This window comes from Deinococcus sp. (genome assembly GCF_018260555.1).
GTDB lineage: Bacteria > Deinococcota > Deinococci > Deinococcales > Deinococcaceae > Deinococcus.
Window position 1 is genome coordinate 12,776 of sequence record NZ_JAGLBB010000012.1, and the last position, 41,743, is coordinate 54,518.

General features: G+C 67.4%; 32 protein-coding genes. 12 read left to right on the forward strand and 20 right to left on the reverse strand.

The annotated features are described in order from the left end of the window. Positions 1 to 75: 75 nt before the first annotated feature. The 11 genes from QZ271_RS03930 to pucL form a co-directional block, all read right to left on the reverse strand. Positions 76 to 1,803, reverse strand: a complete 1,728-nt coding sequence (locus QZ271_RS03930) for an NAD-dependent malic enzyme (protein ID WP_291429183.1) — start codon at positions 1,801 to 1,803, stop codon at positions 76 to 78. Beyond that, positions 1,800 to 2,567 (reverse strand): (S)-ureidoglycine aminohydrolase, encoded by a 768-nt coding sequence (gene allE, locus QZ271_RS03935; RefSeq protein WP_291429184.1) that lies wholly within the window; start codon positions 2,565 to 2,567, stop codon positions 1,800 to 1,802. The genes QZ271_RS03930 and allE overlap by 4 nt, the downstream gene beginning before the upstream one ends. 15 nt (positions 2,568 to 2,582) lie before the next feature. After that, entirely contained in the window at positions 2,583 to 3,104 is a 522-nt protein-coding gene (locus QZ271_RS03940) for a hypothetical protein (RefSeq protein WP_291429185.1), read from the reverse strand. Further along, entirely contained in the window at positions 3,104 to 4,477 is a 1,374-nt protein-coding gene (allB, locus tag QZ271_RS03945; RefSeq protein WP_291429186.1) for an allantoinase AllB, read from the reverse strand. The genes QZ271_RS03940 and allB overlap by 1 nt, the downstream gene beginning before the upstream one ends. Further along, a complete protein-coding gene (locus tag QZ271_RS03950; protein WP_291429188.1) occupies positions 4,477 to 5,718 on the reverse strand; it encodes an allantoate amidohydrolase in 1,242 nt (413 codons plus the stop codon). Before QZ271_RS03950 ends, allB begins: the two co-directional genes overlap by 1 nt. Further along, positions 5,711 to 7,132: a malate synthase A gene (locus tag QZ271_RS03955; protein ID WP_291429190.1), complete on the reverse strand. Its 1,422-nt coding sequence runs from the start codon at positions 7,130 to 7,132 to the stop codon at positions 5,711 to 5,713. The genes QZ271_RS03950 and QZ271_RS03955 overlap by 8 nt, the downstream gene beginning before the upstream one ends. Positions 7,133 to 7,286: 154 nt before the next feature. After that, positions 7,287 to 8,111: an IclR family transcriptional regulator gene (locus tag QZ271_RS03960; protein ID WP_291429192.1), complete on the reverse strand. Its 825-nt coding sequence runs from the start codon at positions 8,109 to 8,111 to the stop codon at positions 7,287 to 7,289. A 133-nt stretch (positions 8,112 to 8,244) separates the two neighbouring features. Then, positions 8,245 to 9,822 carry a malate synthase A gene (aceB, locus tag QZ271_RS03965; RefSeq protein ID WP_291429195.1) on the reverse strand — a complete coding sequence of 526 codons (1,578 nt, stop codon included), beginning with the start codon at positions 9,820 to 9,822 and terminating at the stop codon, positions 8,245 to 8,247. A gap of 209 nt (positions 9,823 to 10,031) precedes the next feature. Continuing rightward, positions 10,032 to 10,601 carry a MarR family transcriptional regulator gene (locus tag QZ271_RS03970; RefSeq protein ID WP_291429197.1) on the reverse strand — a complete coding sequence of 190 codons (570 nt, stop codon included), beginning with the start codon at positions 10,599 to 10,601 and terminating at the stop codon, positions 10,032 to 10,034. A 7-nt stretch (positions 10,602 to 10,608) separates the two neighbouring features. Continuing rightward, complete coding sequence (gene uraH / locus QZ271_RS03975; protein ID WP_291429199.1) at positions 10,609 to 11,022, reverse strand: hydroxyisourate hydrolase; 414 nt, start codon at positions 11,020 to 11,022, stop codon at positions 10,609 to 10,611. Continuing rightward, positions 11,019 to 12,497, reverse strand: a complete 1,479-nt coding sequence (pucL, locus tag QZ271_RS03980; RefSeq protein WP_291429201.1) for a factor-independent urate hydroxylase — start codon at positions 12,495 to 12,497, stop codon at positions 11,019 to 11,021. The genes uraH and pucL overlap by 4 nt, the downstream gene beginning before the upstream one ends. Before the next feature lie 494 nt (positions 12,498 to 12,991). Between pucL and QZ271_RS03985 the strand changes: the two genes are divergently transcribed. From QZ271_RS03985 to QZ271_RS04010, 6 genes are all read left to right on the forward strand, one after another. Beyond that, positions 12,992 to 14,758, forward strand: coding sequence for an alkaline phosphatase (locus QZ271_RS03985; protein WP_291429203.1), 1,767 nt, complete (start codon positions 12,992 to 12,994; stop codon positions 14,756 to 14,758). Between the two features lie 226 nt (positions 14,759 to 14,984). After that, a complete protein-coding gene (locus QZ271_RS03990) occupies positions 14,985 to 15,428 on the forward strand; it encodes a hypothetical protein (protein WP_291429205.1) in 444 nt (147 codons plus the stop codon). Then, entirely contained in the window at positions 15,425 to 16,078 is a 654-nt protein-coding gene (locus QZ271_RS03995; RefSeq protein ID WP_291429208.1) for an ABC transporter ATP-binding protein, read from the forward strand. The genes QZ271_RS03990 and QZ271_RS03995 overlap by 4 nt, the downstream gene beginning before the upstream one ends. After that, a complete protein-coding gene (locus tag QZ271_RS04000) occupies positions 16,075 to 17,274 on the forward strand; it encodes an ABC transporter permease (protein ID WP_291429210.1) in 1,200 nt (399 codons plus the stop codon). Before QZ271_RS03995 ends, QZ271_RS04000 begins: the two co-directional genes overlap by 4 nt. Positions 17,275 to 17,613: 339 nt before the next feature. After that, complete coding sequence (locus tag QZ271_RS04005; protein ID WP_291429212.1) at positions 17,614 to 18,150, forward strand: MarR family winged helix-turn-helix transcriptional regulator; 537 nt, start codon at positions 17,614 to 17,616, stop codon at positions 18,148 to 18,150. Further along, positions 18,147 to 20,069, forward strand: coding sequence for an MDR family MFS transporter (locus QZ271_RS04010; RefSeq protein WP_291429213.1), 1,923 nt, complete (start codon positions 18,147 to 18,149; stop codon positions 20,067 to 20,069). Before QZ271_RS04005 ends, QZ271_RS04010 begins: the two co-directional genes overlap by 4 nt. Before the next feature lie 407 nt (positions 20,070 to 20,476). On the opposite strand, the gene QZ271_RS04015 is transcribed toward QZ271_RS04010, so the two are convergent. The 6 genes from QZ271_RS04015 to nirB form a co-directional block, all read right to left on the reverse strand. Further along, on the reverse strand, positions 20,477 to 21,352 hold the full coding sequence (locus QZ271_RS04015; RefSeq protein ID WP_291429215.1) for a metal ABC transporter permease: 876 nt from the start codon (positions 21,350 to 21,352) through the stop codon (positions 20,477 to 20,479). Further along, positions 21,352 to 22,128 (reverse strand): metal ABC transporter ATP-binding protein, encoded by a 777-nt coding sequence (locus QZ271_RS04020; protein ID WP_291429217.1) that lies wholly within the window; start codon positions 22,126 to 22,128, stop codon positions 21,352 to 21,354. Before QZ271_RS04020 ends, QZ271_RS04015 begins: the two co-directional genes overlap by 1 nt. Beyond that, a complete protein-coding gene (locus tag QZ271_RS04025; RefSeq protein ID WP_291429219.1) occupies positions 22,125 to 23,069 on the reverse strand; it encodes a metal ABC transporter substrate-binding protein in 945 nt (314 codons plus the stop codon). The genes QZ271_RS04020 and QZ271_RS04025 overlap by 4 nt, the downstream gene beginning before the upstream one ends. A gap of 196 nt (positions 23,070 to 23,265) precedes the next feature. After that, positions 23,266 to 24,099: a uroporphyrinogen-III synthase gene (locus tag QZ271_RS04030; RefSeq protein WP_291429221.1), complete on the reverse strand. Its 834-nt coding sequence runs from the start codon at positions 24,097 to 24,099 to the stop codon at positions 23,266 to 23,268. Next, positions 24,078 to 24,452 (reverse strand): nitrite reductase small subunit NirD, encoded by a 375-nt coding sequence (nirD, locus tag QZ271_RS04035; RefSeq protein WP_291429223.1) that lies wholly within the window; start codon positions 24,450 to 24,452, stop codon positions 24,078 to 24,080. The genes QZ271_RS04030 and nirD overlap by 22 nt, the downstream gene beginning before the upstream one ends. Positions 24,453 to 24,560: 108 nt before the next feature. Continuing rightward, on the reverse strand, positions 24,561 to 27,116 hold the full coding sequence (gene nirB, locus QZ271_RS04040; protein WP_291429225.1) for a nitrite reductase large subunit NirB: 2,556 nt from the start codon (positions 27,114 to 27,116) through the stop codon (positions 24,561 to 24,563). Between the two features lie 230 nt (positions 27,117 to 27,346). On the opposite strand from nirB, the gene QZ271_RS04045 reads away from it, so the two are divergent. From QZ271_RS04045 to QZ271_RS04065, 5 genes are all read left to right on the forward strand, one after another. Continuing rightward, entirely contained in the window at positions 27,347 to 29,467 is a 2,121-nt protein-coding gene (locus tag QZ271_RS04045) for a molybdopterin oxidoreductase family protein (protein ID WP_291429226.1), read from the forward strand. 66 nt (positions 29,468 to 29,533) lie between these two features. Further along, complete coding sequence (cynS, locus tag QZ271_RS04050; protein ID WP_291429228.1) at positions 29,534 to 30,019, forward strand: cyanase; 486 nt, start codon at positions 29,534 to 29,536, stop codon at positions 30,017 to 30,019. Positions 30,020 to 30,109: 90 nt separating this feature from the next. Next, positions 30,110 to 31,336 (forward strand): CmpA/NrtA family ABC transporter substrate-binding protein, encoded by a 1,227-nt coding sequence (locus tag QZ271_RS04055; protein WP_291429230.1) that lies wholly within the window; start codon positions 30,110 to 30,112, stop codon positions 31,334 to 31,336. Positions 31,337 to 31,667: 331 nt separating this feature from the next. Further along, entirely contained in the window at positions 31,668 to 32,366 is a 699-nt protein-coding gene (ntrB, locus tag QZ271_RS04060; RefSeq protein ID WP_291429232.1) for a nitrate ABC transporter permease, read from the forward strand. Then, positions 32,359 to 33,195: an ABC transporter ATP-binding protein gene (locus QZ271_RS04065; protein WP_291429234.1), complete on the forward strand. Its 837-nt coding sequence runs from the start codon at positions 32,359 to 32,361 to the stop codon at positions 33,193 to 33,195. The genes ntrB and QZ271_RS04065 overlap by 8 nt, the downstream gene beginning before the upstream one ends. Before the next feature lie 465 nt (positions 33,196 to 33,660). Here the strand turns inward: QZ271_RS04065 and QZ271_RS04070 are convergent, their stop codons facing one another. The 3 genes from QZ271_RS04070 to QZ271_RS04080 all read right to left on the reverse strand — a co-directional run bounded on the left by QZ271_RS04070 (position 33,661) and on the right by QZ271_RS04080 (position 39,316). Continuing rightward, the gene (locus QZ271_RS04070) at positions 33,661 to 36,216 is read right to left on the reverse strand and encodes a bifunctional diguanylate cyclase/phosphodiesterase (RefSeq protein WP_291429235.1); all 2,556 of its coding nucleotides are present in this window, start codon (positions 36,214 to 36,216) and stop codon (positions 33,661 to 33,663) included. A gap of 760 nt (positions 36,217 to 36,976) precedes the next feature. Next, positions 36,977 to 38,089, reverse strand: a complete 1,113-nt coding sequence (locus QZ271_RS04075; RefSeq protein ID WP_291429236.1) for a transposase — start codon at positions 38,087 to 38,089, stop codon at positions 36,977 to 36,979. Between the two features lie 342 nt (positions 38,090 to 38,431). Continuing rightward, the gene (locus QZ271_RS04080; protein ID WP_291429237.1) at positions 38,432 to 39,316 is read right to left on the reverse strand and encodes a hypothetical protein; all 885 of its coding nucleotides are present in this window, start codon (positions 39,314 to 39,316) and stop codon (positions 38,432 to 38,434) included. Positions 39,317 to 39,719: 403 nt separating this feature from the next. On the opposite strand from QZ271_RS04080, the gene QZ271_RS04085 reads away from it, so the two are divergent. Then, the gene (locus tag QZ271_RS04085; protein WP_291429239.1) at positions 39,720 to 41,270 is read left to right on the forward strand and encodes a DEAD/DEAH box helicase; all 1,551 of its coding nucleotides are present in this window, start codon (positions 39,720 to 39,722) and stop codon (positions 41,268 to 41,270) included. The last annotated feature ends 473 nt before the right edge of the window (positions 41,271 to 41,743 follow it).

Genomic DNA, 41,743 nt, shown 5'->3' on the forward strand with positions numbered 1-41,743 from the left:
AGCCATCAGCCATCAGCCATCAGCCATCAGCCATCAGCCATCAGCCATCAGCCATCAGCCATCAGCCATCAGCCATCAGCCATCCGTGCGAAAGGGCAGGTAGCGGGGTTGCCAGAATTTGCGTTGCACGAGCGCGAGCAGGTCGGCGTCCCCCAGGCCGCGGATGCTGAATTCCGTGGCGACGCCGTCCGCAAGGGCCTGTTTAATGACGGCCACGGCGACCTGCACGCTGGCCGCGCCGAGTTCGGACACGGGCGGGTAGGTGCGCTCCGGCCAGTGTTCGGCCGTATACTCGGCCAGCGCGTAGGCGGCGGCGGTGACCATCTCGTCGGTGATCTCGCGCACGCGGGCCAGGATCGCCCCGAAACCCACTCCGGGGAAGATGAAGGCGTTGTTGCCCTGCCCGATCTCGTGCGTGACCCCGCCGTGCGTGACCGGGTCGAAGGGGCTGCCGGTGGCGACGATGGCCTGCCCGTCCGTCCAGGTGAGAATGTCGGCCGGCAGCGCCTCTGCGGAGGCGGTGGGGTTGCTCAGCGGGAACACCAGCGGCCGGGGCGTGTTGGCGTGCGCGGCCCGCACGACGGCCTCGCTGAAGATGCCCGCCTGGCCGCTCAGGCCCAGCAGCACGGTGGCTTTCCCTTCGCGGATCACGCTTTCCAGGTCCAGTCCGGCCCAGCCTTCTGTGAGGGCGCGGGGCGTGGCGAGGCTCTTCTTGTAGTTCTCCATGGAGCGGTCATCGGTGAGCAGGCCGCGTGAATCCAGCACGAACACCCGCCCGGCCAGCTGCTCAGCGCTCAGGCCCTCGCGGCGCATGCCCTCGCGCATGGCGGCGGCCACGCCCGCGCCGCCCGCCCCGGCCCCGTGCACGACCATGACCTGATCCTTCAGGGCTTCGCCCTTGAGTCGGCAGGCGTTCAGGACGCCCGCCAGCACGACCGCGCCCGTGCCCTGAATGTCGTCGTTGAAGCTCGGCACGACCCGCCGGTAGCGGTGCAGGATGGTGAAAGCGGCGTCCTTCGAGAAGTCCTCCCACTGGATGATCGCCTTCGGGTAGCGTTCCAGGGTGGCCTCCACGAAGCGGTCGATGAACCCCAGGTACTCGCTTCCCGTCAGGCGGTCGTGTTTCACGCCCAGGTACGCGGGGTCGGCTCGCAGGTCGGCGCGCCCGGTTCCGACATCCAGTTCGACCGGCAGGGTCTTGTCCGGCCCGACGCCGCCCGCCACGGTGTACAGCGAGAGCTTGCCGATACTGATGGCCATGCCCCCGAAGCCCTGATCCCCGATGCCCAGAATGGCGCTGGAGTCGGTCGCCACGATGATCCGCACGTCGTTCAGCGGCACATTCGCCAGCGCCTGCGCGGCCCGGTCGATGTTGCGGGTGCTGAGCGTCAGGCCGCGCGGGTAGCGGTAGATCTGACTGAACCGCTGCACGGCCAGCCCCACGGTCGGTGTGTACACGACGGGCAGCATCTCCTCGACGTGCGCGGACAGCAGCGCGTAGAACAGCACCTCGTTGCGGTCCTGCAGGTTGCGCAGAAACACGTGCCGGTCCAGCGGGTCCGCGATCAGGCGGTACTCGGCATACTGGCGGTCCACCAGCGCCTCCAGCGAATCCACCTGCGGCGCAAGCAGCCCGTCGAGGCCCAGCGCCACGCGCTCCTCCTCGGTGAACGCCGTGCCCTTGTTCAGCAGCGGGTAACGCAGCAGCGGAAAGCCGCGCACCAGCGGATGCAGGCGGCGGTGGCCGTCCTCGCCGCGAGTCACGTCGTAATGGTCGGTCAGGGGCAGGGTGCGTCGGCTCATCGGGTTCCTCCGGGCAGGACGGTCAGCGGGTGGCGGTTCATGTCCTTGAACAGCAGGTACTTACTCCAGACTTTCCCCAGCGCGCCGTACCACTGCGGGCAGTGCGCGCCCATCCAGATCACGTCGCCGCTCGTCACGGGGTAGTACGCCTCCTGGAGCTTGTACAGGCCCTCGCCTTCCAGCATCAGCAACCCGTGCTCCATGTAATGAATCTCCGGGTACGGCAGGGTCGCGCCCGGCGCGAAACTCATGGTGCTCATCATGAAATCGAAGCGCGGGTCGTCCGGCAGTAACCGGCGGGCGATCAGCCCTTCATCGCCCTCGAACGGCGTACCCGGATTCTGCCGCTCGTTCCCCCAGCAGACCGGGGGGGCGTCCACGCCCGGCGCGGCCTCGTACGGCTTCTCGAACACCGCCAGCCGCGTGGCCTCGCGTGCCGTCAGGGTGTGCGCCACGCCCGCCGGGAAGAACACGTGATCCGACCCGCGCAGCGTGCGCGCCTCGCCCTCCACCTGCACGTCCACCTCGCCGCTCAGCACGAACACGAAGCGCTGGTACCCGTGTGCGGACTCGCGGGCCTGCGCTCCGGCGGGCATCTCGGCCGTGAACTGCACGAAGCGCGCCCCCAGGCCCATCACGGGGGCAATGTGCAGAATGACCGCGCTGCCCGGCCACTCGGCCAGACCCGTGCGGACAAAGGTTTCGGGTGTGATGACCGCGTGCGCCTCACGCAACGCGGAACGGGTGGAACCAAGGTGTTTCATGCGGTCTCCTTCAGGTCAGTTGGGGCGGACATGCGGCGTCCTTGACGGAAAGCGGGTGAGTGCCTCAGACAGCTCGTCGGCCATCTGGTGGAGGTCGGAGGGGGCCGCCATGAAATTTACCCACTTCTCGGTGGGTTCACCCATTTCGAAGTGGGGCGTATTCAGATCGAATGGCGGCATGGATTCCGCCGACAGGTACACCCTGAACTGAAAGGGCAGGGCAGGGTCTGGCACGGAGCGCAGCTCGAATGCAAGATTGGGTTCCGTGAAGGTGATGGTGGTGGTCAGAGGTTCAAACCCTCGCTGCCATTCCGAGAAGACCGCTCCGTACCGCGCGGCCTCACGCAGCCACTTTGCTAACCACCGAACCTCCCGCACCGTCAGAGAGGGGTCGATGTGATTCCACGGGCCTGCGGGGCATTCAATCCTGAGTTGTATCAGCAGCCAATCAGAATCCTCCGAGCAGTTCGTTTCTTCCGGGAACTCGTACCCGACAACCGACAGATCCAGATGGAAGTCGCCGTTCGACCAGCGCATCAGACCGCTCCCGTCTGCTCCGCAGCGGGCGTCAGCAGCCGCCCGCGCACGGTGTCGCTGAACTGCGCGCCGCCAGGCGTCTGCGTGAAGACCGGCTGGCCGCGCAGGTACGTGGCCTGCACGCGGCCCTGGAAGGTCTGGCCACGGTAGGGGTTGCCCTGGTGGCGGTCGAACAGTTCGGTGAGCTGGAAGGTTTCTTGCAGGTCGATCAGGGCGAAATCGGCGTCCAGACCGACCTCCAGCGCGCCCTTGCCGCCCAGCCGGAAGCGCCGCGCGGGGTTCAGGGCGCTCACTGCGGCGATCAGTTCCAGGGGCAGATCCCGCTGCCGATATCCGCCGTCCAGCAGGACGTTCAGGGTGGACTGCGCGCCGCTGATGCCGCCCCAGATGGCGAAGAAGTCGTCCCCGGTCTTCAGGTCGTGCGGCGCGGGCGAGTGGTCACTGCCGACCGTGTCGATCAGACCGGCTTTCAGCGCCGCCCAGAGGGCCTCGCGGGTCGCGGCGTCCCGGATGGGGGGCGCGCACTTGAGCAGCGCGCCCAGGCGCTCGACATCCTCACCGGTCCAGTGCAGGTAGTGGGGGCAGGTCTCGGCGGTAACGTTCACGCCGCGCGCGCGGGCCTCGGCGGCCAGGGTCACGCCGCGCGCCGTGCTGAGGTGCACGAGGTGCAGGGCCGCGCCGGTCTCCTCGGCGAACAGGAGGGCGCGCCCCACCGCCTCGGCCTCCGTGACGGGCGGGCGGGAGTCCAGGTAGTCGCGCACGCCGAGGCGTCCGTGCGCGCGGGCCACCTGCGAGAGCGTGCGCGTGAAGCCGTCACTCTCGGCGTGGGTGCCCACCACCAGTCCCAGGCGGCGCGCGGCGCGCATCCCTTCGAACAGCGTGGCGTCGTCGGCGGCTGGGAATTCATCCAGGCCGCTGTGACTCATGAAGGCCTTGAACCCAATCACGCCGCAGGCGGCCAGGTCGTCCAGTTCGCCCAGGTTCAGTGGGGTCAGGCCCCCCCACAGCCCGAAATCCAGCCGGGAGTGGGCCTCGCCCGCCGCGCGTTTCGCGTCGAAGGCCGCGCGGTTCAGCAGCGGCGGGCTGGAGTTCAGTGGCATGTCCAGCAGGCTGGTCGCGCCGCCCGCCGCGAGCGCCTGCGTGCCGGTGTCGAAGCCCTCCCAGTGGGTTCGGCCCGGTTCATTCAGGTGCACGTGGGCGTCGATGACGCCGGGGAACACGTGCAGGCCCGCCGCGTCGATCTCGGTGCGGGCGCCCACAGTCGCCTCCAGCGCCAGGCTCACGATCTGTCCGCCTTTCACACCCAGGTCGGCGCGCAGCGGGCCGTGCGGCGTGACGAGCGTGCTGCCCCGGATCAGTAGATCCAGCGTCATCAGCGTCCTCCCTGGGCCGCGAGGTTCTGCACGAAGGCCACGCCCACGCGCAGCGCCGCCTCCACGTCTTCAGGCTCGGCCATCTCGTCCGGGTGGTGACTCAGGGCGTTCGGGGAGCGCAGGAACAACATCGCGGCCGGCATCACGTCCGCCAGGATCATGGCGTCGTGCCCGGCCCCGCTCACGACGTCCGGCGCGAGGTAGCCCACCTGCGCGGCGGCGCGGCGCAGGCCGTCACGCAGGGCCGGGTCCATCGGAACCGCCGGTTGCGTCAGCTTGTGCGTGACGGTCAGGGTCACGCCGCGCTCCTGCGCGAACCCCCGCGCCGCTTCCAGCAGCGTCTCCAGCGCCCCGGCCCGCACCGGGTCGTGCTCGTGGCGGATATCCAGCGTGCAGTGCGCCTCGCCCGCGATCACGTTGACCGCGCCGGGCCGGGCCGTCATCACGCCGACCGTGGCGACCAGGCCGGGCGTGGCCCGCGCGAGATCCTCGGCGGCCACCGCGAAGCGCGCCGCAGCGGCCAGTGCGTCCCGGCGGAGGTTCATGGGCGTGGTCCCGGCGTGAGACGCCTGCCCCACGAAGTCCAGCAGCAGCCGGTCCTGCCCGGCGATGGCGCTGACCACGCCCACGCGGGCGCCCGCCGCCTGAAGCACCGGGCCCTGCTCGATGTGGAATTCCAGGAAGCCCACGCCCGGGCCGCTGACCCGCGCGCCGGGCAGCCACGCCGGGTCCAGGCCGTACGCCTCGAGCGCGCCGCGCACACTCACCCCGCGCGCGTCTTCCAGGGTCAACAGCGGCTCCAGCGTGCCGGTCAGGGCGCGGCTCCCGATGAACGGCACGCCGAAGCGCACGCCTTCTTCCTCGCTGAATGCCAGCAGTTCCAGCGCGAACGGCAGCGGCGTGTCCCGCAGCGCCGCCGCCACCGCGAAGGCCAGCGTGACGCCCAGCACGCCGTCGAACGCCCCGGCGTTCGGCACGGTATCCACGTGGGAGCCCAGGTACAGCGTCGGCGCGTCCGGCAGCGGCCCCTCGCGGCGCGCGCGGAGGTTCCCGGCGGCGTCCACGCGCACGCTCAGGCCCAGTTCGGCGGCCCAGGCACTCAGGTGCGCGGTCACGTCCCGGGCGGGCGGGCATAGGAACGTGCGGGTGGTCTCGCCCGGCACCTCGGTCAGGCGCGCGAGATCCAGGCAGGCGGCGCGGGCGCGGGCGGCCAGCCCGGAGATGAGGTCAGGGTCAGTCATGAGGAGTCCTTTGGGGCCAGGGCGTGAGGTTCAGCCGCGCCGCCTCGGCTGGGAAGTACGCGGGCGGCGCGGCGCTCAGAACGAGGTGGTCAAGCAGCCGCGCTTCGGGCGCGTCGTCCGGGGCGAGACGGCGGCGCAGCGCCCGGTACGCCCCGGGCGTGAGCACACCGCCGCCGCCCAGGGGCGCGCGGACCGTGACCCACTGCCACAGCAGCGCGCGCGCGAGTTCCGCCGTGGCGGTGTCCTCGATACGCCCGCCGCGTGTCACAGTGCCCTGCCCGGCCAGCCACGCGCGGAACACGTCCAGCGCGAGGCCGACCGTGTCCAGTACCTCGGCTCCGTCCAGCGGGCCAGGATGGGGCAGGTCCAGCAGCCGCGCGCGCGTGACCGGCACGGTCTCTGGGACGGTCGAGGGTGCGCGCAGCCCCTCACGCACGGCGTCCAGCAGTTCCGGCAGGCCCGCCCAGGCGCCCTGAAAGCCCTGCGCGGCCTCGCGGGCCTTGTCGGCCCGCACGGCGTCGAGCGCGGGCTGAGGGTCGTGCGGGTCCGGCGCGACCGCCGCCGTTCCCCCCACCGCCTGCGCGCCGCGCGCCCGGCACACGTCCACCAGCGCCTGCGCGTAGGCCTGCATGGCGTCCAGGTTCATGCCCAGGCCCGCGCGCGGTGGGACCGGGCGGCCCAGGTCCGCGCCCACCGTCTTCACGAGGCTGAACACGTAATCCCAGCGGCCCGCGTTCAAGCCGAACGCCCAGTCGCGCAGCGTGAACAGCAGCGCGTCAGCGGCCAGCAGCCCTGGGAACGTCTCGATCTGCAGGCAGACACGTAGCGTGCCGCGCTCCAGGCCCAGGTGCGTCTCGGCCAGGGCCAGGGCGTCGGCCCAGACCTGCGCCTGCGCGACCGATTCCAGTTTCGGCAGGTACAGGTGCGGCGTGCGCCCCGGCCGGGCCTTCAGCCCTGCTCCGGCGGTCAGAAGGGCCGCAAGGTCACACAGCGCCGCGCGTCCCGGCTGCCCGGCGAAAGGCTCGTGTGCCTCCAGCGCGTACAGCGCGCGGGGCCGCGCCAGCAGCGGCCTGTCCGCCGACAGCCACTCCGGCAGCGCCGCGTAGGCTGCCGCCACGTTCGCGCGGGTCGGCGAGAAGGTGTCGTCGAAGTCCACCACGACCGCGTCCGCTCCGCTGGCCAGGGCTGCGCGCAGGGCGTTCAGGTCACTGGCTTCCACGATCAGTTCCGCGCGGCCCGGCCGCAGGTCAGCGGGAACGGGCGCGGCGCGGTAATCCGGCAGGGACGCGCTGCCCGTTGGTGCGGCAGGGCGCCGATCAGCAGGGTCCAGGTCAGCGCAGCGCCCTGCCAGGGCTGCGTGCAGCCGCCCGGCCAGTTCGCGGGCGGCGGGGGAGAGGAGGGGCGCGGCACTCACGTGCGCGCGCCGGTGGGGGGAATCGCCATGCGCCGCAGCATAGGCCGCGCGCGGTGGGTCGGCGTTCACTCGTCCAGTCCAGTCCACCCGATTGGCCCGGTCAACCCATTCAGCCCCCTCAAGCCAGCCAGTCCCGTCAACCCAGCCAGCCCCCTCAACCCAGCCAGCCCAGGCGCGCTCCGATCCGCGCTGCGGTGGCCTGCGCCGCCGCCAGGAAGCGCGGCACGTCTGCGGGCGACAGGCGTGAGGTGGGCGCGGAGACGCTCAGGGCCGCCGCGACCTCGCCGCCCGCGCCGCGTACCGGGACGGCCACACAGCGCACGCCCAGTTCGCGTTCCTGATCGTCCAGCGCGAACCCCTGTTCCTGCACGCGTGTCAGGGCGGCCAGCACATCGTCCGGGCTGGTCAGGGTGTGCGCCGTGAAGGGCGTGAGGGTCACGGCGCTCAGGGCGGCGCGTACCTCGGCCGGGTCGCGCGGGGCGAGCAGCACCTTACCCACGCCCGAGGCGTGCAGCGGCGCGCTCGCTCCGACGCGCGTGAACATCCGCACCAGTTGCGGACCTTCCACCTGGTACACGTACGCGGCTTCCAGGCCCACCTCGCCGTGCGGGCGGAGCACCGCGAGGTTCGCACTCTCACCCAGCGCGGCGACCAGGGCGCGCATCTCGGCGGCCGCCGCGCCGGTCAGCGCCTGCGCCGCGTCGAAGGCCATGCCCACCTGATAGGCCCGCAGGCCCACCCGGTACAGGCCGGACGCCTCGTCCCAGTCCGCAAAGCCCTGCTGCCGCAGCGTTTCCAGCAACCGGGAGGCGGTGCTGGGCGACAGTCCGGCGGCGCGCGCCACCTGCGACAGCGACGCCCCTTGCAACCCGGCCAGCGCCCACAGCACGCCCAGCCCGCGCTCCAGGGTGCGCACGCTGCCCGGCGCGTCCGTGCCGCGCGCCCGGCCCGCCCGGCTGCGCGGCTCCTCGCTGCTCATGCGGACTCCGGTTGAATGGGCTGTAAAGACCGTTCAATCCGGGCAGGGCGGGTCGGAGCCCTGGCAGGTTCCGGGCGTGAAATGGGCGGCCTGGGCCCTCCCCGGGATGTCAACGCAGCGGGCGGTGTCTGCTTCAGGCGAGGGCCTCGTAGCCGGGAAGGGTCAGGAAGTCCATCAGCGGCGACTGCGTGGCGGTCTGCCGGAACAGGCGCGCGGCGTCCGCGAAGTCCGCGCCGAGCTTGCCGCTCTCCTCGTCGTACAGTGCGTCGAACAGCTCCGGGGTCAGGGTGCGGCCGTCCTCGAGCGTCACGCGCCCGCTGCGCCACTGCCACAGTTGCGCGCGGCTGATCTCGGCGGTCGCGGCGTCCTCCATCAGGTTATGAATGGGCACGGCGCCGGAGCCGCGCAGCCACGCCGCGAGGTACTGGATGCCCACGTTCATGTTCACGCGCACGCCCGCTTCGGTCACCGTGCCGTCCGGGGGGGTCAGCAGGTCGCGGGCGGTGACGGTCAGGTCCATCTGTTTGCTGCTGCCGATCTGGTTGGCTTCGGGCATCAGGCGGTCGAACACCTCGGTCGCCAGGGCCACCATGCCCGGGTGCGCGACCCAGGTGCCGTCGTGCCCGTTCGTCGCCTCGCGTTCCTTGTCCAGGCGGACCTGTTCGAAGGCGGCGGCGTTTTTCGCCTCGTCGCCCTTGACCGGAATGAAGGCGCTCATGCCGCCGATGGCGGGCGCGCCGCGTTTGTGGCAGGTCTGGATGGCGAGGCGGCTGTAGGCCTGCATCATGGGCACTGCCATCGTGACCTTCGCGCGGTCCGGCAGCGTGTGGCCCGGCTGGGCGCGCAGTTTCTTGATGTAACTGAAGATGTAATCCCAGCGCCCGCAGTTCAGCCCGGCCGAGTGGTCCCGCAGTTCGTACAGGATCTCGTCCATCTCGAAGGCCGCGAGGATCGTCTCGATCAGCACCGTGCCTTTCATGACGCCGTGATCCAGGCCCAGGGTCGCCTCGGCGTGCGTGAACACGTCGTTCCACAGCCGCGCCTCCAGATGCGACTCCATTTTCGGCAGGTAGAAGTACGGCCCCGACCCGCGCGAGAGCAGTTCGGCCGCGTTATGGAACGCGTACAGTCCGAAGTCGAACAGCGCGCCGAACACGGTCTGGCCGTCTACCTGCACGTGCTTTTCCGGCAGGTGCCAGCCGCGCGGACGGACCAGCAGCACCGCCGTCTTCTCGTTCAGCGCGTACGTCTTGCCGTTCGTCTCCAGGCGGATGGTGCGCCGCACGGCGTCCCGCAGGTTGATCTGGCCGTCCACGCAGTTCTCCCAGGTGGGGCTGCTCGCGTCCTCGAAGTCCGCCATGAACATCCGCGCGCCGCTGTTCAGCGCGTTGATGATCATCTTGCGGTCCACCGGGCCCGTGATTTCCACCCGGCGGTCGCGCAGGTCGGCGGGCAGCGGCGCGATCCGCCAGTCGCCCGCGCGGATGTGCGCGGTCTCCGGCAGGAAGTCCGGCTGCTCCCCGGCGTCCAGGCGCTGCTGGCGGGCCTCACGGGCGGCCAGCAGCGCCTGGCGGCGGCCCTCGAACCGGCGGTGCAGGTCCGCCACGAACGCCAGGGCTTCCGGGGTCAGGATGTCGCGCTGCGCGTCGGTGACGGGCGCACTGATGGTCATTCCGGCGGGCAGGTCGGCGGGGGTGCTTGGCTGGGTCATGGTGGTCTCCTGAAGGGGGGTTTTTCAGTCGGTGAACTTGAATTTCACTGTACGGCAAAGAGCTGGGGCCTGTGAAGGTCCGCGGGTGTGTCCGGCGCAGGAACACCGCGCGGCCAGGCGCAGGGCGTGGCCGCAAGCAGCGAGGCAGGCGGACGCCAGGCACAACGGCGGTGCCTCGTGGCAGGACCGGGTGTCAACGCGCCCACGCTCTACCCCCCGGAATCCCCTTCCAGAGCGCCGAGCAGCCGCGCGGCCAGCCGGTCCAGGGTCTCCAGTTCGGTGGTGGTCAGCGCCGCCAGGGCGCGGGTTTCGCGGTGCAGGTGTCCTGGCAGCAGGCGCTCGACGGCCGCACGTCCGGCGGGCGTCAGCGAGACGCGGGCGGATCGGCGGTCACGGTCGTCGGCGCGGCGCGTGATCAGCCCACGGGCCAGGAGCCGGGCGACACGGTTGGTGGTGGTTGGGCCACTGACGGCGCTCAGTTCGCTCAGCTGTCCCGGGCTCAGGCCCCCCGGCGGCGCGGAGCGGTACAGCGTGAGCAGCAGGTCCCAGCCCGCGGCGTTCAGGCCCTCAGCGTGCAGCGGGGCGTCCACCTCGGCCTGCAGAGCCGCGCCCAGGCGGGTCAGTCGCAGCACACTCAGCATGGGCTGGGCGTTCAGGTCCGGCCGGGCGGCCTGCCAGTCGCGGCGCAGGGACTCCAGCAGCGTGGCTGTGCTGGGCCGGGAAGCCTGACTGGGCCGGGAAGTCTGCGCCGCCCGCACCTGAGGGGAGTCCGCGGGCACGCGCCCCTCAGCTGCCCCGGTAGGTGCTGTACGACCACGGGCTGACCAGCAGCGGCACGTGGTAGTGCGCGCCCGCATCGGTGACCGTGAAGCGCAGCGTGATCACATCCAGGAAGGGGAGGGCCTGAGTCGCGTTTGGCTGAGCCGCATCGGGCGGGCTGTGCGCTGCGAAGTACCCTGCGACGTGAAACACCAGTTCAAAGGTGCCGGGCCGCAGTTCGCCGCGCGCAATCAGGGGCGCGTCGGTGCGGCCGTCGCTGTTGGTGACGGCGCGCGTGACCAGTGTGCGCGTCTCGCCCTGCAGGGTGTGCAGTTCCAGTGGGATGCCAGCGGCGGGGCGGCCGCGCGCCGTGTCGAGCACGTGCGTGCTGAGGCCCGCGCCCTTGGCTGCGGGGTCGGCTGCGCTGCCCGGGCCGCTCACGCGCGCTCCACCCAGCCCTCGATCACGCCATACGGTTCGGCGTCCGCGTGGAAGATCGTGCCGCCGTTCTCGATCCCGAAGCGCGCCAGATCGTATGGAATATGATGCCGGTTCGGGAACGAGAAGTGAATGCGCTCGATGTCCGGGCAGCGGGTCAGGACGGCCTCGCCCAGCCGGTAGAGGGTGTACTGCATGGAGGGCGAGTAATGGTCCGGGAACACGGCCAGCAGCGTGCGGTACACCTCGGCCCACACGGCGTCGTAATCGCATTCGGCGTTCAGGTACGTCCAGCGGGCGGTGACGGTGGTCGCCAGGATGCGGTCGGTGGTGTCGGGCAGCGTGGTGAAGGTGTCGCGGTGAAAGCCTTCCCAGCCGCTCTGCGTGGTTTTCAGGATGAACAGTTCGTCGATGCCGCTCTCGACCGTGAAGGTCTGCCCATCGCCGTCCACGCGGGCGGTGCGTTTGGGCATCTGCCGCACGAAGGCGTGGTCATGCCCGCCGCTGCTGGCCGGGTCGGGCAGGCGGTCCCACAGGTGCTCGGTGAAGGTCGCGTACGCGCCGCTCACGCGCGGGCCGCCGCTCACGAAATGCCGGATCAGGTCCTTCCCGAACGCCTCCACGCTGCCCGTCAGGTGATCCCTGGCCAGGGCGTAGATGGTGTTCCGGACGGTATCGGTGGCGACCAGTCCCGTGTTGTCCCCGGCCTCGTGCGCGGCATCGAAATCGCCGCGCATGCCGACCCGCACCCACACGTCCTTGATGTCGTGGCGGCCCTGCGGCTGGTCCGGCCCGTCGCGGAACACCTTGAACAGGCGCACGTCGGCCTTCCCGTAGTTGTTGCTGCCCAGCCGCACTTTCACGGGCGCGGGACGGGTGTCGGGCTGTTGGGTGGGTGCAGGCTGGGTGGGTGCAGGCTGGATGGGGTCGGTCATGACGGCTCCTGTGGAGTGGGTGGGGGCGGGGGAGGGGGCGATCAGGTCCAGCACGCGCAGCCGCGCGATGCGGCCGATCTCTCGCAGGGCGGCCTCGCGTTCCTGCTCTGGCGTGTTCGCCAGTCGTTCGCGGGCCGCGCGGAAGATGCTGCTCTTGTCGTGTTCGCGCACGCACACCACGAACGGCAGCCCGAACTTCGCGTGGTACGCGGCGTTCAGGCGGTGAAATTCGGCGTACTCGTCGGCGTTCAGACGGTTCAGTCCGGCGCTGGCCTGCTCGCGGGCGCTTTCCGGGGTCAGGTCACCGGCGTGCGCGGCCTTCCCGGCGAGGTCCGGGTGCGCGCGGATCAGCGCGAGTTGCTCCTGCGGCGTGCCGCTGCGGGCGGCGGTCATGAAGGCCTGCGCGCAGGCTTCCGCGTCCGTGAAGGGGCGGGCGGCGGCCACCTGCGCGGCGTAGCGCGGCGAGTGCTCGAGCACACCGCCGAAATGCGCGGCGAAAGCGTCGGGGCTCAGGGCGTTCAGTTCGCTCAGATTCAGACGCACGCTGGCCCCGTGGTGAAGGCAACAGACGGAATTCCTAACAGTCGGTCGGGTCGGGTCAAGAGGAGCCTCCAGGAACGGGCGCAGGAGAGGGCGGCAGGATATTTAGACGACTAAGGAATAACACCCCCAGCGTACCCAGATTGGGGACCCCTGTCAAAACGCCTGCCGCAACCCGAGAGTCCCTGCCTGCGACCCTACGAGGGGGCGCAGGCGGGTTGAACGCACATCCCGGCAGGGGCGCGTCCATGCTGGGCGGCTCTGATATGGACTGCCGTTCCATTCCGCCACAGTCGAAAAAGCGCCGCCTGGGGCACCATACCGCCCAATCCGGAGGGTGTTCCCACTCGCATCTGCTCGGATTGATTCGGGACTGCACCGAATCAATCGGAATCCGTATGACTGGTCGCCAGATCGGGGCGCGTCCGCTTCCGCTCCAGTCCTCCGCGTGGGCGTCATGACGCCCTGTTGACAAAGCCGCAGTGAACTTGAGAAGTATGAAGAAACTCCTGATGACGGCCCTTCTGCTGAGCGCCTCGGCGTCCGCAGCCAAACTGCAGGTTTACCCCTACGACGGTGCCCAGTTCATTCCCGGTCAACACTTCGATCTGCGCGTCGAGGCAGAAGACGTCAAGGACTTCAAAGACGCTGTGATCACCCTCGACGGACAGCCTGTTGCTGGACTCGTCAAGACGACCAGCAAGGACACCAGCGTCGAGTGGACCGTGCGCGCCCAGAGCCTTGGCGTGGGCACGCACACGCTCAACGTGGCCTTTACCGACGCGGGTGGTCCCGTCACCAAAACCGCCAAGTGGACCGTCGCCGCGACGCGTCCCGAGGGCTTCGGGTCCCTCTTCTACAAGCCCAAGGCCAAGAACGTCATCCTGTTCATCGGTGACGGCCTGGGCTGGAACACCGTGAACGCCGCCAAGATGATCGCGTACCCCTATAATCCCGCCGACGGTACCCCCACCGGGAAGCTCGCCATGGAAACGGGACTGTCCGGCATGGCCACCGTCACGACCAGCAGCTACGACAGCGCCCTGGCCGACAGCGCCAACACCGCCAGCAGCCTCGCCACCGGGCAGAAGATTCAGGTGAACGCCCTGAACGTCTACCCGGACAACACGGCCGACACGCTGGACAACCCGCGTGTGGAAACCATCACCGCCATGCTCAAGCGCAGCATGGGCAAGAGCGTCGGCCTGGTCTCCAGCGCGTTCGGGACCGACGCGACGCCCGCCGCGTTCGCGGCCTACACGCGCCGCCGCGGTGACTACCAGGCGATTGCCGATCAGTATTTCAAGGGCGACGTGAAACCCGACGTGCTGCTCATCGGCGGAAGCCGTGACTTCATTCCCAGCACCGCCCCCGGCAGTCGCCGCAAGGACGCCACCAACTGGATCGACGACAGCCAGAAACTCGGCTACCAGTTCGTCAGCAACCGTACCGAACTGAACGCCGCCACCGGCAGCAAACTCTTCGGGCTGTTCAACATCGACAACATCCCCAGCTACCTGGACCGCGCGCAGTACAAGAGCAAAGAAATGCTGGGCGACTTCACCGACATGCCGTTCCTGTGGGACAGCACCAAGAAGGCCGTCGAGACCCTCGACAAGAACCCGAACGGCTTCTTCCTGATGGTCGAGGCGGGCATGATCGACAAGTACGAGCACCCGCTCGACTGGCAGCGCGGCGTGTGGGACGTGCTCGAACTGGACAAGGCGGTCGCGTGGGCCAAGGAGTACGCCAAGACGCACCCGGACACCCTGGTCCTCGTCACGGCCGACCACGCCCACTCCCTGAGTGTGTACGGCGGGTACGACGCCACCAAAGGCCCGGGCAAGCGCGAGGCGGTCGGCACGTACGACAAGGCCGGCTTCCCCACCTACGGTGATCGGCGTGACGCCAACGGCATCCCCCTGCCCGAGACCAGCCGCACCTACGCCGTGGGCTTCGCCGCCACGCCCGACTACTGCGAAACCTACCTGGGCCGCCCCGTCTTCCTGGATCCCACGGTCAGCAACGGCAAGTCCGGCGCCGAGGCGGCGTACGTGCCGAACCCCAAAATCTGCGCTGAAGGAGCCGTGCAGCGCGTCGGGAACCTGGACCCCGCCAGCTCGCAGGGCGTGCACACCGCCGACCCCCTGCCCCTGTTCGCGTTCGGTCCCGGCGCCGAGAACTTCAGCGGCGTGATCGACCAGACCGAGATCTTCTTCGGGATTGCCCGCGCCATGGGCCTCGACGCCACCAAGAACAAGTAAGACGGACTGCGCTCCACTGCGCCGCAGGCGGATAGACATTGCCTGCGGCTGCATTCCGCGAAGGGGCGTCTGTTGCTCCTCGTATCCGCTCGGACTGATTCGCCACCGCACCGAATCGACCGGAATCCGTATCATGCCCCCGGGGGCCGCGCACCCGCCCGCCCCCCCTTTGACCCTGCCCCCCCCTTGTGCGGCGGCAGGGACTTCGCTTCCCTCTGGAGGACGCATGAATCGCCGCAACGTAGTCAAACTGCTGGGCGCCCTGCCCGTCTCCTGGTGGCTGGGCCGCGCCAGCGCGCAGACGGCCACCGTTAAATTCAGCGAGCTGTACGGCCGCGTCACCGTGCGTGGCGTGGAGTACAGCAGCAAACTCAAGTCGCTCAGCGGTCAGAAGGTCACCATGAGCGGCTACATGGCCCCGCCTCTGAAGCCCAAACTGGATTTCTTCGTGCTGACCCGCGAACCCATGTCCACCTGCCCGTTTTGCACCACCGCGGCCGACTGGCCCGCCGACATCGTGCTCGTGATCATGCCTGACGGTAAGGAACTCGAACCGTCCGTGCGGGGCCTGACCGTCACCGGGCGCCTGGACATCGGGGTCAAGAAGGACGACGAGACGGGCTTCGTCAGTCTCGTGCGTCTCTACGCCGACCGGGTGCAGTCCGCTTGACCGCCGCGCTCCTGACGGGTGAGGGTCTGCGGGTCCGGCACGCCCGGGAGGTCACGCTGGACTACCCGGCCTTCGCCTGGCCCGCCGGCACGCAACTCGCCGTGACCGGCCCGAGCGGCACCGGGAAAACGTCCCTGCTCAACGTGCTTGCGGGACTGCTTCAACCCGAGTCGGGGCGCGTCATGTACGGGGACCTGATCCTGACAGAACTGGGAGAAGCGCAGCGGGACGCCTTTCGCCGCCGGAATGTTGGGTACGTCTTTCAGGATTTCCATCTCATGCCGGGCCTGACTGTGCTGGAGAACGTGGAGCTGGGCCTGCGCGTCGCGGGAACGGCCAGGGCAGCCGAGCGGGCGCGGGACGCCCTGACCCGCCTTGATCTGGGCGGGCGCCTGCAGCACCGCCCGGCGCAGCTGTCCACCGGGGAGCGGCAGCGGGTCGCCATTGCGCGCGCGGTCGCGCACCGCCCCGGCCTGCTGCTGGTCGACGAGCCGACCGCCCACCTCGACCGCGACCGGGCTGCGGCCGCCATGACCCTGCTGCAAGAGGCGGCCGGTGGGCTGGGCGCCACCCTGATCGTCGTCACGCACGATGAGGCGGTGGCCGCCAGCCTGCCGCTGCGTTATCACGTCACGCCGGTGCCCGCGTGAGACTGGCCCTCTGGACGGCCCTGCGCACGCTCCGGCACCGCCTGGGCGCCCTGTTGATCACCGTCCTGGCGGTGGCGCTGGCCACGGCCACGGCGTTGATCGTGCCCATGGTCACCCGGCAGGTCGAGCGGGGCGCCCAGGACGCCGCGCAGGTGTTCGATCTCCTCGTCACCGCGCCCGGCAGCGGCACGCAGGCTGTGATGTCAACGCTCTTCTACCTTGACGTGCCGATCGGCAACATGCCCAACCGGGTGTATCAGGACCTGCGGCGGCTGCCCGGCACCCGGCGGGCCGTTCCCATCGCCCTGGGAGACAACTTCGCCGGGTTTCCCATCGTGGGCACCACCGCCGCCTTCTTCGATCAGCGGCTCAAGCCGGGCCTGCCGCCGTACTTCCGGCTGGCGCAGGGGCGCGTCTTTACGAAGGAGCATGACGCCGTCATCGGCGCGCGCGTCGCCCGTGACGCCGGTCTCCAGGTCGGCGGGACGTTCACCGGCGCGCATGGCCTGGAAACCGGGCCGCACGAGGACGACGCCGGGCACCGGGAGGCGTACACGGTCACGGGCGTGCTGGCCCCCACCGGCGGGCCCATCGACCGGGCCGTGCTGACCCCCATCGAAACGGTCTGGGAGGTGCACGGCTCGGAGGCCACGCAGGCGCAGGCCGTGACCGCCGTGCTGTACTCCGCCGATAACCTCGCGGGGATCTACACGGCCGCGCAGCGCGTGAACGCAAGCAAGGACGCCATGGCGGTCTTTCCCGGTCAGGTGTTCGCGCAGGCCCGCGAGGTGCTGATGCAGGGCCAGGCGGCGTACGCGGGTCTGTCCGTGCTGGTGCTGGGCATCGCGGCGTTGACCGTCGCCCTGAGCGTGTACACGTCCAGCCTGGAACGCCAGCGCACCGTGGCCCTGCTGCGCGCGCTGGGTGCCGGGCGCAGCTCGGTGTTCACGCTGGTCCTCCTGGAAACAGCCCTGACCGTCACGGGCGGCGTGCTGCTGGGTCTGGCGCTTGCCCTGCTGGCCAGCAGGGTCGGCGGCAGCGTGCTGGGCGCGCAGCTTGGCTTTACCCTGGCCCCGCCGGTCCTGACCTGGGCGCTGGCGTCCCGCGCCCTGCTGCTCATTCCGCTCGGCCTGATCACGGCCGTCCCCCACGCCATCGGGTCCAGTCGGATCAGTCCACTCAAGCATCTGTCATGACCACATCCGCCTTGACTACAGGCCCTTCTGTCGTCCGTTGACTCCGGGCGGATGGGAGTGGGCGCAGGGCAGAGTCCGGGCATGGTGTTGACCATCCGGCACCCTCCCAGCCCGTAAAGAAAACAGACGATGAGACGAACTCTGGTTGAATGGTTTTTGCAAACCGCTTCACCGGAGTTCGTCTGATTTCTTTCGTCCCTCAATCGGTGTGGCTTAGGACACTATTTAATTCTCTAAATAGTTTCAGGATTGAGAGCAATTCATCCGGCGTTCAGGCCGAGAGGGAGGCCCGACCCCCCCACACGCGGGGGCCGCAGGCAGGAGGAGATCAGCCACGCGATGAACCCGCATTCCCCAGACCCCACCCCCACGCCCGACCCGGCGTCCGCCGCCGCCCAGCGCCTCGGCACTCAGATGAAATGCCTTCACCGCTACGTGTCCGGGCAACTCATGCGCGCCATGCAGGACCAGTTGCAGGGCGACGACATGAGTTTCTCGCAGATGACGGCCCTGCACCAGCTGCGCGCCCACGCCGCCCTGAGCATCGGAGGACTGGCTGACCTGACCGGCCTGAGCCTCCCGGCCGCCAGTCACCTGACCGACCGTCTCGTGCAGCGCGGGTTTGCGGAACGCCGCGAGAACCCGGACGACCGCCGCGCCAAACTGCTGGCCCTCACAGCAGACGGTCACGCCTTCCTGGACAGCATGGACCGCCGCTTCAATGAGACCTACCAGCAGGTGTTCGGGCGCGTCAACCGCCATGTGATCGAAGCGGCCGCCGACAACCTGGCCGCCATCATGGCCGAACTGCATACCCAGGACACCCGGCACCCGCCGACCCATCCCGCCCGATCCACCCAGGAGAACACCGAATGACCCACGCCCAGCAGGCCCCAGAGGGCCGCATCGATTACGCCGAGACGCTGGATTTTCCTACCAAGCGCCTGATCCTGATCGGGACACTCCTCGGATTGTTCCTCAGCGCCCTCGACCAGACCATTGTCTCGACCGCCCTGCCACGTATCACCCAGGAACTCGAGGGACTGTCCCTGTACTCCTGGGTAACGACCGCCTACCTGCTCGCCAGCACCGCCATGGTGCCCATCTATGGGAAACTCTCGGACATCTACGGCCGCAAGCCGGTGCTGATGTTCGGGATCGTGGTGTTCCTGCTGGGCAGCGCCCTGTGCGGCATGGCCGGCGAACCGTTCCTGAACAACGTGTTCGGCAGCGGCATGATGCAGCTGGTCGTGTTCCGCGGCCTTCAGGGTTTCGGCGCGGCCGCACTGACCAGCGTGGCCTTCGCGATCATCGCTGACATCTTCGCGCCGGCCGAGCGCGGCAAGTACCAGGGTCTGTTCGGCGCTGTCTTTGGCCTGAGCAGCGTGATCGGGCCGCTCCTGGGCGGGTTCCTGACCGACAACGTCTCGTGGCGCTGGGTGTTCTACGTGAACCTGCCCATCGGCCTCGTGGCCCTGGCGTTCATCTTCACGAAGATGCCTCTGCTCGCCAGCGGCCTGAAACCCAAGATCGACTACCTGGGCGCGCTGCTCATCATCGTGTTCAGCGTTCCACTGCTGCTGGCCCTCACCTTCGGCGCGGACGGCACGTACGCCTGGACCAGTCCCACCGTGCTGGGCCTGTTTGCCACCAGCGTCGTGTCCCTGATTCTGTTCCTGCTCGTCGAGGCCCGGCACGAAAGCCCCATCCTGCCGCTGAGCCTGTTTCAGAATCCCACGTTCGCGTGGGGCGTCCTGGCGCGTTTCTTTATCGGCGCGGCGTTCCTGGGCGCCATCCTGTTCCTGAGCCTGTACCTCGTGAACGTGCAGGGCGTGTCCGCCACGGCCGCCGGGACCGCCACGATCCCCCTGACCCTGGGCCTGATCGCCGGCGCGATCGGCAGCGGCCAGCTGGCCTCCCGCCTCGGGTACTACAAGACCATGATCATCATCGGCCTGGTGCTCATGATGGGCGGCTTCGGCCTGCTCAGCACCCTGAACGCCGACACGCCGTACCTGCGCGTGGTGCTGTACATGGTCGTCCTGGGCCTGGGCCTCGGTCCCGCCCTGCCGCTGTTTAACCTGGCCATTCAGAACGCCGTGAAACCCTGGGAGATCGGCGTGGCCACCAGCAGCGGGCAGTTCTTCCAGCAGTTCGGCAGTGTGATCGGCACCGCCGTGTTCGGCGCGATTCTCACGTCCATGCTGCCCAGCCAGATCAGTCGGCAGCTCGAGCCCGTCAAGGCCGACGCGCCCCCCGCCATCCGCGCGCAACTTGACGCCCTGGGCGGCGGCACCGGCGGTGCCAGTGAGAGCCGCGGCCCGCAGGCCAGCTTCGACGCGGCCGCCGTGAAAGCCGACACCGCCGCCCAGATCAGGAAAGGCTTTGACAGCACCCTGACGGCCGTGACCGGCGCCGTGAACACCGGTAACATCGCTGCCGTGCAGGCCCTCGCCGCAAACCCGCAGTTCCCGGCCGAACTGGGCACGCAACTGAAGAACATTCCCGCTGCGGCCATCGCCACGCCGCAGGGCCGGGCGGCCGTGGTCGCGCAGATCAAATCGGGCCTGGACACCGCGCAGGCCGACACGATCAGGCAGGCTGATAGCACGCTCGACAAGGTGGGCCGCGCCATCAAGGTCGCGTTCGCCACGACCGTCAGCCGCATCTACCTCGTCAGCATCCTCGTGGCCTTCCTGGCGCTGCTGGCCGCGCTCCCCATGCCAAACCTGCGCCTTCCCCGCCGGGGCGAAGGCAAGGGGGAACCCGGCGGTCTCGCCTCACTCGAAGGCTGAGCGATCCCGCCATACCCAGGACCACAGACAGGAAAGGAGGCCCGGACGTGATGTTCCGGGCCTCTTCCCAGGTCCTCGTTACAACCGGTCATACGGACTGCCGCTCCACTGCGCCACGCTCGGACAAGCGCCGCCTGCGGCTCCATAGCGCGAAGGGGCGTGTGCTGTTCCCACTCGCGTCCGCTCGGATTGATCCGCAATCGCAACGAATTAAGGACACTGCGTTTATCTTGACGATAAACCGCGCGGAGCGCGGAGCAGAAGAAAGTACGTTGGAGCGGGAATGGAGAGGTTGCGGCGCTTTCCCGGAATCTCGCAATGGTAGCTTCAAGGTACTTAACTGGAATCCGTACGACGGTCCATGTCGGCCCGCGCTCACGTTTACAAAACGGTCCACCAGCGTCCTTTCAGCCCTGCAATTCCGCCTCTCGTTCCAGGCGTTGCTGGCGGCGGCGGGCAAGCTGGCCGTGTTTCGGGGCGAACAGGAATGCCAGTCCGAACAGGACGCTCTGCGTGAGGACGATGCAGGCGCCGGTCGCGCCGTCCAGGAAGTAACTGGCGTACGTGCCGAGCAGGCTGGACAGCACGCCGGTCGCCACGGCCAGCCCCATCATGCGGCTGAAGCGGTCGGTGAGCAGGTACGCGGTCGCGCCGGGCGTGATCAGCATCGCGACGACCAGGATCACGCCGACGGTCTGCAGGGCGCTGACGATGGTCAGGGCCAGGATGACCAGCAGCGCGGCGTACAGGAAGCCGGTGTTCAGGCCGATGGAGCGGGCGTGCGTGGGGTCGAACACGTACAGCAGCAGGTCGCGGCGCAGGATCAGGATGGCGGCGAGCGCGGCGGCGCCCGCGATGACGGTCTGCCACAGCTCGTCCTGGCTGATGCCCAGCACGTCCCCGAACAGGATGTGCGACAGGTGCACGTCGCTGGACACGCGCGAGATCATGACCAGCCCCAGTGAGAACAGGGCCGTGAAGACCACGCCGATCACGGTGTCCTCCTTGACGCGCGAGCGGGACTGGATGAAACCGATGGCGCTGACGCTGATCAGCCCGGACGCGAACGCGCCGACCACGAAGGGCAGGTTCATGAGGTAGGCCAGGACCACGCCAGGCAGCACGGCGTGCGATATGGCGTCGCCCATCAGGGACCAGCCCTTGAGGGTGATAAAGCAGGACAGCACCGCGCAGACTGCGCCGACCAGCGAGGAGACCAGCAGGGCGCGCAGCATGAAGTCGTACCCGAGGGGAGCCAGCAGGGCAGTGAGCAGGGCGTCCATCAGCGGACCTCCGTGGGGCGCGCGGGCGTGCGGGCCGGGTGGTGCAGCGGCGAACGGCCCCCGAAGGTGAGGGCGAGGTTCTCGGCGGTGAGGGTCTGCGCGGTCGGCCCGGCGGTCAGGACCGTGCGCCCTTCGATCAGGGCCACGTCGTCGCAGAAGGTTTCCAGGGCGCCCAGGTCGTGCGTGCTGACCAGGACGCTGCGGCCACCCCTCGCGAGGTCGCGCAGCAGGCCCGTGATGTCCTCGCTGGTGCCGACGTCCACGCCGCCGAAGGGTTCGTCGAGCAGCAGCAGGCGGGCGTCCTGCGCCAGCGCGCGGGCCAGAAAGGCGCGTTTGCGCTGCCCGCCGGACAGTTCCCCGATCTGCCGCTCGGCGAAATCGGTCATGGTTACGCGCGCCAGGGCGGCCTGCACGGCTTCGCGGTCGGCGGCGGACGGGCGGCGCAGCAGGCCCATGCGGCCCTGGCGGCCCATGGTGACCACGTCACGCACGCTGACCGGAAAGTCCCAGTCCACATCCTCGGTCTGGGGGACGTAGGCGATCATGCCTGCCTTCTGCGCCTGCCGGACGGGCTGCCCGAACACCTGCACCTGCCCGCGCAGGGGCGGCAGGAAGCCCATGATGGTCTTGAACAGCGTGCTCTTGCCCGCGCCGTTCATGCCGACCAGTCCGCAGATCCGGCCGGGTTGCAGGGTCAGCGTGGCGTTTCTCAGGGCGAGGCGCCCGCCGCCGTACGCCACGCTCACGCCCTGCACGTCCAGGGCGGGGGCACTCACGGCCGCTCCCCCGTGAGCCCGGCGAGGATGGTGTCGGCGTCCCGGCGCAGCAGGTCAAGGTAGGTGGGTACCTCGTCGGACAGCGAGTCCACGTGCAGGGCTCCGCCGTATCTGGCGCCCGCCTCGGCAGCGACCTGCCGCATCCCCTTGTCCGGGACGGTGCTCTCGCAGAACACCGCCGGAATGCCCTGGGCGCGCACGCCGTCGATCACGGCGCGGATCTGGCGGGGCGTGCCCTGGCCTTCCTCGGCGTTGACGGGCCACAGGTACAGTTCCTTCAGGCCGTAATCGCGCGCGAGGTAACTGAAGGCCCCCTCGCAGGTGACCAGGGCGCGGCGGTTCGGGGGAAGCTTTCCCAGTTGCGTGGAGAGTTGCCGGTCAACCTCGCGGATCTCGGCGGCGTAGGCGTCAGCATTGGCCCGGAAGGTGTCGGCTCCCGCCGGGTCGAGGTCCGTCAGTGCCCGGCGAATGTTCTCGACATAGATCAGCGCATTTTTTGGGGACATCCAGGCGTGCGGGTTGGCTTTACCGGCGTAGGCGTCGGCCGAGATGTTCACGGGGGTGATCCCATCGGTGAGGGTGACGGTGGGCGCCCGGCTGCCTTGCGTGAAACGCGTGAACCAGCGTTCGAGGTTCAGGCCGTTGTTCAGGATCAGGTCGGCGCCCTGCGCGCGGATCAGGTCGCTGGGCGTGGGCTGGTATCCGTGGATTTCCGCGCCGGGCCTGGTGATGGACACGACCTCGACCCGGTCGCCCGCGACGTTGCGGGCCATGTCGGCCAGGATGGTGAAGGTGGTCAGGACGCGGGGGCGGGCGCCCGGGCTGGCCTCTGCGTCGGTGGTCCCGGCGCTGGCCTGGGTGGGGGTCTGCTCACTGGGGCGGCAGGCGGACAGGGTGCCTGCCACGCACAGCAGAGCAGTGGAAAGGAGCAGTCTCTTCATATTTTTAGTCTTGCCTAAAAATTGTTTTAGGTCAAGCTGGCCTGCGGCTGCGGATATGCAGAGCATGCTTGCGAGCAGGCCGGCTCCGGATCAGGCACAGGGCGGGCCGTACGACAACAAAGGGGGAGGGAGCCACACCGGCTACCCTCCCCCCTGTACGCTGTTTGCGCTTGTGTGATACGTGTGCGCGCTGCGCTTACCCGGTGCGGCCCAGCCGCGCGGCCAGGATCGCCGGGCCGTGCTCGGCAGCTGTGCGGACCAGGATGCCCATCTTGTGCGGGTTGGCTTCCAGGTCGATGCGCAGGCCCAGGTCGGCGGCGGCCTCGCTGCATGCCGGGCCGATGGACACCACCACCATGCGGTTCAGGCCCTCGCGCGCCTCTTCCAGCAGGCCCAGTTTCTCGGCGTACTTCAGGAAGTGCAGGATCTGCGTGCCGCTCGAGAGCAGCAGGATGTCCGGGCCGCCCAGGATCACGTCCCGCACGGCCTTCGCCAGCGGGCCCGGGTCCTGCGGGAACGCGCAGCGGTACACGGGCACGCTCGTCACGCGGATGCCCGCGTAACCAAGTTCGCGCAGCATGGCGGTCGGGACGGCCTCGCCGTACTCGAGGATCACGGCGTGCTGACCGCGTTCCAGCGTGGCGATCAGGTGCTCCTGCACTTCATGCCAGGTGCTGGGTTTGGGCACGATGGTGCCGCTCAGCCCGAAGGTCTTGAGGGCCTGGGCGGGCTTGCTGCCGCGCGACACGAACGGCACGGCGCGCAGCTTCTCCAGGTGCTGCGGGTCCCGGGCGGCGAGTTCCTTGAGGAACATGCGGGTGCCCACGCCGGTCAGGCAGGCGACGGCGTGAATGTCCCCGGCGCTCAGGTCGCGCTCGAACTGCGTCAGGGGGGCGGTCAGGTCGAGTTTCATCTCGCGCATGCTGGGGGCCACCTGGGGTACACCGCCGTACTTGCAGATCAGGGTGTGCATCTCTTCACTGCGGCGGGATTCCAGACTCAGTACGTTCAGGCCAGCGAACCAGTCCATACGTCACCTCCTTCCGTGCGGGTGGCGTACACGGGAACGCGTACGCCGGGCGTATCGAGGCTCTCGCCGGTTTCCAGGTCGAAGGTGTGTTTCAGCAGCGGTGAGGCGACCTTCAGGCGGGTCTGACCGTCGCGGGTGTAGCTGCCGGTCAGGCCGCGTGACAGGGCGCCCACACCGGTGAACGGATCAAGGTTCCCCAGGGCGAACACGCGGCCCGCCACGTGAAACACGGCGACCTGCTGTCCGTCGATCAGGGCGCACACGCCCGTGCCGGGCAGGATGTCGCTGACAGCGCACACACGCGTCCAGGGCAGGGTGGGGGAGACGGCAGCGGGGGCGGGGGTGAGGGTCATCGTCGCTCCTTGAGGGGTAGCAGGCCGTGGAGGCAGGGTGCGGGGTGGGAGTCAGGGGTGGGTCAGAGGTCCGGGTCTGGGGGGTGGGTCCGGGGAGGCGGGCTCCGCTCAGTCGTCGCCGCCCGCCATGGGCAGCGGCGTGAGTTCGTGGTCGAAGGCCGGGCGGATCTGCCCGCGTTCATCCACCCACTGCACCCCTTCGTCGCGGGCGTCGCTGTTCACGAAGGTCCGGAAGCGTGCCCGGATCGACGGGTCGGCCACGGCGGCCGCCCACTCGTCCTGGTAGGTGCCGACGTGGCGCTCCATCCCGGCTTCCAGTTCCGCGCAGATGCCCAGGTGGTCGTCGATGATCACGGCCTTCAGGTACTCCAGGCCGCCGTCGAGGTTCTCCAGCCACGTGCTCGTGCGTTGCAGGCGGTCGGCGGTGCGCACGTAGTACATCAGGTAACGGTCGAGCAGCGTGATGACCTCGTCCTCGCTCAGGTCGCTGGCCAGCAGCACGGCGTGCCTGGGCGTCACGCCGCCGTTCCCGCCGACGTACACGTTCCAACCGCGGTCGGTGGCGATGATCCCGAAGTCCTTGCTGCGCGCCTCGGCGCACTCGCGCGTGCAGCCCGAGACGCCACTTTTCAGTTTGTGCGGGCTGCGCAGGCCCCGGTAGCGCAGTTCCAGGCGCACGGCCAGGCTGGTGCTGTCCTGTACGCCGTAGCGGCACCACGTACTGCCCACGCAGCTTTTCACGGTGCGCAGGCTCTTGCCGTACGCGTGCCCGCTCTCGAAACCGGCGGCGATCAGGTCCTCCCAGATGGCGGGCAGGTCGTCGCGGTGCGCGCCGAGCAGGTCGATGCGCTGCCCGCCCGTGATCTTGCAGTACAGCCCAAAGCGTTTGGCGACCGCGCCGATGGCGATCAGTCCGTCGGCCGTGATCTCGCCGCCCGGCACGCGCGGCATGACCGAGTAGGTGCCGTTCTTCTGGATGTTCGCCAGGAAGGCGTCGTTCGTGTCCTGCAGCGGCGCGTGCGGGGGCGCTACGACCAGTTCGTTATGCAGGCTCGCCAGGATGCTGCCCACGGTGGGTTTGCAGATTTCGCAGCCCAGGCCCGTGCCGTGCGCGGCCAGAACCTCGTCCCAGGTGGCCAGGTCCCGGACGCGGATCAGGTCGAACAGCTCCTGGCGGGAGTACGGGAAGTGCTCGCACAGGTGGTTCGTGACCACCTCGCCCAGGCGGCGCAGTTCGGTCTGGAGCAGGCCGTGCATGCTCGGCACGCAGCCGCCGCAGCCGGTCCCGGCCCCGGTGCATTTTTTCAGGCTGGCCACGTCGCGCGCGCCGTCACCGATGGCGGCGCACAGGGCACTTTCGCGGACGTTCTCGCACGAGCAGATCAGCGCGTCGGCGCTGGTCATGACGGCCCCGCCCGGCAGGGGCGGCACGATCAGCGTCTCGGGCGGCACGGTCAGCGGCGTGCCGGACAGGGTCAGGTCCAGCAGGTCGCTGTAGCGGGCGGTATCCCCGACCAGCAGCCCGCCCAGCACGCGGCTGCCGTCGGCGCTGACGACCAGTTTGCTGTACGTGCCGCGCACGTTGTCGCTCAGGCTCACGGTGCGGCACCCGGGCGTCACGCCCCGCGCGTCGCCGAACGAGCCGACCTCCACGCCCAGCAGTTTCAGTTTGGTGCTGAGGTCCGCGCCCCGGAAATGAAGCGGCTCACCGGACAGCACGCCCAGGTCCCGCAGGACGTTCGTGGCCGTGGCCTTGGCCATCTGGTAGCCGGGCGCGACCAGTCCGTAGATGCGCCCGTCATGCAGGGCGCACTCGCCCACGGCGTACACGTGTGGGTCGTCCGTGCGGCCCGTGTCGTCGATCTGAATGCCGCCGCGCTCTCCGACCCCTAAGCCCGTCTGCCGGGCCAGATCGTCGCGCGGGCGGATTCCGGCACTGAAGACCACGAGGTCCGTTTCCAGGCGGGTGCCGTCCGTGAAGTTCAGGCCGGTCACGTGGCCGTGTTCATGGGCGGTGATCGCTTCGGTGGCTTTGTCGGTATGCACGCCGATGCCCATGCCCTCGATGGTGCGGCGCAGGGTGGCTCCGCCCTCGGCGTCGAGCTGGGCGGGCATCAGGTGCGGCGCGAACTCCACGACGTGCGTGTCCAGGCCCAGCTTGCGCAGCGCCCCGGCGGCTTCCAGGCCCAGCAGGCCGCCGCCGATCACCACGCCGGTCCGGGCCGCGCGGGCGGCCGCGCGGATGGCGTCCAGGTCGTCCAGCGTGCGGTACACGAAGCACCCGCTGGCCTCCTTACCCGGCACGGGCGGCACGAACGGCACCGAGCCGGTGGCGAACACCAGCGCGTCGTACGTCAGGGTGCGCCCGGCGACCGTCACCTCGCGGGTCTCCAGGTTCACGTCGGTGGCGCGGCCGTACACGACGTTCACGCCCTGCGCGGCGTAATCGGCGTCGGTGGCCAGGGACAGGTCGGGCTGCGGATCGTCCAGGTGGCTGCTCAGGTGAACGCGGTCGTACGCGAGTCGGCTTTCCTCGCTGAGAACCGTGATGTTCAGCGCCTGTGCGCTGGCCTGGGCGCGCAGTTGCTCGACCAGGCGGTGACCGACCATGCCGCTACCGATGATGACGACGTGCGGGGTGCTGGGAGCCTGGGTTGGGGTCATGTGATCCTCCGTGCGGGTCGTCGCTACGCGATTTACAGCGCAGCGGGGATGACCGCTGCCGCAATTGAGCCGGATTCTGAACGTTTTGTCAAATTTTTTCGCCACAAGTGTGGACATATATCGGATTTTATGTGTTTATCTGTCTAGAATCGCGCAGCTTGTGCAGATTTTTGTTGACAATTCGCAGATTGGGCCTTGACATTCTGTCTCATGGCCGTCAGGCTCGCCTCATGAACGCGGCCCCTTCCTGCACCGTCCGCACCACCTGCCCCTACTGCGCGGTGCAGTGCAACTTTGACCTGCACGTCGAGCAGGGTCTGGCCGTCCGCGTGACACCCACCAAGGAATGCCCGGTCGCGCACGGCACCGTCTGCAAGAAAGGCCTCGCTGCACTCAGCGACCTGCGCCACCCCGACCGCCTGACCACGCCGCTGCTGCGCCGTGACGGCCAGCTCGTCCCCGTCAGCTGGCCCGAAGCCATGGCCTACGTCCGCGAGGCCCTGGCGCCTCTGATCAGCAGCGCCCCGCAACGCGTCGGCGTGTTCGGCAGCGGCAGCCTCACCAACGAGAAAACGTACCTGCTGGGCAAGTTCGCCCGCGTGGCCCTCCAGACCCCCAACATCGATTACAACGGCCGCTACTGCATGGCCTCGGCCAGCGCCGCCCTGAACCGCACCCTGGGCATCGACCGGGGCCTGGGCTTCCCGCTCGCTGACATGACCCGCAGCGACCTGATTCTGCTCGTCGGCGCGAACATCGCCGAGACCCTGCCTCCGATCATGCAGTACCTCAAGGGCACCCGCGAACGCGGCGGCGCCATCTATGCCATCGACCCGCGCGCCACCACCACGGCCCGCGTCGCCGGGCGGCACCTCGCGCCCCGGCCCGGCACGGACGGCATCCTGGCCCTGGGCCTGCTGCACCTCATGAAGAGCTGGGGCAAGATCCGCCCCACCGCGCCTGCCCACGGCCTGGCCGACGTCCTGTGGCACGCCGACAACTACCCACCGGCCCGCGTGGCGCACGAGTGCGGCGTCCCCGAAGCGGACCTGATGACCCTGGCCCGCGCCTACGCCGAGGCCCGCACCCCTCTGATCCTCACCGGACGCGGCCCTGAACAGCACACGCACGGCACCGACACCGTGCAGGCCTGGCTGAACCTGGCCTTCCTGACCGGGCACGTCGGCAAGCAGGGCGGCGGGTTCGGCACCCTGACCGGCCAGGGCAACGGCCAGGGCGGGCGCGAACACGGCCAGAAGAACGACCAGCTGCCCGGCGCGCGCAGCCTGCGCGACCCCCGCCACCGCGAGCAGATGGCCGCCCACTGGAACGTCCCGGAATCCCACCTGCCGCAGCCCGGCTACAGCGCCCAGGAACTCCTGAACGCCTGCGGCGAGAGCGGCGAAGGCGGCATCGACGCGCTGATCGTGCTGGGCAGCAACCCGGTCGTCAGCGCCGCCGGAGCCGGACAGGTCACCGAGCGCTTAAAGGCCCTGAAGCACCTGATCGTCATTGACTTCCTGCCCAGCGAAACCGCGGAGCTCGCCACGCTGGTCCTGCCCGGCAGCATGTGGTGCGAGGAGGAAGGCACCACCACCAACCTGGAGGGCCGCGTGCAGCGCCGCCGCCGCGCCGTGAGTGCGCCCGGCACGGCCCGCGAGGACTGGCAGATCCTGTGCGACCTCGCGCACGCCATCGGCCGGCCCCACGGCTTCACGTACTCCAGCTTCCGCGACCTGCAAGACGAGTTCTTTCTGGCCACCCGGGGCGGCAAGGCCGATTACAGCGGCCTGAGCGCCGAGCGCCTTGACCGTGCAAGCGCCCAGTGGCCCGTCCCGCGCGCCGACGGCCCCGACACGCCGCTGGCCTACGCGCCCACCTACCCCACCGCCGACGGACTGGCCACCCTGCACGTGCCGCGCGTGCCCGCCCCGGACCTCGCGCCGCGCGCCCTGCACCTGACCACCGGCCGCCTGGCCGGGCAGTACCAGAGCGGCACCCAGACCCGCCGCAACCCCGCCCTGAAAGCCGAGAACACCGTGCAGATGCACCCGGACACCGCCCTGGCGTACGGCCTGCGCGCCGGTCAGTCGGTCACGCTGCGCACCGCGCACGGACAGGCCACCCTGCCCATCACCCTGACGCCCGGCATCCGCCCCGACACCCTGTTCATCCCGTTCCACTGGCCCGACACGGCCAACCTGCTGACCGACCCCACCGCCCTGGACCCCCACTCCCGCATGCCGGGATTCAAGATCACGCCCGTCACGCTGCTGCCCGCCCAGGACCCCGCACTCCACCCGGCGCCGGTGGTGGCCTCCGGCCCCGCTTCCCTGCACGCCACGCCCTGAACACCCGCTCAACACCCCCAGCCTCACCCGACCCCCCACCCGGGCGCCGCCCTCCAGGAGACACCCATGACCCACACCGCCCCACCGCCCTGCGTGCCGCTTCCCCACGACCTGCTCGGGCAGGTGCAGGCCGCACGGCACGAACAGCAGCTGACCCTGGCCGACCTGGCCGCGCGGATCGGCACGGACCGCGTGTGGCTGGCCGCCGCGCTGGACGGACAGCATCCCTTTTCGCTGCCGCTCGCGCAGACGCTCCTCGGCACGTTGGGCCTCGACCCGGCCCACGCCGTCAGCCTGACGTGCGTGCCCATGCGCGGCGCCTTCCAGACGCTGCCTCCCACCGACCCCACCGTGTACCGCCTGTACGAGGTGCTACAGGTGTACGGCCCCGCCCTGAAAACCCTGATTCACGAGGAATTCGGCGACGGCATCATGAGCGCCATCAACTTCCGCCTGGAACTGCGCCGCGAACCCCACCCGGACGGCGACCGCGTCGTGATCACCATGGCCGGTAAGTTCCTCCCGTACCACTGGGCGGCCCCAGAACCTTGAACAGCCGCGCTCCCTGGCACCCCGCTCCCTGCTTCTTCCTTCTGACCCTCACCCCCCGAAGCTTTTGCCCCCACTTTCCCTGGAGACCTGATGACTAACCGACGTTCCTTCCTGAAACTCGCCGCCAAGACCGCCGCCGTCACCGCCGCCAGCACCACCCTGCCCCGCGTGAACATCGCGTCGGCGCAGAGTAAACCCATCAACATCGGTTTCATTCCCCTGACCGACTGCGCCAGCATCGTCATGGCGCAGGAACTCGGGTACTTCAAGAAGTACGGCGTGAACGTGAATGTCATCAAGCAGGCGTCCTGGGCCGCCACCCGCGACGGCCTGCTCAGCGGCGACCTGCACGCCGCGCACTGCCTGTTCAGCATGCCCCTGAGCGTCTACACCGGCATCGGCGGACCCGCCGGGCGGGAACTGCCGATTGCCATGGTTCTGAACAACAACGGACAGGCCATCACGCTGGAAAACACCTTCAAGGCGGCTGGCGGCGACCCGAAAGCCGCCGGGGAGATCATCCGCAAGCTGGTCGCGCAGGGCAAGGCCCCCACCTTCGCCATGACCTTCCCCGGCGGCACGCACGACATCTGGCTGCGCTACTGGCTCGCGCAGGCCGGGGTGCCCCAGGGCAAGGTGGGCATCATCACTGTGCCGCCCCCGCAGATGGTCGCCAACATGAAAGTCGGGAACATGGACGGCTTCTGCGTCGGCGAACCCTGGGGCGGCGTGGCCGTCGCGCAGGGCATCGGCTTCACGCACCTGACCACCCAGGAAATGTGGCGCAACCACCCGGAAAAGGCCCTGGTGCTCAACAAGGACTTCAGCGCCCGCAAGGATGAACTCAAGGCCGTCATGCGCGCCATTCTGGACGCCAGCGCCTGGCTGGACTCTATCGCCAACCGCCGTCAGGCAGCCAAGGTCATCAGCGCCAGCCGGTACGTGAACGCGCCCGCCGAGGTCATCCAGGGCCGCCTGGAAGGCAAGTACGACATGGGCGCCGCGCTCGGTACCCGCCAGTTCCTGGGCGACCAGATGATGTTCTCCCGCGCCGCGCAGACCAACCTGCCCCGCCACGCGCACGCCATCTGGTTCCTGGCGCAGTACGTGCGCTTCGGGCTGCTCAAGACCGCCCCGGACTACCAGGCGGTCGCGCAGAAACTCATCATGGACGACCTGTACCGCGAGGTCGCCAAGGAAGCTGGCCTGAAGGTCCCCACCGACGACATGGCCAAGATCAAGACCACCCTCGACGGCCTGACCTTTGACCCCAAACGCCCGGCCGAGTTCGTCAAGGCCCACCCCATCCCGGTCTGATACGAACGGCCGTCTGATGCGTGAGCAACCCGGGAACATACCGGGTTCCTCATGCCGTGCACGACAGACCAGCCTGCCTCTGCTGCCACTGCCTTTGCGGCGCCGCTTTCCGGGTGCGCTTCGCTTGAAACCATCCACTCGGTGAGAGTCCGACTGACCCACCGCCGCAACCTGCGCCACGACCCTGTCGCCGCACCCACAGGAGACCCCATGACCATCACCCAGCCCGCCACGACCGCCCCCACCCCGCGGCCACGCCCCAATCTGAAAGCCCCCTTGCAGTCCCTGGGCTTCTTCCTGCTGGGCCTGGGCCTCCTGACGCTGGTGTAATGTGCTGCTCAGCGCGCTGCGCAGCGACCTGCCGAAACTCTCCGAGATCGGCGCGGCGCTGGGCACGCTGTTGAAAGACCCGTGGTACAACCGCGGCCCGAACGATCAGGGCATCCTGAACCTGCTGCTCTCCAGCCTCAAGCGGGTGTTCTCCGGCTTCGCGCTGGGCGCCCTGATCGCCATTCCGATGGGCGTTGTGATGGGCAGCGTGCCGGGCGTGCGCCGCGCCCTCGACCCGGTCGTGCAGCTGCTGCGCCCCGTCTCGCCCCTGGCGTGGTTCCCGATTGGGCTGGTGCTGTTCAAGTCCGCCGAACCAGCCACGGTGTTCATCATCTTCATCACGGCGCTGTGGCCCACCGTGATCAACACGGCCTTCGGCGTCAGCGGCGTGCCGCAGGACTTCAAAAACGTGGCCCGCGTGTTCCAGTTCACGCCCACCCAGTACGTACTGCGCGTACTGCTGCCGTATGCGCTGCCGCACATCGTGACCGGCCTGCGCATCTCGTTCGGGATCGCGTGGATGGTCATCGTGGCCGCCGAGATGCTGAGCGGCAAGAGCGGCATCGGCTTTTTCGTGTGGGACGCCTGGAACGCCCTGAACCTCCCGAACGTCGTGAGCGCCATCCTGATCATCGGCGTGACCGGCTTCACCTTCGACCAGCTGTTCAACGTGCTCGAAAAGAAGGTGTCGTATGTCTGAAGTCCTGACCCTCCCGCAGAAATCCTCTGCCATCGCCTCGCCCCTGACCCCGGCCCTGGCGATCCAGGGCGTGCACCGCCGCTACGGCAGCTTCGTGGCCCTGGAGGACGTGAACCTGGACATCTGGCCCGGCGAGTTCGTGAGCATCATCGGGCACTCCGGCTGCGGCAAGAGCACCCTGCTGAACCTCATCGCGGGCCTCGACCACCCCACGGAAGGCCACGTGCAGATTCTGGGGCGCACCATCACCGGCCCCGGCCCCGACCGCTCCATGGTCTTCCAGAACTACTCGCTGCTGCCGTGGCTGAGCGTCCGCCACAACGTCACCGAGGCCCTGAAAGCGGCCCGCCCCGACATGAACGGCACCGAGCGCGAACAGACCACCGATCACGCCCTGAAAACCGTGGGCCTGTGGCCCCACCAGCACAAGCGCCCCACGGCCCTGAGCGGCGGGCAGCGCCAGCGGGTCGCCATTGCCCGCGCGTTCGCCGTGCACCCGCGAGTGCTGCTGCTCGACGAGCCGTTCGGGGCGCTCGACGCGATCACCAAGGGCAAATTGCAGGACGAACTGCTGGGCATGTGGAGCGCCGAGGGCGAGAGCGGCATCAGTAACGTCGTCATGGTCACGCACGACATCGACGAGGCCATCTACCTCAGCGACCGCATAGTCGTCATGAGCAACGGCCCGCGCGCCCACATCCACGAAGTCCTCACCGTGGACCTGCCCCGCCCCCGCGACCGCGCCGCTCTCGTCAAGAGCGACACGTACCTGGACCTCAAAGCCCACATGCTGCACCTGCTCGGCACCGTCCTCGCCACCCACGCCTAGAGCGGCGCCGCCCCAACCCCAGCGCAACCGCAACCGCAGCAGCGCAACCGCACCACCACCCCAACCCGGACTGCCCACAGGATCGTCACCGCCACCGCGCCGCCCGTGGGCCTCGCCACGTCAGCCGTCCGTGGGACAGCCCACTGCGATTCTCCAGACGGTGTTTCGGCGTTGGAGCCTGTTCACGTGATCAGACGGATTCTGATTGATTCGGTGCCGTTCTGAATCAATCCGAGCAGACGCGAGTAGGAACCACATGCGCCCCTGCGCGGTATGGAGCCGCAGGTGGTGCTTTTCCGACTGTGGCGCAGTGGAGCGGCCGTCCGTATCAGACGGACTCCGATTGAATGGGCTTCAAAGATCATTCAATCGGAGCGAAGCGAGTGGGAGTAGGGCGGGTTCCGGACGTGAAGCCGGCACTCCGGTGATGTTCCGGATTGCTGGCGAAACAGACGGAAGTCCGTATCACTGGTCCCCCGGAACGTTCATCGGACGCCACTGCGCCGACGGACGCGCAAAGTAATACCCCTGCATGATCCGCACGCCCAGGCTCTCCAGTAATTTCACCTGCCCCAGCGTCTCCACGCCCTCGGCCACCAGTTCCAGACCCATGTCACGGCTCAGGCCCACCATGGCCCGCACGATCGCCACGTCATGCCCGTCCGGTTTCTCCTCCATCGCCGACACGAAACTCCGGTCGATCTTCAGGCCACTCAACGGAAAGCGCGCCAGGTACCCCAGGCTGCTGTAGCCCGTCCCGAAATCATCCAGAACCACCCGCACGCCGTCCTCCTGGAAAGCCGCCAGCAGCCGCGCCGCCCGCTCCGGCGACTGCATCATCAGACTCTCCGTGATTTCCAGTTCCAGGCAGGCTGGCGGCAATCCACTGTCCCGCAGCGCTCCGAGCACCACACTGCGCAGGTCCCGACTCGCAAACTGACGCGCCGACAGGTTCACCGCTACCCGCACGCCCCCCCACAGGGCCGCGGCCCGGCACGCCTCCCGCAGCACCCACGCGCCGACCTCCACGATCGCGTCACTGCGTTCCAGACTGGGTATGAACGTTCGTGGCATCTGCAACCCATACTCCGGACTGTTCCAGCGCAGCAGCGCCTCGGCGCACACCACCCGCCGTTCCACCACGTCCACCAGCGGCTGAAAATGCAACTCGAACTCCCCACGTTGCAGTGCCCGTGCCAGCGGTCCCTCCAGCCCGGCATGCTGGTGCAGACTCGCGTCGAAGAACACCACGGACTCTCCCTGCGTCTTGGCGTCACTGAGCGCCAGCTCGGAGGCCTGGCGCAACGCCTCTGCATCCTGACCATGGGCTGGCCAGCAGGCCGCACCGGCCCTCCACGATACCCGGACCCGCTCCTCACCCAGCACCACCGGCTCCGACAATGCCGCGAGTACCGCAGACAGCCGTTCGTGCAGCGAGTCATGTGGACCCCGGTGGGCAGGGTTGCAGACACTTTCAAGCTGAGCCGAGCCGACTTGAAGAGGACGGGGTCCGGGCGCAGAGGTGGCAACCCGATAGGATTCTGGGTTGTCAACGAACCCGACTGACTTCGTATCACTCAGCAGAATCAACGCGAACTCGTCACCACCCACTCGCGCCACCATTTCCTTTGGTCCCATCAGGGCTGCTGCCCGCACCCCCATCACGCGCAGCAACTCATCCGCCGCGTCATGCCCGTACGTGTCATTCACTAACTGAAAGCGGTTCAGATCCAACGACACCAGCAGAAATGGCCGACTTGACCGTGATACCCGCTGTGCCAGTTGCGCATGCAGTAACACTCGGTTTGGTAGGCCCGTCAGATGATCGTAGAGACGCCCCCTTTCTAGCTCCTGCAATTGATGCTGAATCGTCTCCTCTGCCTGCGCCCGCAACTCCTGCTCGTATTCCACCCTGCGCCGTGCACTCTCCAGTTCTGCCTGGGCCGTCAACTCCTGTACTTGTCGGTCACGCGCCGCCTCATGCAACTGTGCCTGCACAGCCATCAGCTGACGCAGGTATCCCACCGCTGCTACTGGATCAGACCCTTCCGATGCATCCGCCAGCAATTGAAGCGCCTCAACCTGAACCTGCTTGCGGTGATTAGATTCGGCGAGAGCAAGCGCCTGTTGTGCATAACTGGCCGCCATAAGCAGATCTGACATTTGTAGATGGGTATGTGATATTACAATCAGAGTGTCCATCAATTTAGATTCATCAAGTTTTATTCGAAAATAAGCGTGAGCTTTTTCGGCATAAAGTAAGGATTCTACATACCTTGCACTTTTTAATAACATCCTTGACTTAAGAAGATCCAACAGGGATCTAATATCGGGCCACCTGATTAATTCGGGGCTTTCCAGAAGCTCGGCGATTGTATGATCGATCTCTTGCCATCTGTCTGCGTTAAAGAGCAATTCAAGGTAGATGAGTCGGAATGTGAAATACGATTCACAATCTTCTATTTTTTGCGATAACTGTACACCTTGTTGAACTTCTAGTAGGGCCTCATCATGTCTCTCTAATTCGCTTAATATCTGACTTGTTAGAATGATAATCAAGATCCGTAATTTTTCAGCTGGTGCAGAATCATTTAAGGATGATACTATATCTCTGGCTAAATTCAGAAGCCTCAGAGACTCGCTCGATAAATCAAGTGATCGATTAACAATCGCCAGGTTAATATATAGCTCGGCGCAACCAATCTCGTCCTCAAGATTCAGGCTTATCTTAGCTACCGATACCAGATAATTAAGCGCCGCTTTGCTATCGAACTTTACACACGCAATCTGAGATAATTTAACGAGACAGTTTGCAGCTAGATTAGACTGCCTTGCCCGAACTGACAAGGTATATGCCAACTGAAAGGCTTCTTGTGACTCGGAAATTTTCCCATGATTTATTAGATCGATACCTTCCAGGTATTTTACATGGCAGTCTGGCAGAGATTCCAGGCTTATGCTGTCTATTGAGCTTGCCAATCTATGACTAAATTCTAATTCGTGAATCGCTTTTTCGAACATCTTGTGTTATCTCTCCATCTGGAAGGCTATACGGAATTTACACTGTGAATCTTCAGTAAAAACAAGAGCAGACTACGGGAGAGATCCTTACTGCTGTATTCCTGGGTCTCTCTCATTCTGAATGTTATTCCAAATGATCCTCTAGGTTCGCCGCAAATAAGCCAAGATGATTCCCATAGATGTGATTCCGCTTGATGTTTTCATTGTCTGTTAATAAAAACAAGATCATCTGCCGTATATTGGTAAGACCGATATCACTTTGGTTGCCAGTGATACCGTATCGAGTCTAGCGGGTTAAGGTTGGGTGATCTGGTATCTAGGGATGGGGTCATCTGACGGTGTCCTGACTCAAGAGTAAAATATGTAACTTGATGGGGTACATATACTGTTTATAGCAGGGTTTTTCACATTTTTTTTACGAGAATGTTCTGATCAATGAACTGATTGAGTAGCTCTTATGAATGCTGAGCGGGGACAGGTAGTGGGTGGACCGGTTTGAACGGTCGCCGCACTCTGCTCGAATATGGGTACGTACTTGTGCGCGAAGGTGCGTTCGCCTGGACGGCGCCTTGGCATCGGCGGCGCCTTGCTCCCGGCTGAAGGGATCATACGGATTTCGCTCCATACCGCTAAGTACGTTGAAGTTCACATTGCGCCATGCCGGGAAAGCGCCGGAACCTCTCTATTCCCGCTCCAACGTACTTTCTTCTGCTCCGTGCTCCGCGCGGTTTATGGACTAGATAAACTGACATGTTGCAGTTTAGGGAGCAGGAGCAGAAAGTGCGTCCTGGAAGGCATCAAGCTCGGAAAGTTCCAGTTGAAGCGCCCTACGACGCACTTCTGGGATAAACGAGAACCGAACGGTTCTCGCTAACGCTCCCCAATCCGGCCATGTTCCCGGTGGTCTGGGCGGCACATCCTGATCCGCCAGGTGGCAGAGCAGATACGCCAGCCCTGAGAGACACCACCACCGCATCACACCTGTTTTGCTGTGCTGCGCGAACCGCTCTAGGCCGAACCGCCCCTTGATGGTCTTGAAGAAGCCCTCGATCCGCCAGCGTCGTTTCCCGACTCTGGCCAGGTATTTGCCACCCAGGTTGATGTTCGACATGACGAAGCGCTGCTCTGGCTCTTTGTTCCGGTACAGCCATGCCCACGAGACGTACATGGTGGGTTTCAGACCCTGGAGTTGCGCCCTGTACCCCCGGGTCATCAGCTCGTGAATGGGTGTCCCATTCGCGAGTGTTCTGTTGCGCCGGACACCGATCACGATGTCTATTCCTCTTTCCAGGACGGCCTCAATGAACTCCGCACTTTCGAAGCCTCCGTCTGCATGCAGACGGGGGCGGCGCTTCCCCTGAAGCATGACGGGTGGAACAGTGCGGAGCAGTTTGAGGGCCAGCGCAGCAGGTGAGGACGTGCCCTTCCCACGCCAGATCTGAAAGGCCCAGGGGAGCTTCAGGTCTCCACAGCAGATATACAGGACGACCAAGTGAACGCCGTTCACGGCGTTCAGGACGTGCATCCAGTCGGAGAGTCCGGAGAACTTTCCTGCTTTTTCGAGGCTGGTCAGGTCGACCAGGAATTCGACCCGGGGACGCTGGTGTGGAGCATGTTTCCAGGTGTCATTGAAGAGCTGGAGTGCAGCCTGGCGCATGAAGCGGCAGAGTGTCCGGAGATCCCAGATCGTGTGGTTGAGGAATCGACTGATCGCGGAGGGTGATTTGACGGTTGCGCGAGTGGGCAGGGGACGACCGGAACCGTCGAGGAGGAGGTCCAGGAAGACCTGAAAAGAGTCGCGATGTTGTTTGCGCGAGAAGCAGGTGAGGATGTCAGAATAGAGCCGTCTGGCACGTGCATTCTTTGGGTTCACACCTCATTCTGAGGCCAAAGTGTCGTGCCAGACGTCCTTTTCTTAAACTGCAACATGTCAGTATACTTAGATTCAGAAAAGCGCCGCCTGCGGCTGCGTACCGCCCAATCTGTATGTTGTTCCTGCTCGCATCCGCTTGGACTGATTCGGAACGGTACCAAAGCAACCGGAAGCCGTAGCAGCGCGCAGGTCTGTGTGATTCAGCAGGTGAAATTGGTGGCCGTTCAGGTGCGGCGCGACGAGGTCAACAATCGTTACCGCGCCTGGAGGCGCGTGTTGGCCGCGCCGCACGGTGGCGAACACCTTAATTGATGGCGACCAGTTGCCTCTGGCCGCGCCGGGTCAGGCGGGGTCTGGTGCACTGTCTCCCGGTGCGGTTGGGTCCTGCACGCCCAGTGTGCGCGCCAGTTGCTGCGCGAGTTCGAAAGAACGCGGGTCCGTGAAGCCCGCCTCGGTCTGCGTGAGGGGAAAGTCGCGCAGGCTGGCGCGGCGAATCTGGGCCGGGCCGATGAACGGCAGGTTCGCGTGCTGGCACACCCGGAAGAGGGCCAGGCGCAGGTCGTCCTGCGTGCGGTACGGAAAGATGTGCGTGTCGTCCTGCACGTGCAGCGGCCCCCCCTGCGCGGCGAGCAGGGGTTCCAGGGCGCGGGTGCTGATGGCGTCCAGGGTGCTGGCTGTTCGGCGGCGCAGCAGGCGGGCGCGCGGGTGGTCGTACATGCCCCAGCGCAGTGACAGGATCTCCGTGACCTGAAGCGCGTGTCGGTATATCAGGGTCAACGCGGCGTGCAGGTGCGGGTCCGTGGCGTTCAGGAGCAGGCGCGTCAGGGCGTCGCGGTGGGGGAGGGCGTCGCGGGCGTGCTCGGCGGGCGGCGTCTGGAAGTCGGTCAGCGGGTCTGTGGTGATCAGGCCCGCGCGGCGCAGTGTGGTGTACAGGCCGCGCAGGGTGCTCGTGCGCGCGATGATGGTGTTGTTGCTGGCGACGCCGCCGCGCGCGTTGCTCAGCAGGGGCGTGCGCAGCCACGTATGAAAGTCGGCTGGTGGGTGCAGCAGGTTCACGTGATCCTGCGCGGCGTGCTCCAGAATGGGTTTGAGGTTCGCGCGGGCCTGCGCCACGGGCCGCGTCAGGTGCCCGCCGGCCTGAAGGGTGGCGACCAGGGTGTCGAGGTCGTACTTGGTGAGCGCGCGGGTGAGTTTGAGGGCGAGTTCGTCCGGGTGCGGCGTGGGCATGCGAACCTCCAGCTCGATATTTACGTGTATATGATAGCAAGATGGATGATGGAAGGATGTTGGTCGGCAGGTTGACCTTCACGGCCCCTTCCCGCTTCACGGAAGACCCTCACCCGTCTGCCCACTCTCCCTGCAACCCGCGCCCGGGCACCTGCCAGAGCTTCCCATCGCCTGCGCCTCATGTCGCGCTGGGCCCCTGTAGCGCAATAGGGCCGGGGAGACTGTGTTTTTGCGTGCGGATAGGGCATGATAGGGGGATGACTGGTCGCCGTGGGCGTCCGGGCTCCGAGTAGTGCTTCGTTGGGATGTCTGGTCTGTCCGCCTGGACGGACGTGTGACGGCGCCCCTTTAGTTCAAGCTGCGTTTCGCGGCGCGCCCAATGTGGGCGTCGACAGGATGGTTCATGACCCGAATTCAGGATAAACCCCGGCGTACACCGGTTGATTCTTCGTCTGGCAGCTCTGCTCACTCTTCTTCCAGTGCCGCTCCGGTGCGCGACTGGCGCGCCCTACTCGGTGACCGCACGCCGACGCCCGTACAGATCGGCGCCATTCCGGCGCTGCTGTCGGGCCGTGACGTGATCACGACCGCCCGCACCGGCAGCGGGAAGACCCTGGCGTTTCTGATTCCGGCCGCGGCGCGGGGCATCGGCATGAGCCCGGTGCGCGGTATGCGGCCCGAGGTGCTGGTCATCACGCCCACCCGCGAACTGGCCGTGCAGATCCGTGACGTGGCGCGCGAGCTGAACATGACAGCCGGGCGCATCACGGGCGGCATCACGCCCGGTCAGACGCGCAGCGAGGCGACCGGAAAGGGCCTGATCTCGGGCACGCCGGGCCGCCTCAAGGACCTGATCAACCGCAACGAACTGAGCCTTGCAGGTCTGCGCTACGTGGTCCTCGACGAAGCGGATGAACTGCTGTCCCTGGGCTTTCTGCGGGACGTGGGCGACATCCTGCGTGCCGCGCAGCAGCAGAGCTCCGCGAACGGGCACCTGCAAGTCGCCATGGCCTCGGCGACGTTCCCGGCCGAGATCCGCGCGGTCGCCGAGCGGTTCATGGTGAACCCCGAACGCATCGATATCGCCCCGGCCCGCTCGGACGCCGCCGACGCGAACGCCGCGGACGTGCTGGGCGGCGCGACCGGCGCGACCCACCTGATCGTGAACACCACCCGTGAGCAGGTGCTCGACCTCGCGGCTGAACAGGTCCGCGAGGCGCTGCGCGAACCGGGCGGATGCGTCGTGATCTTCAGCCGTACCAAATCCCTCGTGAAACGCCGCGCCGAGAAACTGAACGAGATGCTGACCGGCGAGATCGTCAGCCCACTCGAAGGAAACATGGACCAGAAGAAACGCGAGCGGACCATGGCGAACCTGCGTGAAGGCAAGTCCCGCGTGCTGATCGCGACCGACATCGCCGGGCGTGGCATCGACCTGCCCGAAGTGCGGCTGGTGATTCACATGGATATCGCCTCGACCGCGGAAGATCACGTGCACCGTTCAGGCCGTACCGCGCGCGCCGGGCGTCCCGGCACGAACCTTGTCCTGCTGATTCCCGAACAGCGCGCCCTGTGGCAGAACGTGCGCCGCAAACTGCCGGGCGCGCTGCACCCCCCGCTGACCCGCGAGGAAAGCCAGATCGACAAGGACATTCAGGAAAAGCAGGGCCAGGGCCGTGGACAGCAGGGCCCCGGCGGGGGCCGACAGGGGCAGCCACGCGCCCAGAGCGCCGGCCAGGGCGGCAGCCACGGCACCAGCAGCCACGACACCAGCAACCACGGTCAGGCGGCCGGTCAGGGAAGTGGTAGTTCCGCCGCTGGCCGCAGCGGGCGCGCGCAAGGTGATCGCCCCCGCGGCAGCCAGGGCGGTCAGGGCCGCAGCGAGGGTGCCGCAGGAACCGGCGCGGGCCGCGTGGGACCGCAGCGCCCCCGTGGACGTGGTGGCCGCCGTTAAGCGGAGACGGGAGTAGTCCCATCGCCGCCTTCTATTGATGGCCTCAGCACCATCAGTTCAGGCTGGCGACGACTGAAGCAGATTTCGATTGATTCGGTGCAGTTCTGAATCAATCCGAGCGGACGCGACCAAGTACCTTGTAGCTAACATTGCGCCATGCCGGGAAGGCGCCGGAACCTCTCCATTCCCGCCCCAACGTACTTTCTTCCGCTCCGCGCTCCGCGCGGTTTATCTACAGGATAAACGCAGTGTACTTAGGAACAGCAGACGCCCCTTCGCGCAATGGAGCCGCAGGCGGTGTCTTCCCGACTGTGGCGCAGTGGAGCGCAGTCCGTATGATCAAGGGTTTCCACTGCCCTACCGACGATGTGTCACGCGGCGTTGAGGCGGGGTCCGTCCTGCTCCATCCCGGTCAGGACGTACTTTTCCGCATTCAGGGCTGCCTGCCGCTGCGCAGCCCCCCACGTCATTCC

Coding starts and splice junctions, on each gene's coding strand:
- QZ271_RS03985 (WP_291429203.1), top strand. CDS start 12,992: ATGAAGAAACTCCTGATGACGGCCCTTCTGCTGAGCGCCTCGGCGTCC.
- QZ271_RS04045 (WP_291429226.1), top strand. CDS start 27,347: ATGAACGCGGCCCCTTCCTGCACCGTCCGCACCACCTGCCCCTACTGC.
- allB (WP_291429186.1), bottom strand. CDS start 4,477: ATGACGCTGGATCTACTGATCCGGGGCAGCACGCTCGTCACGCCGCAC.
- allE (WP_291429184.1), bottom strand. CDS start 2,567: ATGAAACACCTTGGTTCCACCCGTTCCGCGTTGCGTGAGGCGCACGCG.
- QZ271_RS04010 (WP_291429213.1), top strand. CDS start 18,147: ATGACCCACGCCCAGCAGGCCCCAGAGGGCCGCATCGATTACGCCGAG.
- QZ271_RS04070 (WP_291429235.1), bottom strand. CDS start 36,216: ATGTTCGAAAAAGCGATTCACGAATTAGAATTTAGTCATAGATTGGCA.
- QZ271_RS04080 (WP_291429237.1), bottom strand. CDS start 39,316: ATGCCCACGCCGCACCCGGACGAACTCGCCCTCAAACTCACCCGCGCG.
- QZ271_RS03960 (WP_291429192.1), bottom strand. CDS start 8,111: ATGAGCAGCGAGGAGCCGCGCAGCCGGGCGGGCCGGGCGCGCGGCACG.
- QZ271_RS04025 (WP_291429219.1), bottom strand. CDS start 23,069: ATGAAGAGACTGCTCCTTTCCACTGCTCTGCTGTGCGTGGCAGGCACC.
- QZ271_RS04005 (WP_291429212.1), top strand. CDS start 17,614: ATGAACCCGCATTCCCCAGACCCCACCCCCACGCCCGACCCGGCGTCC.
- QZ271_RS03950 (WP_291429188.1), bottom strand. CDS start 5,718: ATGACTGACCCTGACCTCATCTCCGGGCTGGCCGCCCGCGCCCGCGCC.
- nirD (WP_291429223.1), bottom strand. CDS start 24,452: ATGACCCTCACCCCCGCCCCCGCTGCCGTCTCCCCCACCCTGCCCTGG.
- QZ271_RS04055 (WP_291429230.1), top strand. CDS start 30,110: ATGACTAACCGACGTTCCTTCCTGAAACTCGCCGCCAAGACCGCCGCC.
- QZ271_RS03990 (WP_291429205.1), top strand. CDS start 14,985: ATGAATCGCCGCAACGTAGTCAAACTGCTGGGCGCCCTGCCCGTCTCC.
- nirB (WP_291429225.1), bottom strand. CDS start 27,116: ATGACCCCAACCCAGGCTCCCAGCACCCCGCACGTCGTCATCATCGGT.
- QZ271_RS04015 (WP_291429215.1), bottom strand. CDS start 21,352: ATGGACGCCCTGCTCACTGCCCTGCTGGCTCCCCTCGGGTACGACTTC.
- aceB (WP_291429195.1), bottom strand. CDS start 9,822: ATGACCCAGCCAAGCACCCCCGCCGACCTGCCCGCCGGAATGACCATC.
- cynS (WP_291429228.1), top strand. CDS start 29,534: ATGACCCACACCGCCCCACCGCCCTGCGTGCCGCTTCCCCACGACCTG.
- QZ271_RS04085 (WP_291429239.1), top strand. CDS start 39,720: ATGACCCGAATTCAGGATAAACCCCGGCGTACACCGGTTGATTCTTCG.
- QZ271_RS03930 (WP_291429183.1), bottom strand. CDS start 1,803: ATGAGCCGACGCACCCTGCCCCTGACCGACCATTACGACGTGACTCGC.
- QZ271_RS04065 (WP_291429234.1), top strand. CDS start 32,359: ATGTCTGAAGTCCTGACCCTCCCGCAGAAATCCTCTGCCATCGCCTCG.
- QZ271_RS04030 (WP_291429221.1), bottom strand. CDS start 24,099: ATGGACTGGTTCGCTGGCCTGAACGTACTGAGTCTGGAATCCCGCCGC.
- QZ271_RS03940 (WP_291429185.1), bottom strand. CDS start 3,104: ATGCGCTGGTCGAACGGCGACTTCCATCTGGATCTGTCGGTTGTCGGG.